Annotated in this window: 37 protein-coding genes (1 of these 37 only partly in view); 32 read left to right on the forward strand and 5 right to left on the reverse strand. The window is 43.3% G+C overall.

The features are described from left to right. The 8 genes from CE058_RS10410 to CE058_RS10445 form a co-directional block, all read left to right on the forward strand. Positions 1–207 carry the 3' portion of a DUF2620 domain-containing protein gene (locus CE058_RS10410; RefSeq protein WP_048007994.1) on the forward strand. Its footprint begins 153 nt before the window's first position, so only the last 207 of its 360 coding nucleotides appear in the window; the start codon falls outside the window, past its left edge; it ends in the stop codon at positions 205–207. Between the two features lie 27 nt (positions 208–234). Continuing rightward, on the forward strand, positions 235–1,527 hold the full coding sequence (locus CE058_RS10415; RefSeq protein WP_048007995.1) for a YhfT family protein: 1,293 nt from the start codon (positions 235–237) through the stop codon (positions 1,525–1,527). 30 nt (positions 1,528–1,557) lie between these two features. Further along, positions 1,558–2,475 (forward strand): phosphotriesterase family protein, encoded by a 918-nt coding sequence (locus tag CE058_RS10420; RefSeq protein ID WP_048007996.1) that lies wholly within the window; start codon positions 1,558–1,560, stop codon positions 2,473–2,475. After that, complete coding sequence (locus CE058_RS10425) at positions 2,475–3,617, forward strand: aminotransferase class V-fold PLP-dependent enzyme (RefSeq protein ID WP_048007997.1); 1,143 nt, start codon at positions 2,475–2,477, stop codon at positions 3,615–3,617. The genes CE058_RS10420 and CE058_RS10425 overlap by 1 nt, the downstream gene beginning before the upstream one ends. Before the next feature lie 27 nt (positions 3,618–3,644). Further along, complete coding sequence (locus CE058_RS10430; RefSeq protein WP_048007998.1) at positions 3,645–4,805, forward strand: YhfX family PLP-dependent enzyme; 1,161 nt, start codon at positions 3,645–3,647, stop codon at positions 4,803–4,805. 2 nt (positions 4,806–4,807) lie between these two features. Beyond that, complete coding sequence (locus CE058_RS10435; RefSeq protein ID WP_048007999.1) at positions 4,808–6,001, forward strand: phosphopentomutase; 1,194 nt, start codon at positions 4,808–4,810, stop codon at positions 5,999–6,001. Positions 6,002–6,122: 121 nt separating this feature from the next. Beyond that, complete coding sequence (locus CE058_RS10440) at positions 6,123–7,859, forward strand: methyl-accepting chemotaxis protein (RefSeq protein ID WP_048008000.1); 1,737 nt, start codon at positions 6,123–6,125, stop codon at positions 7,857–7,859. A 190-nt stretch (positions 7,860–8,049) separates the two neighbouring features. Further along, positions 8,050–8,667 carry a cell wall hydrolase gene (locus CE058_RS10445; RefSeq protein WP_048011234.1) on the forward strand — a complete coding sequence of 206 codons (618 nt, stop codon included), beginning with the start codon at positions 8,050–8,052 and terminating at the stop codon, positions 8,665–8,667. 46 nt (positions 8,668–8,713) lie between these two features. Here the strand turns inward: CE058_RS10445 and CE058_RS10450 are convergent, their stop codons facing one another. After that, positions 8,714–10,135, reverse strand: coding sequence for a YfcC family protein (locus tag CE058_RS10450; RefSeq protein ID WP_286167962.1), 1,422 nt, complete (start codon positions 10,133–10,135; stop codon positions 8,714–8,716). A 331-nt stretch (positions 10,136–10,466) separates the two neighbouring features. On the opposite strand from CE058_RS10450, the gene CE058_RS10455 reads away from it, so the two are divergent. The 12 genes from CE058_RS10455 to CE058_RS10510 all read left to right on the forward strand — a co-directional run bounded on the left by CE058_RS10455 (position 10,467) and on the right by CE058_RS10510 (position 25,520). Further along, the gene (locus CE058_RS10455; protein WP_048011233.1) at positions 10,467–11,033 is read left to right on the forward strand and encodes a LysM peptidoglycan-binding domain-containing protein; all 567 of its coding nucleotides are present in this window, start codon (positions 10,467–10,469) and stop codon (positions 11,031–11,033) included. A gap of 515 nt (positions 11,034–11,548) precedes the next feature. Continuing rightward, positions 11,549–14,329 carry a DUF6359 domain-containing protein gene (locus tag CE058_RS10460; RefSeq protein WP_163142394.1) on the forward strand — a complete coding sequence of 927 codons (2,781 nt, stop codon included), beginning with the start codon at positions 11,549–11,551 and terminating at the stop codon, positions 14,327–14,329. 70 nt (positions 14,330–14,399) lie between these two features. Next, positions 14,400–16,379 carry a bifunctional metallophosphatase/5'-nucleotidase gene (locus CE058_RS10465; protein ID WP_227888442.1) on the forward strand — a complete coding sequence of 660 codons (1,980 nt, stop codon included), beginning with the start codon at positions 14,400–14,402 and terminating at the stop codon, positions 16,377–16,379. Between the two features lie 257 nt (positions 16,380–16,636). After that, positions 16,637–17,662: a LacI family DNA-binding transcriptional regulator gene (locus CE058_RS10470; RefSeq protein WP_163142399.1), complete on the forward strand. Its 1,026-nt coding sequence runs from the start codon at positions 16,637–16,639 to the stop codon at positions 17,660–17,662. A gap of 26 nt (positions 17,663–17,688) precedes the next feature. After that, entirely contained in the window at positions 17,689–18,957 is a 1,269-nt protein-coding gene (locus CE058_RS10475; protein ID WP_163142402.1) for an ABC transporter substrate-binding protein, read from the forward strand. Between the two features lie 53 nt (positions 18,958–19,010). Continuing rightward, positions 19,011–19,934, forward strand: coding sequence for a carbohydrate ABC transporter permease (locus CE058_RS10480; protein WP_204260532.1), 924 nt, complete (start codon positions 19,011–19,013; stop codon positions 19,932–19,934). A 12-nt stretch (positions 19,935–19,946) separates the two neighbouring features. Further along, a complete protein-coding gene (locus tag CE058_RS10485; protein WP_053071390.1) occupies positions 19,947–20,780 on the forward strand; it encodes a carbohydrate ABC transporter permease in 834 nt (277 codons plus the stop codon). 12 nt (positions 20,781–20,792) lie between these two features. Further along, positions 20,793–22,061 carry an FAD-dependent oxidoreductase gene (locus tag CE058_RS10490; protein WP_048011228.1) on the forward strand — a complete coding sequence of 423 codons (1,269 nt, stop codon included), beginning with the start codon at positions 20,793–20,795 and terminating at the stop codon, positions 22,059–22,061. Positions 22,062–22,097: 36 nt separating this feature from the next. Then, positions 22,098–23,744: a glycoside hydrolase family 13 protein gene (locus CE058_RS10495; RefSeq protein WP_048011227.1), complete on the forward strand. Its 1,647-nt coding sequence runs from the start codon at positions 22,098–22,100 to the stop codon at positions 23,742–23,744. A gap of 147 nt (positions 23,745–23,891) precedes the next feature. Continuing rightward, positions 23,892–24,191, forward strand: a complete 300-nt coding sequence (locus CE058_RS10500; RefSeq protein ID WP_163142405.1) for a hypothetical protein — start codon at positions 23,892–23,894, stop codon at positions 24,189–24,191. A gap of 424 nt (positions 24,192–24,615) precedes the next feature. Then, positions 24,616–25,113 (forward strand): hypothetical protein, encoded by a 498-nt coding sequence (locus tag CE058_RS10505; protein WP_163142408.1) that lies wholly within the window; start codon positions 24,616–24,618, stop codon positions 25,111–25,113. A gap of 266 nt (positions 25,114–25,379) precedes the next feature. Next, positions 25,380–25,520: a hypothetical protein gene (locus CE058_RS10510; protein WP_156185207.1), complete on the forward strand. Its 141-nt coding sequence runs from the start codon at positions 25,380–25,382 to the stop codon at positions 25,518–25,520. 551 nt (positions 25,521–26,071) lie between these two features. Here CE058_RS10510 and CE058_RS10515 read toward each other — a convergent pair. The 4 genes from CE058_RS10515 to CE058_RS10530 form a co-directional block, all read right to left on the reverse strand. Further along, the gene (locus tag CE058_RS10515) at positions 26,072–28,186 is read right to left on the reverse strand and encodes an SA1320 family protein (protein ID WP_163142411.1); all 2,115 of its coding nucleotides are present in this window, start codon (positions 28,184–28,186) and stop codon (positions 26,072–26,074) included. A 13-nt stretch (positions 28,187–28,199) separates the two neighbouring features. Beyond that, the gene (locus CE058_RS10520; RefSeq protein WP_286167963.1) at positions 28,200–29,072 is read right to left on the reverse strand and encodes a DUF1672 family protein; all 873 of its coding nucleotides are present in this window, start codon (positions 29,070–29,072) and stop codon (positions 28,200–28,202) included. Positions 29,073–30,256: 1,184 nt separating this feature from the next. Beyond that, on the reverse strand, positions 30,257–30,865 hold the full coding sequence (locus CE058_RS10525) for a DUF1672 family protein (protein WP_286167964.1): 609 nt from the start codon (positions 30,863–30,865) through the stop codon (positions 30,257–30,259). Positions 30,866–30,921: 56 nt separating this feature from the next. Then, the gene (locus tag CE058_RS10530; protein WP_163142417.1) at positions 30,922–31,833 is read right to left on the reverse strand and encodes a DUF1672 family protein; all 912 of its coding nucleotides are present in this window, start codon (positions 31,831–31,833) and stop codon (positions 30,922–30,924) included. A 236-nt stretch (positions 31,834–32,069) separates the two neighbouring features. Between CE058_RS10530 and CE058_RS10535 the strand changes: the two genes are divergently transcribed. From CE058_RS10535 to CE058_RS10590, 12 genes are all read left to right on the forward strand, one after another. Beyond that, positions 32,070–33,086, forward strand: a complete 1,017-nt coding sequence (locus tag CE058_RS10535) for a LacI family DNA-binding transcriptional regulator (protein WP_163142420.1) — start codon at positions 32,070–32,072, stop codon at positions 33,084–33,086. Between the two features lie 147 nt (positions 33,087–33,233). Then, on the forward strand, positions 33,234–35,351 hold the full coding sequence (locus CE058_RS10540; protein WP_163142423.1) for an amylo-alpha-1,6-glucosidase: 2,118 nt from the start codon (positions 33,234–33,236) through the stop codon (positions 35,349–35,351). Between the two features lie 47 nt (positions 35,352–35,398). Next, positions 35,399–36,652, forward strand: coding sequence for an ABC transporter substrate-binding protein (locus CE058_RS10545; protein ID WP_163142426.1), 1,254 nt, complete (start codon positions 35,399–35,401; stop codon positions 36,650–36,652). A gap of 132 nt (positions 36,653–36,784) precedes the next feature. Then, positions 36,785–37,684, forward strand: coding sequence for a carbohydrate ABC transporter permease (locus CE058_RS10550; protein ID WP_163142429.1), 900 nt, complete (start codon positions 36,785–36,787; stop codon positions 37,682–37,684). 12 nt (positions 37,685–37,696) lie between these two features. Next, positions 37,697–38,527: a carbohydrate ABC transporter permease gene (locus CE058_RS10555; RefSeq protein ID WP_163142432.1), complete on the forward strand. Its 831-nt coding sequence runs from the start codon at positions 37,697–37,699 to the stop codon at positions 38,525–38,527. 292 nt (positions 38,528–38,819) lie between these two features. Then, positions 38,820–40,115: an amidohydrolase gene (locus tag CE058_RS10560; RefSeq protein WP_163142435.1), complete on the forward strand. Its 1,296-nt coding sequence runs from the start codon at positions 38,820–38,822 to the stop codon at positions 40,113–40,115. A 17-nt stretch (positions 40,116–40,132) separates the two neighbouring features. Further along, positions 40,133–41,554 carry a M20 family metallopeptidase gene (locus CE058_RS10565; protein WP_163142437.1) on the forward strand — a complete coding sequence of 474 codons (1,422 nt, stop codon included), beginning with the start codon at positions 40,133–40,135 and terminating at the stop codon, positions 41,552–41,554. A gap of 754 nt (positions 41,555–42,308) precedes the next feature. After that, positions 42,309–43,856: an AbgT family transporter gene (locus tag CE058_RS10570; RefSeq protein ID WP_163142440.1), complete on the forward strand. Its 1,548-nt coding sequence runs from the start codon at positions 42,309–42,311 to the stop codon at positions 43,854–43,856. A 20-nt stretch (positions 43,857–43,876) separates the two neighbouring features. Next, positions 43,877–45,151 (forward strand): M20 family metallo-hydrolase, encoded by a 1,275-nt coding sequence (locus tag CE058_RS10575; protein WP_163142443.1) that lies wholly within the window; start codon positions 43,877–43,879, stop codon positions 45,149–45,151. Positions 45,152–45,207: 56 nt separating this feature from the next. Then, positions 45,208–46,446: a M20 family metallo-hydrolase gene (locus tag CE058_RS10580; protein WP_163142446.1), complete on the forward strand. Its 1,239-nt coding sequence runs from the start codon at positions 45,208–45,210 to the stop codon at positions 46,444–46,446. Between the two features lie 21 nt (positions 46,447–46,467). Further along, complete coding sequence (locus tag CE058_RS10585) at positions 46,468–47,778, forward strand: helix-turn-helix domain-containing protein (RefSeq protein ID WP_163142449.1); 1,311 nt, start codon at positions 46,468–46,470, stop codon at positions 47,776–47,778. A gap of 305 nt (positions 47,779–48,083) precedes the next feature. Beyond that, complete coding sequence (locus CE058_RS10590; RefSeq protein ID WP_048009178.1) at positions 48,084–48,974, forward strand: acyl-ACP desaturase; 891 nt, start codon at positions 48,084–48,086, stop codon at positions 48,972–48,974. Positions 48,975–49,373 lie beyond the last annotated feature (399 nt).

The following is a 49,373-nucleotide window of genomic DNA, read 5'->3' on the forward strand; positions in this document are numbered from 1 at the left end:
CACACAGGCGGAGGCGGTGCTTTAGCCATGGCGATTGCCCTTCTCGGCAAGCCAAACTGCGAGACGGTTTCCATGCCGGGGAAAAAGCCTGTTGAGGAGAAGATTGTAACCGCTGTCAGCGAAGGGAAGAAAGCATTCGGTTTTACAGCTGACCACAAAGAAGCCGCAGTGCCTATGATTATCAAAGCTTTAAAGACTAAAAGCTAATCCATTTTAAATGAGGGGGAAAAAGAAATGGAAATGACATTAATTATCCTGATCGGTGCCGTTGCTGCTGTTTTGGCCAATATGAATATTGCGGTTTTCAATGATGGGCTCCGTCCAATTGTCTCCGAACATGTGGAAGGGCGGATGACGAGAAGGGACCTGGCCTTTACTGCCTTTGCAATGAGTTTCGGCTTGGTAATCGGATTTGGAATACCTTTTACACTCTCGGCGAGTATCATCCTCGTTCACAGTATCCTGCTGGGAACAGATATTATCGGTTTGCTGACGCCGAAAAATAAATGGGGAACCCCGCTTGCGGCAGTAATTGGCGGTGCTTATGGAGCAGGGCTTTTAATCGGGCTCGAAGGCTTTGTGAAGCTGTTCGATTATCTTCCGCTTAATTTCCTTGAAGCTATGGGAGCGGTCGGAACACCGGTCGTCGTTACATTTATGGCATTCCCGGCACTTGCGGTGGCCATGCAATTCAGCGTAAAAAAAGGGGTTATTACGTTTATCGTATCCGCATTGATCAGACAGCTTGCTGTCTGGCTGAATGAAAGCGGAGTTCTGACGATTTCAGGCACGACAGTAACACTGAACCAGGAAGGAATGGCCCTTATTACAGGAATGATCTTCCTGCTTGTTTTTGCCATGAAGGAAAAAGCTGAAGAAGGCTCATCCATCGACCTTGCCGCTGTATTCAGTGATAAAGTGGCTAAAATCAGAAAAAATGTTGTGTTCTTTATGATTATTGGCGGTCTTATTGCAGCTGCTACGAATCTATGGATTATGGCAGGAGACCCGATCTCTCTAAATCTATTAGCAGAGGGCAAAGCAACAGATGCCGGAATTGCTGCGGCTGCCCGTGCGCTCGGCTTTATTCCGCTTGTCGCCAGTACAGCGATCGCAACAGGTGTATACAGCCCGGTCGGATTCACACTCATTTTCGTCGTCGGATTTTTCTCCCCGAATGTTTGGGTAGCCTTAATCGGCGGTGTCATTATTATTTTCATTGAAGTTATGCTATTAAGCTCAATTGCAAGATTCCTTGATAAATATCCCGGTGTCCGTAATTCCGGGGAAAATATCCGCAGTGCGATGACCAAGCTTCTGGAAGTAGCACTATTAATCGGTGGAGCGAACGCTGCCAATGCGATTGCACCAGGGTTTGGATTCTTCTTTATTGCAGGCTTCTACTTGCTTAATGAAGCGGCAGGACGCCCGATTGTCCGCATTGCGGTTGGCCCTGTGGGTGCCATTGCAGTCGGAATCATAGCCAATATCCTGGTTGCAATTGGAATCATGAACATACCTCAGTAAAAAACATTAAAGAGAACGGAGCGGACAGCCATGATACAAACCGTACTTGGAAAAATTGCTCCGGAAGAATTGGGGATTTGCTCGGCTCACGAGCATCTCTCCATTGATCTTTCGCGAGTGAAAAAAGATCCGGATACGATTCTGGATGATGAACAGGGCATGCGTGAGGAACTGGAGGATTTCTATCGTCTCGGCGGAAGGTCAATGGTGGAAGTGACAAATGACGGCATGGGCCGGGATGCTCTTGTGCTAAAAAGGCTGAGCGAGGCAACCGGGGTTCACCTTATTACATGCACAGGCTTTTATAAAGATCCTTATATCCCGGATTTTGCAGACGGCTGGAAAGCGGAGCAGTTTGCACAGCATTTTATAAAAGAAGCCAAGGAAGGGATTGCTGATACGGGCATACTTCCGGGTGTCATCGGGGAAGTGGGCACAAGCAAAAATGAAATGAAGCCGATCGAACGTGAGCTGTTAATTGGTGCCGCCATGGCCGGTACCGAAACCGGCCTTCCGGTGACCACTCATACAACGCTCGGAACACTCGGGCTTGAGCAGGTGCAGCTGCTGACGAAGCATGGCCTGCCGGCTGATCAGATCATCATCGGCCATCAGGACCTCAACCCGAATAAAGACGAAGTTCTCGCTGTTTTGGAAACAGGAGCCTATATCGCGTTTGATACGATTGGAAAAAATAATTACCGTCCCGATGAAGATAGAGCTGACTTTCTTATTGATTTTATAAACCGCGGATATGAGAAGCAAATTCTTCTGTCAGCTGACTTAACCCGCAAATCCCATTGGAAGAAGAACGGAGGCCCGGGCTACGGTCTTGTGCTTGAGACGTTTATTCCAAAATTGAAGAAATCCGGAGTGCCGGAAAGCATCCTTCATCAATTTTTGACCGTTAATCCATCCAGAGCTTTTTCAATAAGGGAGCGATCATAGTGTCCACATACAACCGAGCCCAATTAAAGTACGCAAATTCAGTTTTGCCAAGCTTATCCATACAGGAAGCACAGGAAAAACAATTCAAACTGGTTGACAGTATGAGCCGCCATTTCAAGGGCAGGCAATTTCTTTCGATGGGAGACCTTGGAGTTTCCCCCATATATAAGCGTCCGGAACAAACGTATCTTGTTGAAAGAGTTCTGGCTGATTTCTTTGAAACAGAAGACTGTGCCCTTGTCAGGGGAGCCGGAACAGGCGCGATCCGCAATATTCTAAGCATGCTTCTGTCTCCTGGAGATGAAATGTTCATTCACACGGCCCCTGTTTATACGACGACAAAGGAAACGTTAAGAATCTTAGGCATCAAAACAGTCCAGGCAGATTACAACCATCTTGAGGAAGTCAGAACAGCCATCAGAACTAATCAAAGTCCTAAAGTTTTCTATATTCAGCATGCCCGCCAGCAGCCTGCAGATCATTACCAATTGGCCGAAGTCATCAAAGCTGTGAAGGAAGAACGCACGGATCTTCCAATTGTCGTGGATGACAATTATTGTGCATTGAAGACAAAGGGAATTGGCGTGGAATTAGGAGCGGATTACTCAACCTTTTCGGGATTTAAGCTTCTCGGGCCGGAAGGAATTGCCGTCATAGCCGGCAAAAAAGACGCCATCGAACGGGTGCATCACTATAACTACTCGGGAGGCGGCCAGGTACAGGGCTACGAAGCCATGGAGCTATTAAGAATGATGACCTTCGCGCCTGTCTCGCTGGCTATTCAGAATGAGCAGGTGGAAGAACTTTGCCGCCGTCTGAATGAAGGCGCTGTGAACGGAATTCGTGCCGCTTACATGACGAATGCCCAATCCAAAAACGTCATTGTAGAGCTGGAAAATCCGATTGCCCAAAGCGTGATCAGCATCAGTGACGAGCATGGAGCGGCCACCCATCCGGTTGGGGCGGAATCAAAATATGAAATCATACCGATGATTTACCGCGTTTCCGGCAGCTTTTTGGAAGCACAGCCCGAGCTGAAGGAATATGGCCTGCGCATCAATCCGATGAAATCAGGAGCAGACACGATCATCGGCATTCTGGAAAAAGTGATACCTATTGCAAAAGAAGTGCAGCATCGTTGATACCCGTAAATAAAGGGGGAAACTTCCATGTTTTTAGATGTAACAAAGCGCAGAAATCCTAAGCTTATTCAATCAGGTGTCACCCTGCATCAAAGCGGGCAGATACCCCCGAATACGTACGTGATTGACCTCGATATACTCGGAGAGAATGTGGCAGCTCTGGCAGAAACGGCAAAAAATCATGACTTTACGCTTTATTTCATGAGCAAGCAGCTTGGAAGGCTTCCGTTTATAGGCCAGTTTATTGCAGAGCACGGCATCGAAAAGGCGGTAGCTGTTGAATTCGACGAAGCCAAAACACTGGCAGAAGGCGGCGTTGAAATAGGAAATGTCGGCCATCTGGTGCAGCCGGGAAAAAATCAGTGGCCGGAAGTGCTGTCATGGAACCCGGAGGTCATTACACTATTTTCCCTTGCGCGTGCCAGACAGCTGTCTGATGCGGCTGTTCAGTCAGGAAGGGTGCAGGATGTACTTCTCCGGGTGTATGCAGAAGGCGATATGATTTATCCCGGACAGCAGGGCGGCTTTCAATTGGAAAAGCTGGATGAAGAGCTTCCCAAACTGGCCGGGCTTCCCGGGATTAACATAGCAGGCGTCACAACCTTTCCGAACTTTCAGCTATCTGAAGATAAGAAAAGCATGGAACCGACTCCTAACTTTACAACCCTTTTAAAAGCAAAAGGCATTCTGGAGAAAAAGGGCATTACAGTAAAACAGGTAAACGGTCCAAGTGCGACCAGCTGTGAAACCATACCGTTCCTGGCAGAACAGGGTGTAACACATGGAGAACCGGGACATGCCCTTACCGGAACAACCCCGCTGCATGCGTACCGGGATCTCCCAGAGAAACCTGCCATTGTATATGTAACCGAAGTGTCCCACCAGGATCAGGAGCAGTATTACGTCATCGGCGGGGGCTACTACGGCCGCTCCCATTTAACCGGGTGTCTGGTCGGTAATAATGAAAAAGACATACTGAACCAGTATGTAAAAGCAATCGAACCGGCTCCTGAAGCAATTGATTACTATGGTGCGATTGAGAAACCGAACGGCTTTCAGGTTTCTGAAGGCGATACAGCTGTTTTCTCTTTCCGCACACAGGTGTTCGTCACAAGGGCCCATATTGCCCTGGTTAAAGGAATTCAAAGCGGAAAGCCGGAATTGGTTCACTTTGAGAGGAAGTGGTAAGGATGGCAAAAGCAATTCTGCTGGTGATTGACAGCTTTGGCATCGGTGCAATGGAGGATTGCGGAGAGTTCAGCCCTTCTGACTGCAGGGCCAATACCTATAAGCATATTCGGGAATCGGCTGATTTTTTAGAAATACCGACTCTATATAAGCTTGGGCTGGGAGCGCTTGTGGATGGGAAGGAAGCCCCTGCCAATGCTTACGGCTTCTCGGCATTGGCACATCACGGGGCAGACACGTACCTCGGGCACCAGGAAATTGCCGGGAGCTGCCCGAAGCGCTCGAATAAAAGACTGATGAAAGATATTAGTCCACATCTGGCCAAGGCATTAACTAAAGCAGGCTATCAGGTTGAATACCCACGGAATGACCGGCCGGTGCTATTAGTAAATGGTGCCTGTGTCATCGGGGATAATCTTGAGTCCTCACTGGGAAACATCATCAATCTAACTGCTGATTTTAATAAAATGCCTTTCCAGGAGTTAAAGGAAGTCGGGAAAATTGTCCGCCAGAATGTAGATACCAGCCGGGTCATTGCTTTTGGAGGACCCTATACAACCATTGGACATATCCTGTCAGTTGTACATGAAAAAAATCCAGGCCAGTGGGGAGTGGATGCCCCGAAGGCCAAGGTGTACGGAAAAGGCTATGAAGTCTATCACATGGGCTACGGCGTAAACATAGACGGACAATTTCCGATGATCGCTGCCCGGCATGGGCTCAAAGTCCATCGGATTGGCAAGACGGCAGATGTCCTGCATGGCGAGGGGCCGGCAGACCCTATCGTTGATACTGAAAAGGTTCTGCAAGCTTTAGAGAATTCCTATTTAAAAGAAAAAGAGGATGCCGCGTTTCTGGTAAATGTACAAGAGACAGATTTGGCAGGCCATGCGGAAGATACAGAATGGTATGCGAGTCTGCTCAATACAACCGACCAGTGGCTCAGAGAATTCCTGCCCAAGATGGCAGAGGAAGATCTAATAATTATCATGGCTGACCATGGCAACGACCCGACCATCGGACACTCCAACCACACGAGAGAATACGTTCCGATCCTCGCTGCCGGTAAGCGGATAAAACCGGTTAACATCGGAAAGCGCAATTCGATGGCGGACGTTGGGGCGACATTCAGCGAGTTCTTTGGACTGCCTGCCACTGAGGAAGGCAAGAGTTTTTTGAAGATGATGATAGATTAAGAGAGATGCTGGAGCCGGAATGGTTTCAGTATTTTTTGTTTTTCCTGATTTTTCTAGTGCTATTTAACTAGGTTAAAAGTTATAATTCATATATGAAATATTTACTAATGGAGTGAAATATATGAAAAAGCTGAGCGCTAGAATAGCATTGGTTATGGCTCTTGGAATGGCAATTGTTTTACTCGGCAATATTGCTATGCTCTACTTGAGCACGAAAAATTCTGTAGAGTCCTCTATTGAAAATTTTAGTTTAAGCATTGCAGACAATATAGCTTCAAAGATGGATACCGAAAAATATGATGATTTTTTAAAGAATCCCAATCAGTCGGAAACCTATTGGGACCTTCGGGAGCAGCTGAATGATTTTCGCGAGAAGACAGGCGCGTTTTACGTATATACTTTAATGGCTGATTCCGACAAGAAAGAACTCTTTATAATGGTTGATGGCCTGCCGAAGGGCTCCGATATTGCTGCAGACATTAAAACACCGACAACGGCTACAACATATGAAGATATTTCTCCTGTCCTGGATGGAAAAGGATCAAGTTCACCGATCGTTCACGATCCGGAATATGGAGACTATCTTTCAGCATTCGTACCCATTAAATCAGATGGAAAAGTAATCGGGATATTGGGTGTCGATATTAATGCAGAGAATGTTAACAGCATTTCAGATCAAGTACTCCTGGAAGTGCTGCCGATGAACCTGGTGATAAATATACTGTTAATCCTTGCCGTGGTTACCATTCTGGCCTGGTTCGTCAAAAGAAGACTGCATCCGCTGCAAAGCATCAGTTCAGCCGCTCAATTAATGGCTGATGGCGATCTTCGCGGAGCAGAAGAGAAGGCAAGTTCGATTAAAGTAAAAGGAAATGACGAAATTAGACATGTGACAGAGTCTTTCAAAAAAATGACACAATCTACGAAGGAGATGGTTGAAGACATAAAATCATCTTCAGAAGCACTCCTGGTTTCTTCAGGGAAAATAGAAAACAAGGTGGAAGAAATCAGCCAGGCCAGCAGCCTGATTGTCAGAGGGATTCAGGAAGTGGCAGGGGCTACTGATACACAGCTGATCAGAAGCGAGGAATCTGCAAAAGCAATCGAAGAAATGGCTATAGGCATTCAGCGTATTGCGGAGGCTTCCACAGATGTGAGCGAACAATCCAATACAGTTACACATCAGGTAAAAGAAGGATTTGATGAAATTCAGTCCATCATCCGGCAGATCAATGAGATTAAAAAGACTGTAAATGATTCATCTCTATTTATAGAAGAGCTGGGTACGCAGGCTATTGAAATTGAAGATATCGTGAACCTGATTTCCGGCATAGCGGAGCAAACCAATCTGCTTGCATTAAATGCAGCCATTGAAGCTGCACGGGCAGGAGAACATGGCAAAGGCTTCGCGGTTGTATCCCAGGAGGTTAAAAAGCTGGCAGAAGGTTCAAAAGCATCTGCTGGACAAATTGCCGAAAAGCTAAATCACTTTAGATCGTCTATTGAACAGGCAGTCGGAAACATGCATGCGAGCTCCGGCAAAGTGGAAGAAGGCACTGTTCTGGTTAATAGCGCCGGCGAGAAATTCAATCAGATTCTGCATGCGGTTGAAGGAGTTACCGGGGAAATTCAGGAGGTTTCTGCTGTAACAGAAGAGTTATCAGCCGGATCAGAAGAGATTTCTGCATCCATTGATGAATTTGCGGGTCTATCTAAAGACACAGCACAAATTTCCCGGGAGGTCGCAGCCTCAACAGACCAGCAGGAGAATGCGGTAGAAAAGATTTCAGAGCTGACTCTTCAGCTGAGCAGTCTTTCTAAACAGCTGGAACAGTCGGTGGAGAAGTTTAAATTATAAATTAGGAGCCGTTCTCTATAGAGAGCGGCTTTTTTCTTTTACCTGCCTGTCCTTTTGTACTATGAGGAAAATTAAACCATTTGAACGAGTTTTCTAATGGACCATATAGGGAAACAAGCAAAGGTACTCTTATTACCATTATCAAAAGGAGGGCAGTTGAGTTCTAAAAAACATAAAGAGGAGTGTTCAAATGAATTACATAAAGTGGATTACGGCCGTTGCCGCAATGGTATTTGTGCTGAGTTTCAGCCAGCCGAAAGCAGATGCTGCTGTTTTAAAGAATGGCTCTGCAGGCCCGGAAGTTACATATATTCAATCAGCATTACAAAAGCTTGGTTATTTTAATACAGACCATACAGGGTATTATGGAACGGTAACAGAGACTGCAGTTAGAAACTTTCAGTATGACTTCGGTTTAGCAGCTGATGGCATCGTGGGAGTGAACACGGCAGAAATGCTTAGGAATGTGGACATGCTGGCTCATGTCGTTTATGGGGAAGCGCGCGGAGAAAGCTATGAAGGCCAGGTGGCAGTTGCCGCTGTCGTTCTCAATCGAATGGAATCCAATGAATTTCCGGATTCTCTCTCCAATGTTATTTTCCAAAAGAATGCTATTACAGCTGTGAATGACGGACAGTACTGGCTGCAGCCTGATGCCGAAGCTTATCAGGCGGTAAGAGATGCCTTTGATGGCTGGGATCCTACCAATGGGGCTACATACTATTACAACCCTTATACGGCGACAGATCAATGGATTTTCACCCGTCCAGTGATAAAACAGATTGGCAATCATAAATTTGCCTATTAAATTGAAGGCACCTTTACCCCATGTAAAGGTGCCTTAAATCTCTTTATTAAACAGGCCCCCAATTAATCAGAACCCCGGCACTAAGCATGACAACAGCAATCACACACCAAATCAGGAAGAGCGGCATCATCCACTTGGCCCATTTGATCCAAGGTACACCGGCTACGGCAAGGCTGGCCATGAGCGGACCTGATGTCGGGAAGATACTGTTGGTGAATCCATCACCAAACTGGTAGGCCTGCACCGCAACCTGGCGGGTAATCCCAATCATATCTGCCAGAGGAGCGAGGATAGGCATCGATATCATTGCTTGCCCGCTTCCCGATGGAACAAGGAAATTTAGAATGGCATTGGAAACAAACATCCCGATTGTCGCCAGGATAGGGGATAGCCCTTCCAGTGGAACGGAAAGTGCATGGACAAATGTATCGAGAATGCTTGCGTTTTCCATGACAATCAGAATGGCTCTGGCAACACCAATAATTAATGCTCCGTATACAAGCTTTTGGCAGCCTTCCAAAAAGGTTAAAGCCACTTGATTATAATTCATGCCTGCAATAATACCCGAAATGAGACCAATGATTATAAAAAAGGCAGCCATATGATTAATTGTCCATTGGAATTGAATGGTGGCAAAAATGAAAAATAGCAGTGACAATCCGACAAAGCTGAGAATCAGTTTATGCCGCCCTGTGAAAGGTGTTTCAAGATTGTCATCTAAAGAGGATGTTGCATTGGATACTCCGACCAGGCTTTTAGATGGATCAGCAAGGACCTTCCTGGCATAGCGCCAGGTGTAGAGAATGGTTACACCTACGATCACAACAAATGCGATAAGCCTTAAGGCCATTCCGGAGAATAAGGGGACATCGGCAATCGATTGAGCGATGCCAACCGTATAGGGATTCAGGAACCCGACATTAAAGCCGGCAAAAGTGGCCCCGAACGTAATGGAAACTGCTACAAGAGCATCAAGCTTTAAGGCACGGGTAATGATCAGTCCGATTGCGACAAAAGGGATAACCGAATTGGCCACAGCCCCGACGGCCCCTCCTAATGCAAATAAGATAGAAACAACAGCGATAAGCCAGAATTCTTTTCCCTGTGTCTTTGTAACAGCACGTAGAATACCTCCTTTGATAGCACCTGACCGTTCAACTACCTCAAAGGCTCCGCCTGCAAAAAGAACAAGAAAAATCAAGCCGCCAGACTGGACCATTCCTTCCTGAAGTGCCAGGAAGATATCCATAAAACCTGTCGGATTCCCTTCCGCTTCCGAATATGTACCTGGTACAACTCGTTCTACCTCATCGACGATTTCTCTTTCAAAAGCTCCGGCCGGCACAAAATAAGTAGCTGCTACTGCCATTAATAAAACAGCGAAGAGGATAACATAAGTATCCGGCATCTCCCATTTTCTTTTCTTATTAGTTTCTATTCCTGTTTCTTGCGATGTCTCTGCTTTCAATATTCTTAAATCCCTCCATTCGTTTTTTCCTTTATACAACTGCAGTATTACCATGTAAAAGGAAGTTGCTGTCTATTATAAAATTCTTTAAAAAATATTTCAAATAGTTAGAAAATGGTAAAGTTTTAAATTTACTAGTTTCCTGGCACATTAAGCTGCAAATTCAAAAGAATATTAATACGCATAATCAATTTCGAATGCAAATCTGGTAATTTTTATTACAAATATATTAAAATCGTCTTAATTTGTAACAAAAAAAGAGTTTTACTGACATCTTTCTGTTATCTAATGGTGTTAATATGTTCCTATCAAGGGACATAAAGGAGATATCATGAAGAAATTAGTAATCTATTTAATCACAGCTGTTTTTCTATCGTTTGGATTTTCCAATGTCACTTCAGCCGCAGGAAATACGTATACAGTAAAAAAGGGAGATACGCTTTGGGCCATCTCTAAAAAACATAACGTTACCGTAAAGCAAATCAAATCATGGAATAAATTATCTTCAGATACAATTAAACCAAAGCAAGTGCTTAAAGTTACCGGAGCTTCAGCGAAAGCTGCAGCACCTAAAAAGACAGCTGTAAAGGCTGCATCAAAGAAAGCTTATAAAGAAATTAAAGTGAAAGCGACTGCCTACACTGCCAGCTGCAAAGGCTGCAGCGGCATTACCTATACAGGAATCAACCTGAAAAAGAACCCGAACGCCAAGGTTATTTCAGTCGATCCGAAAGTCATCCCACTGGGTTCAAAAGTATATGTTCCAGGTTACGGGGAAGCAATTGCCGGGGACAAAGGTTCTGCTGTAAGAGGCAACAAAATTGACGTCTTCATTCCAAATAAACAGAAAGCCCTGCAATGGGGCAGCAAAACGGTTACTATAAAAGTTTATAAGTAGCATAAACTTGAGAGAATCTCCCTAATGGAGGTTCTTTTTTTATTCCTAATTGTGAACACTGCAAATAAAAGGAATAAAATTGCAATTCAAACATCATAGTTGCAAATAGAATCCCTAAACTTGCAAATAGATCTCCAAAACTGCAAATAAAATAATTCCACTCATGCAAAAAGCTAAAAAAAGCCTCGCGATGGCCATTTCTCTAAAAATGTCACATTCGAAATGCCGCCTGTGTAAGCTCCGCAAGAGTATATCCAGGGATACATTTTAGTAAAAGGTTACTATGATTACAAAATTATAAAATTATATCTGCAAAACAGAAAACTAGTGCTAAAAGATTAGTTGAAGTCGCGTTTGAGGGTCTTAATACCTGATGATTATATATGCACATTTGCTTATTTTTTATAGTTTACTCAATTTTTACAAATATCAGATTGTACGCTAAAAAGAAGAGTGATTTACTAGAGTGGTAGTATGTGTAAACGCTTTAAAATATGGATATAGGAGAGGATCGCATGATAGAAAAGCAGCGCATAAAGTTCATTAGCTTTATGAGTATTTTTGCATTAATTCTAAGTCTATTCAGTCCCTTTGCCGCGGCGAGTGCAGAAGAAGTGAAGTCTGTGGCAGAAGCGATTGCAGATAATAACGGCACTGCAACGGTTGAAGGATATATTGTGGGAACGACCGCAAATGGACCGAAATATACCCATACCGGCCCATTTTCTGTGAATACAAATTTGGCCATTGCCGATTCCCCAAGTGAAACAGACCCCAGTAAAATACTGCCGGTTCAATTGCCGAATAATTCCATCAGGACAGAGCTGAATTTAAAGGACAACCCGGATCATCTCGGGAAAAAAATCCAAATTACAGGCTCTCTTGAAGCATACTTTTCAGTCCCGGGGTTAAAAAGCCCAACAGCTTACATATTTGTAGAAGATACTGGCACACCACAGGTTTCAGCTGTCACAGCTTCCCCTGAGGCGGGCCCTGTTAAAGCTGGAACAGCAGTAGAACTGTCGACTTCCACTGATGGCGCTGTAATTCATTATGCAGTTGATGGATCAGAACCGACTGCTGAAAGCACAGTATATTCCGATCACATCGTTATTAATGAAGAGACAACGATTAAAGCGATAGCGGTCAAAGACGGTTTAACAGACAGCAAGGTCTCTGTATTTCAGTACATGATTGGGCTGGAAGATTTGCGCATTCATGATATTCAAGGTGCAGGCCACTATTCCCAATATGCGAACCAGCAGGTTTCAGATGTTGAAGGAATTGTCACTAAGGTAGTGGATAACAGCAATTTCTACATGCAGGATCAGCAGCCGGATGATGATGAAAATACATCTGAAGGTATCCTCGTTTATAAAAAGGGCCACGGTGCTTCTGCAGGAGATGTGGTATCCGTTTCAGGCCAGGTTAAAGAGTGGGTGCTTGATGGCTATTCAGACAAGCTGAAAACAGACCTTCCTGTGACAGAAATCAATGCAGCATCGATCGAAATCATTGCTTCCGGTCAGAACCTCCCTGCTCCGGTGGTTATTAACAAAGAAAATCTTCCCACAGAAATTATTGATAATGACGAATTAAAAGAATTTGATCCAGAGCAGGATGGAATCGATTTTTATGAAAGCCTGGAAGGCATGCTGGTTCAAGTGGACAACGCTAAAGTAGTTGCCCCGCAGAAATACGGTGAGCTTGTAGTTGTTCCTGGAGATGTGGATACAAACACAACAGCAGGCGGCCTGCGGATTTCGGAAAATGATTTTAATCCAGAGAGAATCACGCTTGATATTAACGATGAAGATTTTGTTGCTAAAATGGGTGACAGCTTCAAAGGCAGCATCCAGGGTGTTGTCAGCTACGGCTTCAGTAACTATAAAGTGTTAAGTGACGCAGACTCCCTACCGGAATTCGTGGAAGGCTCTGCGACAAGAGAAGAAACAAGCCTTGTCCCTGAAGAGGATCAACTAACGATCGCTTCTTATAATGTTGAAAACTTCTCAACAAAAACAGATGCGGAAAAGGTTACGAGATTAGCAGAAGCGATCACAGATAAAATGAAACAGCCGGATATCATTGGCCTGACAGAAGTACAGGACAATGACGGATCAACAGACAGCGGCACAACAGCAGCAGATCAAAGTGCAGCATTATTGATTGAAAAAATTAAAGAGCTCGGCGGTCCAGCCTACACCTACACAGATATCGCACCGGAAGATAAGCAGGACGGCGGCCAGCCTGGAGGAAACATCCGTGTCGGCTTCCTTTATAACGCTGAAAGAGTAACACTAACCCAAGGTGAAAAAGGCTCTGCGACAGATGCTGTTGATTTCGAAAACGGCAAACTGACGCTGAACCCAGGGCGAATTGATCCAACAAACGAAGCTTTTGAAGATAGCCGTAAAGCATTGGCAGCCCAGTTCGAATTCCAGGGCGAAAGCGTTATTGTCGTAGCTAACCATTTTAACTCGAAAGGCGGAGACCTTCCGTTATTCGGAAAACAGCAGCCGCCAGTCTTAAGCAGTGAGATCCAGCGCATGAAAATCGCTAACGTTGTGAACGGTTTTGTAAAGGATATCAAAGCAGAAGACCCTGATGCCAATGTCGTCCTGCTTGGCGACTTTAACGATTTTGAATTCTCCAATCCTTTACAGGCACTAAAGGGCGAAGAACTGACTAATATGATTGAAAAAGTGCCGGCTGAAGAGCGATACACCTATACGTACCAGGGAAATGCACAGGTGCTCGATCATATTTTAGTATCCAACAACCTGGCAAAGAAAACAGAAGTAGATATTCTTCATATCAACTCTGGCTTCATGGAAGAGCACGGCCGTGCAAGTGACCATGACCCTGTCCTGATTCAGACAAGCTTAAAGCCGGCAGCAAAACCGGAAGAGCCTAAATATGATCATGTTTTCAATCTGGTAAACCACCATGCGAAAAAATTCGTAGTAGGACCGCATAATGCTTTAGTTGTAATGGATGGCACTTCCAGCCTCTCGCAGGGTCTATGGCTGAAGAAATCAGCTGCCGTTAAAGGCGAAGGCCTGAAACATACAAAAGTGGTCATCAGCTCCGCCAACAAAGGGGCAGTTGTGGATCTAACAGGATCAGAAATTAAAGAAGTCATGATCGAAAGTGACAAAGTCGTGGAAATCCGCGGTGCTGAAAATGTGCAGAAGTGGACACTTGGGAAAAAGGCTGATCCATCTCATATCATTTTCAAAGATTCGGATGGGGAAGTAATGGAGTCTCCTTATGAGGAAGAAGGAGCGGCATAACAATTGAAGCCGGAGTGCAGCAGCTCCGGTTTTCAATCCCTTTGAGTAAAAATTGAAAGGAGCATTTTTTATGAAATTACCTATTAAAGTATTATCTACAGTTGCCTTATCAGCAGCATTAACCATCTCTGCAGCCATTCCGGCAGGCCTGGTTTCAGCAAATGAGACTTCAGCTTCAGATTTCACACTTTCGTTAATGCATACCAATGACTCACACGCAAATATGGACAGCGCCGCAAAGAAAGTGACGGCGGTAAAGGAAGTAAGAGAAGCAAAGCCGGATGCCCTGCTAGTTGATGCAGGAGATGTTTTTTCCGGAACTTTATATTTTAATAAATTCCTTGGACAAGCTGATCTTGAATTTATGAATCTCATGGGCTATGACATTATGACTTTCGGTAATCATGAGTTTGATTTGGGTTCAAGTGCGGAAGGACATAAAGCACTGGCTGACTTTGTAAAAGGAGCACAATTCCCATTCGTCAGTTCAAACGTGAACTTTTCTCAAGATGCCAACCTGCAGGGACTGTTCAGTGATCTTATATCGAGCGAACCTGCTGATGGTAAAATATATAATGGCATCATTAAAGAAGTTAATGGAGAAAAAGTAGGATTCTTTGGCTTGACTACAGCTGAAACAGCCAGCATTTCAAGTCCGGGTAATGTAACATTCGAAGATTATCTTGAAGAAGCAGAAAAAGCAGTAAAAGCTTTCGAGGGCATGGGTATTAATAAAATCGTGGCAGTCACACATATTGGCTATGATGATAACCCGAATGTAGATAATGACTTAAACCTGGCGGCTCAAGTAGATGGAATTGATGTGATTGTTGGCGGACACAGCCATACGCAATTAAATGCCCCAGTAGTTGTGGCAGCTGACGAAACAGGAGCGGCAAAGGATCCTACAGTTATTGTACAAGCCGGCCAGTACAATAATTATCTCGGAACGCTGGATGTGCAGTTTGACGAGGCAGGAAAAGTAGTCGGGCATGCCGGCCAGCTTATTAAAGTAGCGGATAAAGCAGAGGACCCTGAGGCAGCAGTGCTGCTTGAAAAATACTCTTCACAGATAGAAGAATTAAAGAACACGGAAATCGGAGCAGAAACGCTGGCTGCCCTTGAGAATCCGCGTACAAGCGGAGACAGCACAGGACCAAGTGTACGGAAAAATGAAACCGCCCTGGGCAACCTGATTACAGACGGAATGCTGGCAAAAGCAAAGCAGTATAACAGCAATGTCATCATGGCACTCCAAAATGGAGGCGGCATTCGTGCAGGGATTGATGCAGGGCCAATCACAGTTGGCGAAGTAATCACTGTTCTTCCATTTGGCAATACATTAGCCACTATGGAGGTAACGGGAGCTGAATTAAAAGAGGCCTTTGAAATCAGCGTAGGACAATATCCCGCAGAAAATGGCGGCTTCCTGCACGTGTCCGGTGCAAAAGTAAAATTCGATTCGACTAAACCTGCCGGTGAGCGGATTGTTTCGATTGAATATAAAAATGAACAGGGCACTTACACTGAAATCCAGGACAATCAAACCTACACAATCGCTACGAATGCTTTCACCGCTAAAGGCGGAGATGGATATACAGTCTTCGCAAAAGCTTACCAGGAGGGCAGAGTAACAGATCTTGGACTTTCCGATTGGGAAAACTTCGCGGATCACCTATCCAGCCTGGGCACAATCAAACCTGCGGTGGAAGGGCGTATCATAGATGTTGACAGTCTGCCTCCAGTAACAGAGCTGGATTTTGAAAAGGAATATAATCTTACTGATGATAAAAAGAAGAAATTAGTAGTGAACAAGGTTTCTTTTATTAATGTGGAAGAATCCGCAGAGATTAAAAATGGCATCTGGCTCAAAAACGCTGCTGTATTGCAGGGGGATGGCCTTAAGAATGTGAGTGTCCGTGTAACACCTAAGAAAGAGCCGATTATCGTAGACTTTAGCGGTGCAGAAGTGAAAGAAGTCATTATTGAGAAAATTGATTTAGTGGAGCTTCGAGGAGCAGAGAATATTAAAAAGCTTACTATTAAATAAATAGTAGGTAAAGATTGAATTCTCTAACTTGAATGATATATTAAATGCCGGTCCTGTGTGGCCGGTATTTTTTTGTTGTATTGGGGATCGATACTCTGCTAACTCAAGTGGGAAAGGTAATAAAAAGAATAAACTTTATATTGACAGTCATTTTCGAAGAGTCTATTATTATGTTAACGCTAACATAATAACCCCTTTAAGAGTGTTTTTTTTAAAGCAGAAATGTTAACGTTAACATTTTGGAAAGAGTAAGAAGGATGATGCTGGTGACTCGAAGTTCAAATTTAATAGAAGTCGCAAAAGCTGCCGGAGTCTCTAACATGACCGTATCCAGAGTCATCAATAATAGCGGAAATGTGTCAGAGAAAACCAGGCAAAAAGTATTAAAGGCAATAAAAGAGCTTAATTATCAGCCCAATTTAATTGCCAGAAGTCTTGCAAGGAAAAAAACGAACATCCTTGGGCTTGTCGTGTACACCGATAAAGGCGTCCACCCTGCTTTTTACAATGAGATTATTAACGGAGTTCAGAAGGGGGCATCTGAATTAGGGTATGATCTGCTGGTTTTCGCAAATCGTGAAGATCAATCATACAGTGACCGGATCACTCATTCGAGCTTTGTTGACGGTGTAATATTTATGGGCGTAAAGGTTAATCAGCATGATATCAGGAATGTACATGAAAAAGGGTTTCCTTATGTCTTTATTGGAAAGAGAGAGATTGAAGGAATTCAGCCTTATTTCATATCGCCTGATTACGTGAAAGGCACGAGGATGGCAGCTGAACACTTAATTGAGCTGGGGCATACGAAAATAGGATTCATAGGACAATCAAGAATCATTGAACCTGACTATGATAAATTGCTCGGATACCAGGAAGCTCTGTTTAAGCACCATGTTGTCTATAATCCTCAGCTTGTTTTCGAAGAAAGCCAGACACAATTGGATGGCTATAACGCCATGAAAGAATTGCTGAAGCAAAAGCCCACAGCTGTGATTATTAACAACACGTATGCAACGATTGGGGCAACGACTGCCATTAAGGAAGCAGGCCTTCAGATTCCGGAGGATATCTCCGTTATTGGATTTGATGATAACCAGGAGCTTAATGAACAGTTTAATGACTTTATTGGGCTGGAGCTTTCCACTATCCGAATCCCTAAGGTGGAGCTGGGCAGGGAGGCAGCAAAGATGGCGATTTCTTTACTGGAAGGAAATGCAACGCCTAAGGCCAATTTTATCGATCTTCACTTTATGAAAAATAGCTCATGTAAAAAATTATAAATTCATATTTTTTGAGGAGGATTAAGATGTTAAGAAAAAGTAAAATGTCTTTGCTGTTCGCATTCGTCCTTATTTTATCCCTGTTTGTAAGCGCTTGCGGTGGATCTGAGAACGGAGGCGGTGAAGACGGAAAAGTTGAACTCCGTTTCATCCTTAATAATGACAGCCCAACTCTTGTAGAACAAATTAAGGAATTTGAAAAAGAAAATCCCGACATTAAAGTAAATGTTGAAAAAATTCCTTTAGATCAATTCTTTGAAAAAATTGAAACAATGATTGCTGGAGGCAGAACACCTGACTTATTATACACTCCAGTACTAGCAACTCAGCGATATGCCAATATGGATCTGCTTTTGGATGTTTCCGGCGATCTTAAGGAAGAGAAGGATGATTTTCTCCCTTCTACTCTTGTAAGTGTAAAGAATGGAGATAAAGTAGTGGGAGTTCCTCATTTTACAGACAGCATTGCTGTTTTCTATAATAAAGATCTTTTTGAAAAAGCTGGCGTGAAAGTACCTGAATCCATTGAAACAACATGGAACTGGGAAGAATTCGCTGCAGCTGCGGAAAAAGTAAAAAGTGCCAACAACTTAAAATATGGTGTCAGCACAGGAAGTGATGTATCACAATTTCTTCCATTCCTTTATCAAAATAAGGGAACTGTCTTAAGTGAAGACCAAAAATCTGCTGGAATCAATTCTGATTCCTCCATTGAGTCCATCGAATTTTTCAAATCATTATTTGATATAGGTCTGGCTTCCAAAGAGTCCTTTATCGGGTCAGAAAAATCAGATGAGCTATTCAAGCAGGGACAGCTTCCAATGGTTATCACTTTCTCTGGACTGATCAATTCATTTGAAAAAGATATTCAAGGGTTTGAATATGGTGTGACATACTTGCCGAAAAAAGAAGTAACGGCAACGAAGCTGGGCGGGGCGAACATTGTTTCTTTTAATGAGACAAAGCATCCAAAAGAAGCAGTCAAACTGATGAAATACTTAACAAGCGAAGAGAAAATGGCTGAGTTTGCAGCTAAAGAAGGGGTCGTTCCTACCCGGACGAGTGCACAGGAATCTGTGGATTATGGGGCTATTGATGAAGGAATGCAAATCATTATTAACGAGATTAATAGTGTTCCTGAATTTGCAGTGAAAGATTTTTCAATTCCTGAATACTTAGGCTATAAATCAATTCTGACAAGCGAAATGCAATCGGTGATCTTAGGCGAAAAGTCTCCGCAAGAAGCTGCTGAATCTATGGAAAAGCAAATAAACAATTCGGTGCTAAAAAAATAATGAAGGATGGAGGGGCAGCATCCCCTCCTTTCTAATTCCAGGGGTGATATTACATGGATTTGGTCAAGTCAATAGAAGTGAAAGAAGGACGCAATCATCTGGCGGCAAAACGATATAAATGGAAACAAAAATTAACTCCGATTGGATTTATGTCACCTGTTCTTCTTATTTTCTCCCTATTTTTATTCTTCCCGGTTTTATTTGCTTTCTTTATGAGCTTCCACCAATGGGGAATGATTGGAACGCCCGAATTTGTAGGCGTTGAAAACTATGTGCGTCTATTCAAAGATCCGCTTTTCTGGATTTCGATTAAGAACACTCTAATCTTCTCTCTTTCTGTTCCTTTAAAGGTGGCCATCGCTTTATTTTTTGCGGTGCTTTTGAATCAGAAGATAAGGGGCTTAGGATTTTACCGGGCTGCCTTTTTCTTCCCGGTAGTTCTTTCCATGGTTGTCGTCGGATTGGTCTGGCAATGGATGTTCAGTCCAAGCTACGGCTTTATCAACTATGTATTAGAAAAGCTTGGCTTGCCGCTGCAGAATATGCTGATTGATTCAGATCAGGCAATGATTGTTTTGATTATTGTAAGTATCTGGAAAGGACTAGGGAGCAACCTGTTGTTATTTCTTGCCGGTTTACAGGCCATTCCGAGCAGTGTATATGAAGCTGCAGAAATCGATGGTGCTAATTCCTGGCAGAAATTTTGGCATATTACCGTACAGCTCCTGAAGCCTACAACACTATTTGTACTCATCATTACGTTAATCGGTTCATTTAAAATATTTGATCTGGCGTATGTCATAACAGGCGGCGGACCTGGCACGAGCACAATGGTTCTTGTTCATTATATTTATCAGGAGGCATTCCAGCGATTTGATATGGGGTATGCATCTGCGGCAGCATATGTATTCTTTATCATTCTATTTATTTTAACGCTGGTTCAAATGAGAGTGTTTAAATCCGACAGTGAATTCTAGGAGGGACCTTCTATGAGCAATAAAAGCAGAGAGATGTTAAAGCGAATACCTTTATATGCATTTTTGATATTCGGTTCAATTGGGATGCTTGTCCCATTTGTCTGGATGATTTCAAGTGCTTTGAAGCCCAATAATGAAATCTTTACAAGTCCTCCTACATTCCTGCCCAAGGATGCAAATTGGGGAAATTTTATAGCAGCATGGAACTCGGGTGACTTCACTCAATATTTTATTAACACGTCGATTATATCGGTATTAACAACAGTCATTACCTTATTTATCTGTTCTTTGGCGGGCTATACGTTTGCGAAATTTAACTTTATGGGAAAGAAACTGCTCTTTCTGTTATTCCTGGGAACGATGATGATTCCCATGCAAGTCATTATGATTCCGATTTTTCTGATGATGTCAAAAATCGGATTGTTAAATTCTTATTGGTCTGTTATCCTGCCGCTGGTGGCAAACGCTTATGGGGTTTTCCTGATGAGGCAGTTTATGAGCACCATTCCAACTGAGCTTATGGAAGCAGCCCGAATTGACGGATGCTCGGAATTCCGGATTTTCTGGCAGATTATTTTGCCTTTAACAAAACCGGCACTGGTCACCTTGGGAATCTTAACGTTTCTTGGAGCCTGGAATGAATTTTTATGGCCATTAATTATGCTGGATTCACCGGATATGATGACGCTTCAAGTCGCCTTAACTCAGTTCCAGGGGCAGTATGAGGTAAAATGGAATCTTTTAATGGCGGCATCTGCCTTATCCATGATTCCGATAGCTTTAATCTTTATTGTTTTTCAGCGTTATTTGGTAGAAGGAATCGCATCATCAGGGGTAAAGGGATAGGAGGAATTGGAGATGGAAATGTATACTCAGATAAAAAATATAGAGATTTCAAAACAGGCAGATGTGATTGTAGCTGGCGGCGGCCCTGCCGGGATTGCGGCTGCGATTGCATCAGCAAGGCAGGGTGCAGATACCATCCTGCTTGAACGCAATGGTTTTTTAGGAGGAATGGGCTCCGCTGCACTTGTAAATCCGTTTATGAGTTTTTCTTCAGGGAAAACCCAGCTGGTGAAAGGCATCTTTCAGGAAATGATTGATCGTCTGAAGGAGGCGGGAGCATTTGGAGGAGGAGGGCATGCCTGGTCCTTTGATCCTGAAGTTTATAAATATGTCCTGAATGAAATGGCTCTCGAAAGCGGGGTCCGGCTTCAATTCCATTCTTTTGTGGTCGATGCGGTGACAGAGGGGAATCTGATTTCAGGGATAATCATTGAAAGCAAATCAGGACGTCAGTTGTTAAAAGCAAAAACATTCATTGATTGTACGGGGGATGGCGATCTGGCAGCCAGAGCAGGAGCGGAATTCAAGATTGGACGTGAGTCTGATGGCCAGTGTCAGCCTGCAAGCATTATGTTCAAAATGGGTGGAGTCACAAACCGGAAAAAAGCTTGTGAGTATGCAGTTGATGATGAAAGGCTTCCACAGGGAAGGGTATTATTTTTTAAGATGCCCCGTGAAGGAGAGGTCATGATTAATATGACCCGCATTGTCAACGTGGATGCCCTTGATGTGGATGATTTAACGAGAGCAGAAATCGAAGGCAGAAAGCAAGTCAAAGAGATTGTTGAATATATGCAGGAAAACGTGGAAGGGTTTGAAAACTCTTACCTGGTTACGACAGGTCCGCAAATTGGCATTCGTGAATCACGCCGGATTATGGGTGAATATGTTTTAACTGCTGATGACGTATTGGAATGCCGAAAGTTTGATGATGCTATTGCTTCCTGCTCCTATATGATTGATATTCATAATCCAACAGGGGCCGGGACTGAGAAGGTGATTCTGCCGAAGGGTCAATGGTATGACATTCCTTACCGCTGCCTGCTTCCAAAGGATTTCGATAACCTTCTGGTAGCGGGGAGATGTATTTCTTCTACACATGAAGCTCATTCTTCCCTCCGTATTCAGCCGACATGCTATGCAATGGGCCAGGCAGCAGGCATGGCAGCAGCACTGTCTGTCGATAAGGGCATCCATCCTAAAGCACTTAATACGGAAGAGTTAAGAAGCAATCTATTAAAAGAGAATTGCTTTATCAGGGAAAGTATTTCATCAAGCTGACCTATTTATCAGGATGTGTGAAGGCGGGGGATAGTCTTGAAAAAAACATGGTGGAAAGAATCGGTGGTCTATCAGGTATATTGGAGAAGTTTCTATGACTCCAATGGAGACGGGATCGGTGACCTGGAAGGCCTTCTGTTAAAGCTGCATTACATTAAAGATCTTGGGGCGGACGTCATCTGGCTGAATCCTATGTATCAATCTCCTGACAAAGATAATGGATATGATATATCGGATTATTATGGGGTAATGGAAAAGGCAGGGGATATGCAAACTGTCGAGCGGTTAATCTCTGAAGTTCATAACCTTGGTATGAAAATAATTATGGACTTAGTCGTTAATCATACGTCTGATCAGCATCCATGGTTTCTGGCGTCCAGGTCTTCGAAGGATAACCCGAAAAGAGACTGGTATATCTGGAAAGATGCTAAAGATGGAAAAGAACCAAACAATTGGCGCTCCTACTTTGCCCCCTCACCGTGGACGCTGGAAGAGAAAACGGGCCAATATTATTTCCATTCTTTTGCTGCAGAACAGCCTGACCTGAACTGGGAAAATCGCGAAGTGCGTGAAGAAATCTACAGGATCATGCGTTTTTGGCTCGATAAAGGAATAGACGGATTCCGTATGGATGTTATCAATCTGCTGGCAAAACAGAAGGACTATAGAGATGCGGCTAACCCGTATGACCTCTCCTACTTAGGCAATAACCCGGGAATACATGAATACCTGCAGGAAATGAACCATGAAGTCCTTAAACACTATGACATCATGACGGTGGGGGAAATCCCATTTGTCACGCCTGAAGATGGCTTATTATACGTTGGAGAAGATCGAAATGAACTCCATACCTTATTCCATTTTCAGGTGGCTGATGATATGCCATCCTGGGATATGCTTCGATACAAGGAAATTCAGAAGCAGTGGTATGAAGGGTTAAAGGGGAAAGGCTGGAACTCGCAGTTTTTAAATAACCACGATCATACACGGCAGGTAACCAGATATGGAAATGATGGGGAATACCGGGTAGAATCGGCTAAATTACTCGGTACGCTAGTTCATACCATGCCGGGAACTCCCTATATTTTTCAAGGGGAAGAAATAGGAATGACCGGTGTATGTTTCGAAAATATCTCAGATTACCGGGACATCGCTATGAAAAATAAGTACAATGAGCTGGTAAGACGGGGTGAAGATCCTGTTCAGGTCCTTAAAGATCTGCAGCCGCTAAGCAGAGACAACTCACGAACACCTGTACAGTGGGATGACAGCAAAAACGCCGGTTTCACAAGCGGTATTTCATGGATAAAAGTAAACCCGAATTACAAAGAAATCAATGTTAAAAGGGAGCTTGAAACTCCGGACTCCGTCTTCCATTATTATAAAAAGCTGATAGCATTGCGGAAAGAAAATGAAGTTATGGTTTACGGTGACTATGCGGATCACTCTGATGGTCAGGAAGAATTATATATCTATACCCGGTCTTTGGGGGAAGTTACATGGCTGATAGTCCTTAATCAAAGTGAAAGAACAAATGAGGTCAAATTACCGGAGATTGCACATGGTACCGGGAAAGAACTTCTGCTTGGCAATTATGCTGAAATTCCAGTAGGAGATTCTGCAGAAAAGCTAGTTATGCACCCTTATGAAGCAAGGATTTATAGAATTTTGAACAAGCGGTGAAATGATGAACCTCTTGCATAGTATAAAGTTATTCTTACCAGTAAGCTGGAAAGCATGAGGACGGTTGAACCGTCCCCATGTTCACCCAAAATTGTCACATTTACCTTAGGAAATTTGTTATATACTATAATAGAGGAGGTGTGAACAATGAACGAAGCAAAAATGGAAAATATGCTTGCCCAATTAATAAAAATGGTTGGCAGTCTTCAATCTGATATGCAGGAAATGAAAAAAGAACAACAAGAGATGAAACAAGAGCAGCAAGGTATGAAACAAGAGCAGCAAGGTATGAAACAAGAGCTGCAGAAGCTGGAAACTAAAAGTGATCAGCGCCATCAAGAGATCTTAGAGCACTTTAAAGTCCTTGAAAGAGACCAGGATTTTATATGGGAGAAACCCGCAAGAAATGAAAGAGATATTGGCAATATCAAAAGACAGCTTACTTGAAAAGTCAATCTCCTTTGAAATTAAAACTCAAAGTGTAATTTAACAGATCATTTACACGGCAAAGTTTATATTTTCCCCTCTTTTTCTCTTCTTTGGTTATTGCTAAACCCCCCACAAAAAATTTCAAACAAAAAGTCAAGCACTGTAGATGCCAGCATCTAGAGTGTTTTTCTTTGTTTAAGATATATTGAAAAATTAGTGCTGGAAGAGAGCACACCCTAGTTCCTCAGAACTTCTCCTGAAATTTCTTTAGCAAAGCCTTGCTCCGAACTTAGTAACATTTAAAGGGTACGTATATATAGTGGGCTATGCTTTCGTATGTTACATTATATTTATAGATTTACATTGAATGTTGACCCATTAAATTATGCTAAAACAATGCCATAGTTTGATGCAGCTTTTATGGAATATGGGAGGAACAAGGATGTCTGCTATAAAGTTTATAAATCTTGATGGAGAAGAAATATATGTGTTTAACAGTGCCCTCTATATTTTTGAATCGTCATCCGGAAGTACGCTGGAAGTAGACATGATTGTTAGCGAAGTTACTCTAAGAAAATATCAGGATAGGGACAGTCTGATCACAGAAGTTGTATTGGATGACGGCAGGCAGATAAGCTCCTTTATGTTTCTAAAGGCTGTGCCAGGAAAGCTGCCCCGGCTGAGCTTATTTTGCGAAATAGATCCGGAAGAGTCATATGAAGGGCTCTTAAGAATAAGAGAGGATGCTCCCGATTTTCCCGATATTGAAGCTGGCATTACCCTGGAAGAGATTCGAAAAGTGGAAATGCCGAATGAAAAAATCACACTTAAATTAAACCTGCCCATTAACCAGGTGGAATGGCTGAAGGAGCAGAAAAATAAGGAATTGAATGGGCTTTTTAGAGAGCTGTTAGGGGAGTATCTTGAGAGGGCAGAATAATTCAATCTAACGTTTGTTTAAATCGTACACTACACTTACCAGCGGCTGCATAAAGAGCAGGCCTTTGGCGGTTTGGCGAATTTGCAAATAGAATTATGGAATCTGCAAATAGAGGAATTAAATTTGCAAATAGGAGCCTGAAACCTGCAAATAAACAATGAGGCTGCAAATAGCTGTCGGAAACCTGCAAATAGAGCAATGAAAATTGCAAATAGCCGCTGGAAATCTGCAAATAAACAATGGGCTTGCAAATAGGAGCCTGAAACTTGCAAATAGAGCAATCAAATTTGCAAATAGCTGCTGGAAACCTGCAAATAAACAATGAGGCTGCAAATAGGAGCCTGAAACCTGCAAATAGAGCAATTGAATTTGCAAATAGCCGCTGGAAATCTGCAAATAAACAATGAGCTTGCAAATAGCTGCCGGAAACTTGCAAATAAACATGTGGACTTGCAAATAGGAGCCGGAAACCTGCAAATACAGCAATGAAATTTGCAAATAGCTGGTGGAAACCTGCAAATAAACAATGAGGTTGCAAATAGGAGCCGGAAACCTGCAAATAGAGCAATGAAATTTGCAAATAGCTGGTGGAAACCTGCAAATAAACAATGAGGCTGCAAATAGCTGCCGGAAACCTGCAAATACAGCAATGAAATTTGCAAATAGCTGGTGGAAACCTGCAAATAAACAATGGGCTTGCAAATAGGAGCCTGAAACTTGCAAATAGAGCAATTGAAATTGCAAATAGCCGCTGGAAACCTGCAAATAAACAATGGGCTTGCAAATAGGAGCCTGAAACTTGCAAATAGAGCAATCAAAATTGCAAATAGCTGCCGGAAACCTGCAAATAGAATAATCAAATTGCAAATAGACAATTAAATTCTGCAAAAAAACTATCAAATACAGCCTATATAAAAGGAAAACCGAGCTGCCACTCAGCTCGGTTTATTTATGCCTATTAATTTATCGTCCCGCGATCCACCTGTTCGTACAATACCCCCATATTCCCCTTCACTTTTTTCGAAACCTCACACAATGCCTCAATCGCTTCAGCTTTGTGATTCCCAAGCTGATACACCACATCATCAAACAGCATTTCCATTTCTCTTAAAATAGCAATGGATGCAAGGTTATAGAGGTGGACATTATAGTAGCCGCTGTTATTGAATATGGCTGTCTCAACATAAGGCCTGAAATTCTCTAATAGAGTAGGGTATTCCGCCATTAATCGGTCTAATCCTTTTCTGATGCCTTCAATCGTACCGGCAAATTCATCCAAAGGCTCCAGCGCGTTGTTGACGCTGTTTCGGATTTTATCGTCAAAGTCCGAAAACAGGCCGAATAACTTGCCGGGGATGGTGTAGTCCAAGGCGAATTTGGTTGCGCCTTTGATAGTGCTCGACACTAGCTCTAATGCATTTTCAATGTTCAGGGTAATCACCCAGCCCTTATGCAATATAGGAAAGAGAAGTGCCTGGGTTGATGCAGTGAAAGCAGAATAAGACGTATCCATCTGGAATTCCTTAATCTTCATCCTCAGCTCCATATATGGGGAATCTTCCAGCTTATACGTATTCGTTCCCTGTACGGATATGGAATTGGAATGGGTGGATTTGCTTCTAATCGACTGTCCCAGGGAAAGGTCCCGGGCATTAAAGTTAGAGGCAACATCCTGAACTTGTTTCTGATATTCGCTGATATGCGAAAGAAGCTTATCCCTGTTATTGTTCACGATTCCATAATGGGCTTTTAATTCACTGACTACAGCATCATACCAAAGTTCTTTTCCGCCCTCAAAAAGTTCCGGGATTTTATTGGAAATAATCCGGATAAGGCTTTTGGAAAGATCCTGAACATCTGCTTTCAAATCATACAAAAAGCCGCGGATTTCATTAAAGATGCCCTCCACGCTGACGTTCGTCCGGAAAATATGTTCAAGCAGCTCAGCAGGCGGTGAATTCAGTATATAGTTCAGGGATTTAGCATGACTTTCCGCCACATTTAACAAAGAAACCAAATGGTCAATTTCGGCTGTTAATCGGTTGCTGATCGAAGTAATCCCCATGAACAGAGGCTCACTGATCAGATTTTCAAACATCTCTTCGAAAATCTTCTGCAGACGGCTGAGCCGTTCATAATAACGGCTGGCTTCATCGTCTACAATGGCAACCGAATTGCCCAAGTATTCGTGAGCAAGATTCAGTCTTTCCATTACATGGTTTTGCAGGGAGGAAGCCAGAAGATCAAGGTTCTCCTTGTTAATCTCAATGCGGTCTGAGTGCCCGCCATACAGCGGTACTCCCGTCCAAATGCTGGATACGATATGGGCATCTGCATCCACATAGATTTTTCCATAACCCGGCTTGCCGACTTCTCCGATAACATAAAACTGAGTGCCATCTTCATTCCTCAGATAGCCTGTATGGTTTGTAGCAAGCTTTGAGAATTCTGGAATCCCATTGAAGATTTCATACTGTTTTCCCGGAATCCTGCCATGCAGATCCAATGCGATTAAAGTCTGAGTCAGCACATCGTAGCTGCTGAAGTAGTTTGTGATGTTGTCATACGTTTGGTTAGGATCCACCATCCCCTCAGGAAGCAGTGCAGGGTTTAAAGTAACAGCGTTTACATCTGGATTTTCCACTGCTACTGCACCAACCAGACCGCCGCCAAGTGAATTTCCTGCGATCGATTGAACACCGCCAACCTGGTTAAACTTTTGGTTCATTTCAGTATAATAACTTCTTGCTGCCGCCAGCTGGGCCGGAGTCAGGTCACTTAAAAGCTGGGCATCTGTCAGAATATCCTTCTTGCCATATTTTCCGCTTGCATCGGTGCCGACATAAATGATGGATATTTCCTCTGTTTCCATATTTACTACTGTCATTGCATCAAGGCCAGTGGGGTTTTCATAATGGGTATCAATAACCGTATAATCTGTATTATTTACTTGCAGCACTGATTCAAATAGCGGATAGGTATAGGCATGAAGGCCAGCCAGTTCCACTAAATCTTTATCATTATTAGCTGCAATATCCTTATTAATATTTGGTGAACCCTTTAGAGTATCCATATATTCACCTGCTTTATTCCTTAATAATGTAATCTGGGAATCCGCGTTTTAACGAGTTTTCTTTAGCACCTTCTGAACTCTGTTTATCAATGAAGTTATCATTGAGAGAGAAGCTGTAGGTGCCATTAGGTATTGAGTTCATTTCTTCGAGCTCTTTCGTAACTTGATTGAAAATCTCTTCACTTGGTTCAGCCTGCTTGTCAGCCATGAATAATTGAATATTGATTTTGAAGTTTTCAGGATTAAAGGAGCCTTCTTCATAGGCATTCCTCAAATTTTCCGCACTTTCAGCTGGATTACTAATATAAAGGTCATAGACTGGTTTAATAGCCTGTTCTTTACTGGTTAATGCTAAAAAATAATAGGGAGTCATATATCCATGTCCGCCCACATTTTGGAGGGCATCCTTTGTTTTTCCGGTTACCTGACCTTCTGCTGCAAGAGTCTCAAGATATTCGTCGAGCTGCTTGAACTCTTCATTAAAGATCATGTGATACAATCCGCCTTTAATGGCATTTTCCACCTGGAATTCATCAGCCCAAATCTTTTCTGACATCACTTTCTTTTCCAGTTCATCAATTGGCACTACAGCATAAGTGTAGAAATGCGGCTCACCTTTGGATTCAACAAACACAGTAGCCCCATCCTTAGCCCCAACCACATTATGCACCGTTACATCGGTTTTATATTTCTCCTTAAAAAAGTTGATGGCAGCTTCCTCTATCTGATCAAGGTTTTCATCAGCAATTTCATCCGTCACTTTTCCGTACGGCAGTGCATAGCCTTCACCTGTATAATCCTGAACGCTAATCAGGGTTTCTTCAGAAGGCGCAGCCTGTGTTTCTTTTGTTTTTTCACTGTCTTGATTTTTATTCGTGCTATTCATACCAGAACATCCTCCAAGCATTAATGATATTCCAACACTGCATAGTAAAATTTTTGTTTTTTTGCGCATTAGTTAAATGTCCTCCCTAAAGGAATGTGCCATTCAGAGTATACCCCCTATTTTAGCCGATGGAGTTAGATTTTTACAGTTTTAACGTGGAAAATTACACTTTTTAGGTAAAAATAGGTAAATAGTTAGAGGGGTGGTAGGGAGTATTGTACTAAAATTATGTTGCTCAAGCTGTTTCTCATGGTAAGGACATTAATAAGAGCGAATACAGTTTGTGGATGAAATTAAGCTTTCTCTTGCAAGCTTGAACAATTATGAAAGAACGAATCCTGGAAATACCGGATAAAAAATAACTCTGCCACCAGGTGGAGTGTTTTAAAGAGTTGTTGGAGGGAGGCTGGAAAAGAAGGAGGCCGAAATAAATTAATCAAACGTTTGATTGAACTTTTGTATGGTAAAGAGAAGGTGACCTGCAAATAGAATTATGGAACCTGCAAATAGTTGCGGGCTATTTATAAATAGATCAATTGATTTGCAAATAGCCAATGAGATTGCAAATAGGAGCCGGAAACCTGCAAATAGAACAAAGAGGTTGCAAATAGGAACAGGAAACCTGCAAATAGAAAAATCAAATTGTAAATAGACTATCAAATGCCGCAAATTATTCCGTATTTAAAAGGAAAACCAAGCTGCCACTCAGCTCGGTTTAATTAATCTTCCCGCGGTCCACCTGTACATACAGATCCTCAGCATTATTCTTAAGGATATTTCACACCATACCTCGATCGTTTATGCTTTATGACTTCCTAATTAATAACCACATGCCAATGGATGCAATGTTTATCATTATCTTCCAAGATATCTTTAGCAACCTTTATTAATCTTTTATAATATAGTCAGGGAAGGACCGTTCCAAAGAGTTATCCTTTGTCCCATCTGCACTCTGTTTATCAATGAAGTTATCATTAAGAAAAGCACTGTAAGAACCTTTAGGAATTGAATTCATCTCTTCGAGTTCTTTCACGACTCTATTAAATATTTCCTTGTTTGGTTCTGCTTCTTCGTCAGCCATGAAATATTGTATATTTATATAGAAATTCTCGGGATCAAATTGGGTTTTATCATATGCATTCCGTAAATTTTCAACACTTTCATGAGGGTTATTTTTATAAAGGTCATAGACTGGCCAACTCTTCACTAGTCATGGAAATAAAGTAATAGGGTGTCATAAAACCTTGTCCGCCAACATTTTGGAGGGCCACTTTTGTTTTACCTGTTACTTGCCCATCAGCCGCAACTGACTCTAGGTAGTTTTCGAGCTTACTGAACTCTTCTTTGAAAATCATGTGGTACAATCCGCCTTTAATGGCGTTTTCCACTTGAAATTCATCCGCCCAGATTTTTTCTGTCATTACTTTATTTTCTTTTTCATCGATTGGTACTACAGCATAGGTATAGAAATGCGGTTCACCTTCGGATTCCACAAAGATAGTTGCTCCATCTTGAGCACCGACTACATTATGTACTTTTACATTGATTTTGTAGTTTTCCTGAAAAAGTTTTATTCCAGCATCCACGATCTGATCCAGGTTTGCTTCGGCGATCTTTTCAGTGGTGTTACCATATGGCAATGCGTAGCCTTCTCCATTATATTTTTGTACGCTCTCCATTGAGTCATCGAGGGCAGTCTGTGTTTCTTTTGCTTTTTCACTTTCGCCAGAACACCCTCCAAGCAGCAATGAAATTCCAACACTGCAGAGTAAGGTTTTTGTTTTATTGTTCATTAGTTACATGTCCTCTCTAAAGAGTTAGCGGTGTTCAGAGCATCACCAAAGTCATATTATTCTTTAATAATATCTTTCAGTAAATCCAGTGAATTATCTCCCATACCGCTGGAGCTCTGCTTATCAATAAAATTATCATTTAACACAAAACTATATGAACCTCTAGGGATTGAAGTCATTTCTTCAAGGTCTTTTATGATTTGATCAAATAACTTTTTATCTGGATTTGCACTTTTATCAGCCATAAATAATTGAATATTAATGAAAAGGTTTTTGGCCGAGAATGAATTATCCTCAAAAGCCTTCCTGAGGTTTTCTGCACTTTTATCAGGATTTTTCATGAAAAGGTCATATACTGGTTGGATAGCCGCCTCTTTGCTTCTCATTGAAATAAAATAATAAGGGGTTGAGAAACCCTTGCCTCCAACATTTTGAATGGCTTCATAAGTTTTGCCAGTAATTTGACCTTCTGCTGCAAGTGAATCAAAGTAGTCATCGAGTTGATTGAATTCGTCTTTAAAGATCATGCCATACAACCCGCCTTTAATGGCATTCTCCACCTGGAATTCGTCCGCCCAAATCTTTTCCGTCACCACTTTCTTTTCCAGTTCATCTATTGGCACTACAGCATAGGTGTAGAAATGCGGTTCACCATTTGATTCTACAAACACAGTGGCCCCATCCTTAGCGCCAACCACATTATGCACAGTTACGTCTGTCTTATATTTCTCTTTGAAAAAGCTGATGGCTGCTTCCTCTATCCGAGCAAGGTTTTTATCCGCAATTTCATCTGTCACTTTTCCGTATGGTAATGCATAGCCTTCACCAGTATAATCCTGAACGCTAATTTTAGTTTCTTCAGAAGTGGAAGCCTGTATTTCTTTTGTTTTTTCACTTTCGTCAGAACACCCTCCAAGTAACAATGAAATTCCAACACTGCAGAGTAAGATTTTTGTTTTTTTATTCATTATTTACATGTCCTCCTTAAAGACCGTTAAAAATATATCCCTTATTCTAGCGGATAGAGTTATATTTTTACAGCTCAAACATGAAAAATTACACTTTTTAGGTGTAAATAAGAAAAAAGTCGGGGGAGGGTTCTAGAAAGACAGTTTATAATTTTATAAAAATTGTTGTTGTAATCGTTTTCTGCATGTTGTATAGTCAAGTTAAAGAAAACCGAAACGTTTTGGGAGTTGTTTGAGTGACTACAATTAAAGATATTGCAAAAAAGGCAGGAGTATCTGTTACGACTGTTTCAAGGGCGTTAAATGGATACTCGGATGTGAGTGAAATTACCCGAAAGAAGATTGCCCAGGTAGCGAAGGAATTGAATTACAGCCCTAATTCGCTTGCCAGAAGCTTAGTAATGAAAAGATCACAAACTATTGGACTGCTGGTGTCAGGTTTTACGAAGGAAAGTGTGAAGGATAATTTTATGGTTGAGGTTCTTGCCGGTGTTAATGAGTATGTTTCGGGATCCAATTATGATCTTATCTTGTTTAATACCAATTCTTCCAAACAGCGGGAAAAGACGTATACTCAGCTATGCCGTGAGCGAAGAGTGGATGGTGTTATTATTCAGGGGATTCGCACGGATGATCCTTATTTAAAGGAAGTGGTGGAGAGCGATATTCCTTGTGTATTGATTGATATCCCGCTTGAATCTGATCATGTCAGCCATGTAACGACAGATAATGTGCTGGGGGCAGAAAAAGCAGTGAAGCATCTTATTCATCTCGGCCATGAGAAGATTGGTATGATTAATGGCCATGAATTTGCCTTTGTCAGCCGTGAAAGATTGCAGGGATATCAAAAAGCTCTCGATAAAGCAGGCCTTGCCTTCCATCCGGAATACGTTGCCGATGGTGAATTTACAGAAGAAAAAGGGAAGGAAGCAGCATCGCAACTGCTGCGCAATCATCCTGAAATCACGGCATTATTTTGTGCAAGTGACTTAATGGCAATTGGAGCAATGGCAGCAGCCAAAGAGCTTAATCGTCATGTTCCGGAGGATCTTTCTATTATAGGGTACGATGATATTTTGTTAGCCTCATATGTTAGTCCGAAGCTGACAACGATTGCACAGAATAAGTTCGGTCTGGGATATGAAGCAGCGAGATTGCTGCTTGGCCTGCTTCAAAATGAGACAGAAACACACCGTCTTGTTATGAAAACAGAGCTTATGGAACGAGAGAGTACAGCAGAAGCGAAAAAATAAATGTTGGTCTCACGAGCTAAATAGCAAGGATAGCCAGCTTTTACTTTATTGCAAATCCGAAACGTTTTGGCAATATTTTTTTACGTATAATCCGAAACGTTTCGGATATCGAACAGCTACGAAAACTGGAAGTGCAGGAGGAGCAAAATGAATTACAGAGTGATAAAAGAGAACAATCTATTCTTATTAACAGATGAACAGGGGGATATCACTGCTAATCACAGCTACGGCTTAGGTTTGTACAAGAATGATACTCGATTTCTCAGTAAGTTTAATGTACGGATCAACAATGAAAAACCGATTCTTCTCCACTCGGATGGATCTGAAAACTATATGTCCGCAATCCTATCAACCAATCCACACCAGGAAAAAGATGGAGAATTAATTCTTTGGAGAGAATCCATTGAGATTGAGAGAAAGCGATTTATCTATGATGACGTGTTATATGAAACAGTTACGGCGAAGAACTATTTTCCAAAACCGGTGACATTTGATTTAAATGTAGAAGCCGATGCGGATTTTCATGATATGTTTATCGTCCGCGGTTTTCAGACAGGAGATGTAGGAAAAAGAACAGGCCAGACAGCTGATAAAAATTCTCTAACATTCCATTATCATGGTGCGGATGATATTAAGAGAGCGACCCGTATTCAATGGGATACTCCTCTTCTACCTAAAGAAGTAAAAGAAGACGGCGAAATTACATTTACTCTAACCCTTCAGCACCAGGAATCGAAATCAATTACCTTTATGGTTATTCCGCTGGAAAATGCAGAAACGAGAACAGATCTTTTACCTGTAAATGAAGCTCTTCAAAAGCTCAAGTCTTCATACAAGGACTGGTCTGCAGCGCTTGCTTCAGTTGAAACAGATTATCTGCCGCTGCAAAGGCTTGTTGATCGAGGTTTATCGGACTTGCGGGTGCTTTTAACCGACACGGGATATGGCAATTTCCCGGTGGCAGGACTGCCGTGGTTCGGCGTTCCGTTTGGCAGGGACAGTCTGATTGCGGCACTTCAGATGATTGCCTTCCAGCCGGATGTGGCAAAAGGAACTTTGTTTACAATGGCGAGTCAGCAAGGAACCAAAGTCGACCCCTGGAGAGATGAACAGCCGGGGAAAATTATGCATGAAATCCGTTACGGGGAGCTTGCGAATACAAACCAGATTCCATTCACCCCTTATTATGGAACGATTGATGCCACCCCGTTATTCCTTGTTCTATTAACAGAGTATGTGAAATGGACTGGAGATTTGGAGACATTCTGCCAGCTCGAAGAAAATGTGAAGCGTGCTTTAGAGTGGATCAATCAATATGGAGACCGGGATGGCGATTTGTTTGTGGAATATCACCAGGAATCATCCAAGGGAATTGCGAATCAAGGCTGGAAAGATTCCGGGGATTCCATTGTTCATCGAAATGGTGATTATGCTGAAACACCAATAGCACTTTCCGAGGTACAGGGATATGTCTATCAGGCAAAACAGGGGATTGCCTCCATTTATAACAAGCTTGGAAATAAAGAGGCAGCTTTAAAGCTGAAGGCTGAGGCTGAAAAACTTCAAAAAGCATTTGAAAACGAGTTCTGGATGGCAGATCAGGAGTTTTATGCCATCGCTATTGATGGCGGAAAAAAACAGGTTGGAACCATTACATCCAACCCTGGGCATGTTCTGTATTCTGAAATGCTCGCAGAGAATCGTGCAGAAAAAGTAAGCAGCATGCTGACGGGTGAGAAAATGTTTTCAGGATTTGGCATTCGCACAATGGGTGAAGGAGAAGCAGGATATAATCCGATGAGCTACCATGATGGCAGTATCTGGCCTCATGATAACAGCATGATTTTACTGGGGATGAGCAAGCTTGGTTTTGCAGCAGATGCTAAAAAAGTAATGACAGGCCTTATACAGGCTTCCCAGTATTTTGAGTACGATCGTCTTCCTGAGTTGTTCTGCGGATATGATGCGAAAATCGGCAAAGCAGTTAAATATCCGGTTGCGTGTTCACCACAGGCTTGGGCAGCAGGTACGCCGCTTGTGTTTGTCCAATCACTGCTGGGCCTTTTCCCGGACAGCCTGAAAAAGGAAATTCAGCTGAGCCCAATGCTGCTTGATGAAATGAATACATTGACGGTCACTAACATCAAAATTGGTGAAGGAACTCTGTCCGTTTCTGTCAGCAGACAGGGGGAAGAAATACAGACAGTCATTTTAGAAAATACAACAGGCTTTGAAATCGTCAAACCTATGAAGGTAACTCAATAATTCTTTAACATAAAAAAATCAATGGAAAATGAGAGGGGTTACGAAGGATGAAGAAAAAATGGTTGGCTGGTTTAGGTATGACGACAATGTTAGTGGGGTCCCTTCTTGCCGGGTGCAGCGGGTCAGATGAAACGAACTCGGAAGGCTCTGGAGGATCTGAAGGAGAAAAGGTTGAAGTAACGCTTGCGGGATGGGGCGGCAATCCATCTGAGCAAAAACTGCTGAAACAGACAATTGCCAACTTCGAAGAGAAATTTCCAAACATTGATGTTAAGCATGAAGTGATTTCAGAGCAGTATATGGATGTCCTAAAAACTCGCCTGATTGGCGGAGAAGGTCCGGATGTATTCTATTTGGATGCACTTGAAGCGCCGGCATTGATCGAAACGGGTGTCGTCGAGCCTTTAGACGAGTATGTCACAGAGGACTTTGATACTGAGGATTTTGAGAAGCCGATGCTTGAAGCTTTCCAGGTGGATGGGAAGACATACGGTTTTCCAAAGGATTACTCTACTCTAGCTCTTTTCTATAATAAAAAAATGTTTGAACAAGCAGGTGTAGAAGTCCCAAAAACATGGGATGAGCTGCGCGAAGTGTCCAAAGCCCTTACAAAGGAAGGTGTATACGGATTTGGTGTTGCGCCTGAGCTTGCCCGGCTTTATCATATTGCCCAGGCTTCCGGCGGCGATGTGGTGAAGGAAGATAAAGCGAATTTCGCTTCTCCGGAGATAGTGGAAGCACTAAAGCCAATCGTTGATCAGCATCTTGAAGACAAAACCTCTGCCCAGGCATCAGAAGTAGGCGCAAACTGGGGCGGAGAAATGTTCGGCCAGCAGAAAGCGGCAATGGTCATTGAGGGTAACTGGGCGATTCCATTCTTAGAGGATACTTTCCCTGATGTGGAGTACGGTACAGCTGAACTTCCTGCTGTTAATGGCGAAAAGGGGACCATGGCTTATACGGTTGGTTATGTCATGAATGCAGCATCTGAGAAGAAGGAAGCTTCATGGAAGCTGATATCCTACCTGACTGGCAAAGAAGGTATGGAAACATGGACTTCTAAAGGTTTCGCCCTTCCTACACGCAAATCGGTTGCAGAAAAATTAGGCTATGATGAGGATCCATTAAGAGGTGCACTTGTAGCAGGAGCTCCTTATGCCACTGTCTGGCAGGAAGGGGCGAACCTTCCGATTATCATGAATAACTTTAATAACCAATTTATTGCTGCATTCCTTGGGGATCGTCCGCTATCTGACGCATTGAAGGACGCACAGGAGCAAGCAAATAGTGAAATTCAATAAGGCGGATGTACCTGGCACATTTACGGTGTCAGGTACATTCATAATGTGATGCTGCAGTCTTTTTTTTGAGGCCAGAGCCGTACCGGCCTTTAAGGAAAGTATTATCCAAACAGATAGAAGGTAGGAATACTCATGAACAAACGATCTTCTAAGAAAAAATTAAGAGATGCCGGTCAAGGATATTTGTTTATGTTTCCGACACTGCTTGTTTTAGCAATATTTATTATTGGGCCTATTCTTTATGCTATTTTCCTATCATTTAATAAGGTTCAGCTTCTTGGCCAAACGAGTTTTGAATTTGTGGCATTTGAAAATTTCGCCAGGATTATGGAAGACAACAGAGCCCTTATTGCGTTAAAGAATACCGCGAAATATGTGCTGATTGTGGTTCCATGCCAGACAGCTTTAGCACTTATATTGGCAGCAACACTGAATGCCGGTTTAAAAGGGGAGAAGTTCTTTCGCATTGTTTACTTTTTACCGACCTTAACATCCTCTGCCGTTTTAACGTTAATTTTCATGTGGATGTATAACAAAGAAGGATTGATCAACAACCTTCTGGAAATGATCGGACTTCCTGCGTATAACTTTTTAGGCGACCCTGATATCGCATTAAATGCGATCATGCTAATGAATATTTGGGCGACGGCGCCATTCTTTATGGTTATTTATCTCGCAGCTCTTCAGGATATTCCGGATTCCTTATATGAAGCAGCTGAGCTTGATGGGGCCAATGCCCTTCAGAAATTTTTCTATGTAACGGTTCCTTTCCTGCGGCCGGTTACCTCGTTTGTTGTCATCATGGGGATAATTGGAACATTCCAGCTGTTTGATCAATCGTATATCTTCTCCGGCGGGTCTGGCGGACCAAACAATTCAACCCTGACTGTCGTTCTATTAATCTATCAATATGCATTTAAGTCACTCGGAACGATGGGATATGCGGCTGCACTGGCATTTGCACTGGCTATTATTATTCTGGTTGCAACGCTGATCCAGCGTAAATTTTCGAAGGAAGAATCACTTTATTAAGGGGGAACAGACATGAGTTCCAGGAAAAAATCATTCAGCAAGCGTCTTCTTTACGTCATTCTTGTTCTATACGCTGTCACCACACTTGTTCCGTTCTTATGGGCCCTGTCATCCTCATTTAAGACATTAGAAGAAATTATTAGCGGGACCATGAACTTTATTCCGAAAAACTTCACTCTGGCAAACTATCAGCAAATCTTTGTGGAACAGGACCTTTTTCCAAGATGGCTATTAAATTCTCTTATTATCGCCGTAATTGGGACGTTGCTAAATATCATTTTTAACTCAATGGCAGGCTATGCTCTTGCAAGACTTGCGTTTCCCGGAAAAAAGGCCCTGTTTATCATTATTCTGGCCGTCTTAATGATACCGGCACAAGTCACCATGATTCCAAACTATTTAATCCTTAAGGAATTAGGCTGGTTGAACTCTTATCAGGGAATGATCGTTCCGGCGATGATTAACGCCACCTTTATCTTTATGATGAGACAATTCTTTATCAATTTCCCAAAAGAATTGGAGGAAGCTGCACAGCTTGATGGGCTCAGCCGCTTGGGGATCTTTTTCAAGGTAGTGCTGCCTCTGGCCAAACCTGCTCTGGCTGCCCAGGCAATCTTTGTCTTTATGGGCTTCTGGAATGACTTCATGAGACCGCTGATCGTCATGACAGATACAGAAATGTACACTCTTCCATTAGGGCTGAATACGTTTAAAGGCCAATTTGTCAGCTACTGGAACTACATTATGGCAGCTTCCATGGTCTTTACGCTTCCAGTCCTGCTGCTATATGCATTCTTTAATCGCTACTTTATTAAAGGAATTTCGTTTACGGGCGGGAAGTAATAAAGGGCTTCGGGCAGGGGCTATCTTTTGAAGGTGTCACTTGGGAAATATGGTAAAAAACTTAAGAGCTAAATCTTTATCAGATATACAAACAATCAGCCCAGCTGTTTATACAGCTGGGTATTTTCATGCTTAAAGCAGTTTTCTAGATAACATATTTGTTATAAAAATTCAAAAATATGAATTTTAATATTTAAAAGTTTACTTTGAATTTTCTAATAACATGTGTATAATACATTTAAGGTAATGAAACGGAAAATGTCCGAAATAACATTCAACAAGGGGGATCTTTATGGACAGCAGCTTTTTAAAGGAAATAACTCCCCAGCTGATCAAATGGCGGCGCACTTTGCATGCACTGCCTGAACTGGGGTTCATGGAGTACATCACTACATACCGGATCGGAAAAGAACTGGAAAAGATGGGTTTCAAACTTTATATAGGGAAAGACGCGCTTGAAGAGAATTCCCGTATGGGGCTTCCTGCACAATCCGATCTGGAGGCACAAGAGAAAAAGGCAAGGGAATGGGGAGTTGAAGAATCCTGGCTCGATCAAATGCGCGGCGGCAATACCGGGCTTGTGGCAGTCTGGGATACTGGCAGAACAGGAGACCATGTTGGTTTCCGCTTTGATATTGACGCCCTGCCGATAAACGAATCTGCAGATCCTGCCCATCGTCCAGCTCAATACGACTTTATCTCAAAAGAAGAGAATGTGATGCATTCGTGCGGACATGACGGACATACCGCCATCGGCCTTGGGGTTGCTCAGTATATCGCTTCCCATAGTGACCAGCTTAAGGGCCGCTTTACCCTTTTATTTCAGCCGGCAGAAGAAGGTGGACGAGGTGCTAGGGCGATGACAGACAAAGGCTGGCTTGATGATGTTGATTATTTTTATTCAGGCCACATTGGCATTAAGTCCCTGCCCGTTGGAACAATCGCAGCCACAACGCCAGGATTTCTGGCTTCAACCAAATACAATGCATATTTTAAAGGAGTTTCCTCACATGCCGGCATCAATCCCGAACTCGGGAAAAATGCTTTATTGGCAGCGACGACAGCTGCTAACAACCTTTACGGCATTCCGCGCCACCATGATGGGGTCACCAGGGTGAATGTTGGGAAGCTGGCCGCAGGAAGCGGCAGGAACATCATCCCGGGAGACAGCTATATGGAAATTGAGGTACGTGGTGAGACTCCGGAAATTGCACAATATATGGCTGAAAAAGCGACCCGGATTCTTCAGGCGGCAGCAGATATGCACGATGTGTCCTGCACACTCGAAGCAGTCGGAGTTACGGAAGTGGTTGTCTGTGATGAAGAGCTGATCCCGAAAATTACCGAATGGTGTGCATCAAGCGAGCTTGTGAAGGAGGTGCTGCCATCTGTCCCTGTCTCCGGATCGGAAGATGTCAGCTTTATGATGAACAGGGTCCAGAAGCATGGCGGCAAAGCTACGTTTATGCTGTTTGGGACGAAGCTTGACTATCCTCACCACCATCCTCAATTCGATTTTGACGAAGATGCTTTACTGGTTGCGGTCGATGCTTATATTCATATCTTAAATGGCGGTTCGGCCATTTAGAATTAAGGGAGGAAATCATGAACTTTACAAAAGCCTTTTTGGCAGAAAATAAAGAGACATTTGAAAAAATAAGCGAGTATATCTATCACCATCCTGAAACTAGATTTGAAGAGTATGCATCAGCAGAATTTCTGGCATCCCAATGTGAAAAAGCAGGCTTTCAGGTTGAACGGAATGCTGGAAATATTGAAACCGCTTTTGTAGCTTCTTACGGAAGCGGAGCTCCTGTTATTGGCTTTCTTGGTGAATTCGATGCTCTGTCCGGATTGGGGCAGGTGCCAAATAAAACTTCGTATGAGCCAACCGAGCTGAATGTCGGTCATGGCTGCGGCCATAACCTCCTGGGGACCGGCGCCTTTGCGGCAGCCTGTGCAGCAAAAAAATATTTAGAAGAAAACAATCTGCCTGGGACTGTTAAGTTTTTTGGCTGTCCAGGCGAAGAGGGCGGCTCCGGAAAAACCTTCATGGTCCGCGAAGGAGTATTTGAAGGGGTGGACGCAGCCTTAACATGGCATCCATCTCCGGCCAACAGCATCATGAGCTTATCGAGTCTCGCAAACTATCAGGTTTATTTCAGATTTAAAGGCTTATCCTCACATGCGGCGAACTCGCCTCATCTTGGGCGAAGTGCCCTCGATGCGGTTGAGCTCATGAACGTAGGTGTGAATTACCTTCGCGAGCATGTCGTGCCGGAAGCCAGAATGCATTACGCCATCACCAACACAGGGGGCATCTCGCCGAATGTCGTACAGGCAGACGCCGAGGTCCTTTATCTGATCCGTGCGCCAAAGGTTCAGCAGGTGGACGAAATCTATAAACGGGTATGCAAAATCGCGGAAGGCGCAGCTCTAATGACAGAAACAGAGCTTACCATTGAGTTTGACAAGGCCTGCTCCAATTATATTCCAAACCGCAGCCTTGAAAACATTCTCTATCAAAGCCTTCAGGAAGCCGGAATTGAACAACCCGATGAAGAAGAAAAGGTCTTTGCCGAAAAGCTTTGGACAACCCTATCAGATGGTGAAAAAGAAAGCTATTTAGATATTTTACGAGGGTTTGGCTATGTGGGGGATGGCAGTGAATTTGAGGGGAAATACCTGGCTGAAACCATCTCAGCCTATGAACCTTCCAAAGAAGTCCTTGCCGGCTCTACCGATGTCTCAGATGTAAGCTGGGTTGTTCCAACCGCGCAGCTGACAGCCTCAACATCAGCACTGGGAACACCGCTGCATACCTGGCAGATGACCACTCAAGGCATCAGCACCTATGCGCACAAAGGGATGCTCCGGGCAGCAGAAGCTATGGCATTAACCGGTGTAAAACTGCTGACCGACCAGGAAAAATTGGAAGCTGTTAAACAGGAATTCAAAGAGTTTAAGGAAGCTAATCCTTACACATGTCCAATTCCGAAAGAGGTTAAGCCTTCTGCTTTAAAGTAGAAGGGGACGAGTGAGTCTGAGCTGGAGCAACTTCGGACAGAGAAAGCAGAAATGCGGGGTTTTGAGTCGGAACCCGGAGCAACTTCGGACAGAGAAAGCAGAAATGCGGGGTTTAGAGTCGGAACCCGGAGCAACTTCGGACAGAGAAAGCAGAAATAAAGGGTTTAGAGTCGGAACCCGGAGCAACTTCGGACAGAGAAAGCAGAAATGCGGGTTTTGAGTCGGAACCCGGAGCAACTTCGGACAGAGAAAGCAGAAATGCGGGGTTTAGAGTCGGAACCCGGAGCAACTTCGGACAGAGAAAGCAGAAATACGGTGCTTTGAGTCCGAACCCGGAGCAACTTCGGACAGAGAAAGCGGAAATACGAGCTCTTGAGTCCGAACCTGGAGCAACTTCGGACAGAGAAAGCAGAAATACGGGGTTTAGAGTCGGAACCCGGAGCAACTTCGGACAGAGAAAGCAGAAATGCGGGGTTTAGAGTCCGAACCCGGAGCAAATTCGGACAGAGAAAGCAGAAATTCGAGCTCTTAAGTCCGAACCCGGATCAACTTCGGACAGAGAAAGCAGAAATACGGGGGTTAGAGTCCGAACCCGGATTACCTAGAATCCCTTCGAACAAAAGGTCATAAACCCGAGGGGTGAATCTCAATCCGGCGAGCTTGCCAAAAAGCGAAAACAAGCATACACATTGAAAAACAACGAGGCTTAATTCATAAGTAATAAATTCCAAAAACAGAAAAGCGAGGGGAGTATATGAAAACAGAGAAACAAGGAAAGAAAGTGGTAACAGAAAATAAGAAACCAGGGATTGCCCAGCGATTCCTCAATGGGGTCGAAAAGGTAGGAAACAAGCTCCCGGATCCATTTATATTATTTGCCGGGCTCGCAGTGTTAGTTATTATTGTTTCAGCTATATTTAGTGCCTTTGGTGCTACTGTTGTCCACCCTGGCTCGGGAGAGGAACTGGAAGTTAAGAACCTGGCATCTGGAGAAGGCCTGAATTTTATCCTGACATCCATGCTTGATAACTTCACCGGGTTCGCACCTCTTGGCCTGGTTCTGTCCATGATGCTCGGGATTGGTCTTGCCGAGAAAGTCGGCATGCTGGATTATGCCATTAAGAAAACAATTTTAAAATCACCGCCGGCATTAATCACGTACACTGTTGTGTTTGTCGGGATCATGGGGAATATCGCATCCGATGCTGCGATGGTTCTGGTGCCGCCGCTTGCCGCAATGGTCTTCTACAAAATCGGCCGTAACCCGATTGCCGGTTTGGCAGCAGGGTATGCATCAGCCGGAGCCGGCTTTACAGCAAACCTGCTGATTGCTGGAACAGATGCACTATTGGCAGGGATTTCAACAGAAGCTGCCAAGATTATTGATGAGAATATGGTCGTTACACCAATTGATAACTGGTATTTTAATATTGTTTCCGTATTTGTTTTAACCATTGTCGGTGGACTTGTCACAACTAAGTTCATTGAACCGCGCCTTGGAGAATACAAAGGCGAAGAGGTTAAAGAAGCGATTAAGGAAGATCCACCTAATGCAGGTAAGGCTTTGCGAAATGCAGCGATTGCCGGATTCGCCTATATTGCCCTAATTGCGGGAGCGATCCTTATACCAAATAGCCCGTTAACCAATGAAGATGGCGGACTTGTTCCATCTCCATTCCTGGATGGCATTATTCCAATCATTCTCTTCTTCTTCATTATTATCGGTACTGTATATGGAGTAACAGTCGGCAACATTAAGAGCAGTAAAGATGTGGCTAATTTCATGGCAGAGGCTATGAAGGACTTAGCATCCTATATTGTCTTAATCTTCGCAATCGCTCAATTTATCGCGTACTTCAGCTGGTCTAATATCGCAACATGGGTAGCGGTTAATGGAGCAGAGTTCCTGAAAGACGTGGAGTTCACCGGAATCGGATTGATTATTGGCTACATCATTTTTACAGCTTCCCTGAACTTCCTGATCACTTCAGGTTCAGCGAAGTGGGCGCTTGAAGCACCAGTCTTCGTTCCAATGTTTATGCAGCTTGGCTATCACCCTGCATTTACGCAAGTGGCTTACCGTGTAGCAGATTCATCTACGAATATCGTGACACCGATGATGCCATATATGGTTATCGCCCTGTCGTTTATGCAGAAGTATGACAAAAAAGCGGGAATTGGAACATTCATTTCATTAATGATTCCGTACTCGATTACGTTCCTGATCACGTGGATCATTATGCTTTTAGTATTCGTCTTCTTTGGAATCCCGTTTGGTCCGGGAATCGGTCCTTATCTATAAGAACAGGATGTGGTTAAAAAGTGAGTAATCTTGAAAATCAATTAAAAGAGTGGCGCCGTGATTTTCACCGTTATCCAGAGGGAGGCTTCCTGGAAATGCGGACAGCCTCCATTGTCGCATCGATCCTGGATGAACTTGGCTTCGGGCTGGAAATGGGCAGGCAGGTAATGGCTGCTGATTATTTTATGGGTAAGCCAAATCAAGAGGAAACAGCCGCACATTATCAATGGGCTCTCGAAAATGGGGCGAAAAAAGATTATATTGAACCCTTCAAAGATGGATACACAGGCATTGTCGCGACTATGGATACGAAAAAGGAAGGGCCAACCATCGCCTTCCGTGTGGATATGGATGCATTGCCGATCCATGAATCAGAGGCAGACAGCCATTTTCCGCAAAAAGAAGGATTCAGGTCTGCAGTTCCAAACACCATGCATGCCTGCGGACATGATGCCCATACAACCATCGGGCTTGGCCTGGCAAGCTTGATTGCTGAAAACAAAGACAGCCTTAAGGGGAAAATCAAACTGATTTTTCAGCCTGCAGAAGAAGGCACCCGCGGGGCTCGTTCAATGGCCGAAGCCGTAGTTATCGATGATGTGGATTATTTAATTGCCTCACATGTCGGCACAGGAGTTCCAGATGGACATTTTGTGGCATCAAAAAACGGATTTCTGGCAACGTCAAAACTTGATGTAACGTTTAAAGGAGTTTCTTCCCATGCAGGCGGAAATCCGGAAGAGGGGAAAAACGCCCTGCTGGCAGCCGCTTCTGTCGCTCTGAATATTTACGCTATTCCGCGTCATTCAGAAGGGGCAACCCGCATCAACGTGGGTGAATTGCATGCAGGCTCAGGCCGCAATATTATCGCAGATAAAGCGGTGCTGAAAATTGAAACACGCGGGGAAACGACAAAAATTAACGAATATGTCAAAGCACAGGCCGAAGCAGTTATTGCAGGATCAGCCCAAATGTATGGAGTAGAATACGAGATTCATACTGTAGGCGAGGCCATTAGTGCTCATGGTTCAAAAGAGCTGGCATCCGTCCTGCATGCCTGTGCACAAGAAGCTTCCTATATAAAAGAAAGCATCCTCGAAGACAATTCACCTGCAGGCTCTGAGGACGCAACCTTCTTCATGGAGCGTGTTCAGCAAAATGGAGGACAGGCCACCTACTGCATTTTCGGCACAGAACTGGCGGCAGGCCATCATAACGAGAAGTTCGATATTAATGAAGGCACGATGAAGAATGCCGTCCAGCTGCTGTTTGAATCTATAAAAAAATTAAATTAAGGAATAGATGAGGCAGAGCAATCTGCCTCATTTTAGATCAGGGAGGAGTGTTGAGAATGAAAGAATGGCTGGATAAGCATCTGAAAGCGTTAAATTTAACAGACAGCATGAACCAGGCAGAAGGGTTCTGCCGGTTAGGCTACACGGAAGAAGAATGGCGGGCCATTGATGTATTTGTTTCCATTGCTGAGGATATCGGTTTGAAGGTTCGAAGAGATGAAGCGGGGAATGCGATTGCCCGCTGGGAAGCTGAAGATTCATTACCGGCTGTTGCCGTAGGTTCTCATGTGGATACCGTAAAGGGCGGAGGAGGCTATGATGGAGTTGCCGGTGTCCTTTGCGGTCTGGCTGCCGTAAAGAAATTGAAAGAAGAAGGGTTCCAGCCTGCTTCCTCAATTGAAGTCATTTGTTTTGCATCTGAGGAATCATCCCGTTTTGGCGTATCAACCATTGGCAGCAAGGCAATGAGCGGCCTTCTTAATAAGAATGATGTGGAAGGTGTAACGGATGAGGATGGCATCACCATCCGCCAGGCAGTCGAGGACATGGGACTGTCATGGGATGCAATTGAAGAGGCTGAACGGCCGGAGTCAGCTTTAAAAAGTTTTATCGAGCTTCACATTGAGCAGGGAACCAGAGTGGAAGATGCCGGTGCAGACTTTGGAGCAGTAACGGCAGTTGCCTGTCCAATCCGCTTAAAGGTAATCGTCGATGGACAGATGGGGCACACAGGAACGACCCCGATGGGCAAAAGAAAGGATGCCTTTGTTGCGGCGGCACCTCTCGTTCCATTTATATCAGAGACAGCTCTTGCTTTATCGAATTCCAGTGCGGTGCCAATTGTGGCAACAGCAAGCACCTTTGAACTAAAGCCGAACGCCATGAATGTAATTCCCGGAACGGTTGAGCTTGGAATTGATATCCGCAGTGTGGATGATTCACTGAAAAAAGAAATGGAGAAGCGTATCCGTGAAAAATGTCATCAGCTTTCGGAATCTTTTGGTGTTACAATAGAAGTAAAAACGCTTGTTCATAATCCATCCGTTCAGCTTGATGAGGCAGTGATGCGAAAATTGCAGCAATCAGGTGAAGCGTTGGGATACAAAGCCTTGGTGCTTGAAAGCGGCGCAGGCCATGATGTGATGAACATGGCGGCCAAATGGCCTTCAGGGCTTTTATTCATTCCCTGCAAAAATGGCCTCAGTCATCATCCTGAGGAGTTTGCCTCTATTGAAGATCTGGAAATGGGAACAAAGATTATCGCACAATATTTAAAAACTGAAACTAGCATATAAAGAAGAAGCAGGTGGAAAAGAATGAAAATTCGCGTTGGGGTAGTGGGACCGGGAGACTCCGTTGGACACATTCTTGCCTTGTCGCGTGAATACAGCGAGCTTGAGATGATTCCATACATTTATAAGGAAACAAAAGAAACGGAAAAGATAATCAGGGAACATAAAACGGAAATCGATTTATGGTTTTTCTCCGGACAGGCCCCTTATTTTTACGCGCGTTCAAAAGGGCTGATCGGGGAAGAAAATGCCCATTATCCCCCTCTATATGGCTCCAGCCTGCTGGGAACACTCCTTGAAGCGCATCTCAGGGAAGGCGGATTTCAGCAGGCAAGCTTGGACACCATTCAGGAGTCCGAGCTTGATATACTTAAGAATACATATTTTTTAGGAGATTTGAACATCCACACATTTTCTTACAATGAATACGAACCGGCAGAGGAAATCATCCATTTTCATAAGGAGCTTTATGAGAAAGGAAAAACGGAGGTCGCATTGACATGTGTCCAGGAGGTTCATGACCGGCTGAGGGAGCAGGGAATCCCATGCTACCGGGTGGTTCCGTCACCTGTCGCGATCAAACTTGTGCTCCGCTACTTAAGGGAAAGAGGCCAATCCAACTGGTATAAACGCTCCCAGATAGCGATTATGGGAATGGAAGTCGTTCACTCTCCAAGCTCACTCGAAGAGCAGCATTTTACCTATGAAATGAAGCGGCATGAGCTGGAAATCAAGCAGGTCATGCTTGACTATGCCGAAAAAGTGCAAGGCTCCTTTGTGCAGATCGGGGATGGTCTATTCTTTATTTATACAACCCGGGGCGAGATGGATATGCACTTTCAGGAAGCGTCCATGTACTCTCTTATAGAAGAAGCGAAAATCCACAGCAAGCTGAAGGTCAGAATCGGTGTGGGGTACGGGCTGACAGCTTATGATGCAGAGCAGAATGTGAGGCTCGCCCTCCAATATGCGCGTGACCAGAAAGCTTCTCCTGTGATTAGTGTCGATGAAAACAAGGAAATTAAGGAACACCTTTCCGAAAGCGGCGAAGAGGCAATTTCCTACCAGCAGCGCATCTGGGGAGAGGAATGGGAAGAACGCTTTAAAGGCGCCAAAATCAATCCGGCAATCGTATCCAAAATCGAATACCTTTCAAGGCACTATCAAAAAAAGATTGTCACTGCACAGGAAGTCTCAAGGTGGCTGAAGAACACCGAACGCAACTCAAGAAGGATTATGGCGGAGCTCGAGCGGCTGGGGCTTGCCAAAGTGACGGGTGAAGAACAGCCCGGACAGCGCGGGCGGCCGCGGAAGGTTTATGAGTTGAAGTTTTGAAAAACTGGAGCTTAATATGTTTGAACAAAAGTTTCATCAAACATTTCAAAAAGCCTGGCTGATTATTCAGCTGGGTTTTTTGGTTTGTTTAACTTTTCAAACCGGGAGAAGAAAATCAGTTTTTACAGATATGTACGATGGAAAAATGTTCAAGACTATTGATCTAAATAAGAAAACGAGCTATAAAAGTCCTAATTTCCCGAAAATTCGACTTTTATGTTAGTTAGTTAACGCAGAAATGTGATATAGTTAAATTAGTAACAGGTCATAATAGTTAGCTATAAAATAGCGATGGAGGTCTACACTTGTTAACAAATCATCTCGATTTTCGTCTGGAGCCGAAGGTAAGGGAATTGTATGAGGAGCACAAAAAGCGGGCTGAAAAAATAGATTGGGGCTATCACGAATTTCTTCCATGGGATAAAGCGCAGGATTTCCGGCGTGTACCATGGGATGAAAGCCAGGTGACGCTTCCGGAGTCCGTCATTACGGCTGTGGAGACAGCTCTATTGACAGAAGTAAATCTCCCATGGTTTACATCATATTTAGACCAGACCTTTAAAGGGTCATTGAGTGTTATTAAGGAATTTGTGCATACCTGGACAGCGGAAGAGGATCAGCACTCCAATCTGCTTGAAACCTATCTCTTAATCACGCGTAATGTCCATCCGGGCAGGCTTCACCAGCTGCATAAGCAGACAGTGGAAAACGGCTGGAATCCTGATTTCCATACCCCATTTGAAACAATGGTCTATACCTCCATGCAGGAGCTGGCCACCATGGTGTTCTACTATAATGTAGCGAAGGTAGCGGGTCCACATGATAAGGATTTGTCCACCTTGCTGAGGCGTTTGGCTAAGGATGAGACCCTGCATTATACATTTTACAGGGATGTTATAAAACATCACCTGCAATTAGAACCTAACTATTGCTACTACCTCGCGAACGTCATCATGAACTTTAAAATGCCGGGTGCTGTCATGCCGGACTTTGAAAACCGGATGGCTATCATTGCAAAAGAAGCCAACTACGGCCCGCTGGAATACTTTGATCAGGTTCTCGATGTCATTATAGACTATTGGGAAATTGAAAAGCTTCGGCCGATCGCACCTGAAGCAGAGAAAGCAAGACTTGATATCCTAAACTATCATGCCCGCCTCAAAAAGGTTCGGGATCGATTTTACAGCAAGAAATAATTTATAGAACCGGCGTTGCTGGTTCTATTTTTTGTTGGAAAAAAACCGAATTGTGAACGCTGCAAATAGAATCGTGAACTTGCAAATAGAGTATTTGATTCTGCAAATAGAATCGCAAACTTGCAAATAGAGTTTTTCATTCTGCAAATAGGATTGCCAACTTGCAAATAGGTTCTTCATTCTGCAAATAGAATCGCAAACTTGCAAATAGGGTTCTCATTCTGCAAATAGAATCGCAAACTTGCAAATAGAGTTCTTCATTCTGCAAATAGAATCGCAAACTTGCAAATAGAGTATTTGATTCTGCAAATAGAATCGCAAACTTGCAAATAGAGTTTTTCATTCTGCAAATAGAATCGCAAACTTGCAAATAGAGTTTTTCATTCTGCAAATAGAATT

It is taken from the genome of Bacillus sp. 22-7, from assembly GCF_010628845.1.
Taxonomy (GTDB): Bacteria; Bacillota; Bacilli; order Bacillales; family Cytobacillaceae; genus Cytobacillus; species Cytobacillus firmus_B.

Coding starts and splice junctions, on each gene's coding strand:
- CE058_RS10415 (WP_048007995.1), top strand. CDS start 235: ATGGAAATGACATTAATTATCCTGATCGGTGCCGTTGCTGCTGTTTTG.
- CE058_RS10420 (WP_048007996.1), top strand. CDS start 1,558: ATGATACAAACCGTACTTGGAAAAATTGCTCCGGAAGAATTGGGGATT.
- CE058_RS10430 (WP_048007998.1), top strand. CDS start 3,645: ATGTTTTTAGATGTAACAAAGCGCAGAAATCCTAAGCTTATTCAATCA.
- CE058_RS10435 (WP_048007999.1), top strand. CDS start 4,808: ATGGCAAAAGCAATTCTGCTGGTGATTGACAGCTTTGGCATCGGTGCA.
- CE058_RS10440 (WP_048008000.1), top strand. CDS start 6,123: ATGAAAAAGCTGAGCGCTAGAATAGCATTGGTTATGGCTCTTGGAATG.
- CE058_RS10445 (WP_048011234.1), top strand. CDS start 8,050: ATGAATTACATAAAGTGGATTACGGCCGTTGCCGCAATGGTATTTGTG.
- CE058_RS10455 (WP_048011233.1), top strand. CDS start 10,467: ATGAAGAAATTAGTAATCTATTTAATCACAGCTGTTTTTCTATCGTTT.
- CE058_RS10460 (WP_163142394.1), top strand. CDS start 11,549: ATGATAGAAAAGCAGCGCATAAAGTTCATTAGCTTTATGAGTATTTTT.
- CE058_RS10465 (WP_227888442.1), top strand. CDS start 14,400: ATGAAATTACCTATTAAAGTATTATCTACAGTTGCCTTATCAGCAGCA.
- CE058_RS10470 (WP_163142399.1), top strand. CDS start 16,637: ATGATGCTGGTGACTCGAAGTTCAAATTTAATAGAAGTCGCAAAAGCT.
- CE058_RS10475 (WP_163142402.1), top strand. CDS start 17,689: ATGTTAAGAAAAAGTAAAATGTCTTTGCTGTTCGCATTCGTCCTTATT.
- CE058_RS10480 (WP_204260532.1), top strand. CDS start 19,011: ATGGATTTGGTCAAGTCAATAGAAGTGAAAGAAGGACGCAATCATCTG.
- CE058_RS10485 (WP_053071390.1), top strand. CDS start 19,947: ATGAGCAATAAAAGCAGAGAGATGTTAAAGCGAATACCTTTATATGCA.
- CE058_RS10490 (WP_048011228.1), top strand. CDS start 20,793: ATGGAAATGTATACTCAGATAAAAAATATAGAGATTTCAAAACAGGCA.
- CE058_RS10500 (WP_163142405.1), top strand. CDS start 23,892: ATGAACGAAGCAAAAATGGAAAATATGCTTGCCCAATTAATAAAAATG.
- CE058_RS10505 (WP_163142408.1), top strand. CDS start 24,616: ATGTCTGCTATAAAGTTTATAAATCTTGATGGAGAAGAAATATATGTG.
- CE058_RS10515 (WP_163142411.1), bottom strand. CDS start 28,186: ATGGATACTCTAAAGGGTTCACCAAATATTAATAAGGATATTGCAGCT.
- CE058_RS10520 (WP_286167963.1), bottom strand. CDS start 29,072: ATGAATAGCACGAATAAAAATCAAGACAGTGAAAAAACAAAAGAAACA.
- CE058_RS10525 (WP_286167964.1), bottom strand. CDS start 30,865: ATGAACAATAAAACAAAAACCTTACTCTGCAGTGTTGGAATTTCATTG.
- CE058_RS10530 (WP_163142417.1), bottom strand. CDS start 31,833: ATGAATAAAAAAACAAAAATCTTACTCTGCAGTGTTGGAATTTCATTG.
- CE058_RS10540 (WP_163142423.1), top strand. CDS start 33,234: ATGAATTACAGAGTGATAAAAGAGAACAATCTATTCTTATTAACAGAT.
- CE058_RS10545 (WP_163142426.1), top strand. CDS start 35,399: ATGAAGAAAAAATGGTTGGCTGGTTTAGGTATGACGACAATGTTAGTG.
- CE058_RS10550 (WP_163142429.1), top strand. CDS start 36,785: ATGAACAAACGATCTTCTAAGAAAAAATTAAGAGATGCCGGTCAAGGA.
- CE058_RS10555 (WP_163142432.1), top strand. CDS start 37,697: ATGAGTTCCAGGAAAAAATCATTCAGCAAGCGTCTTCTTTACGTCATT.
- CE058_RS10560 (WP_163142435.1), top strand. CDS start 38,820: ATGGACAGCAGCTTTTTAAAGGAAATAACTCCCCAGCTGATCAAATGG.
- CE058_RS10565 (WP_163142437.1), top strand. CDS start 40,133: ATGAACTTTACAAAAGCCTTTTTGGCAGAAAATAAAGAGACATTTGAA.
- CE058_RS10570 (WP_163142440.1), top strand. CDS start 42,309: ATGAAAACAGAGAAACAAGGAAAGAAAGTGGTAACAGAAAATAAGAAA.
- CE058_RS10580 (WP_163142446.1), top strand. CDS start 45,208: ATGAAAGAATGGCTGGATAAGCATCTGAAAGCGTTAAATTTAACAGAC.
- CE058_RS10585 (WP_163142449.1), top strand. CDS start 46,468: ATGAAAATTCGCGTTGGGGTAGTGGGACCGGGAGACTCCGTTGGACAC.